The 57,671-nt window shown below is 53.1% G+C and carries 42 protein-coding genes and 9 pseudogenes (1 of these 51 running past the window's edge); 32 read left to right on the forward strand and 19 right to left on the reverse strand.

Translation table 11 applies throughout. From position 1 onward, the window contains the following. Nucleotides 1–210: pseudogene (locus BCA33_RS05510) on the forward strand (DNA topoisomerase IV subunit B); the annotation flags it as partial. A 99-nt stretch (nucleotides 211–309) separates the two neighbouring features. Then, nucleotides 310–2,085, forward strand: a complete 1,776-nt coding sequence (locus BCA33_RS05515; protein WP_071264066.1) for an SLC13 family permease — start codon at nucleotides 310–312, stop codon at nucleotides 2,083–2,085. Here the strand turns inward: BCA33_RS05515 and BCA33_RS05520 are convergent. Next, complete coding sequence (locus BCA33_RS05520) at nucleotides 2,072–3,160, reverse strand: EAL domain-containing protein (protein WP_254774209.1); 1,089 nt, start codon at nucleotides 3,158–3,160, stop codon at nucleotides 2,072–2,074. The two genes, BCA33_RS05515 and BCA33_RS05520, sit on opposite strands and share 14 nt — an antisense overlap. A 750-nt stretch (nucleotides 3,161–3,910) precedes the next feature. On the opposite strand from BCA33_RS05520, the gene BCA33_RS05525 reads away from it, so the two are divergent. From BCA33_RS05525 to serB, 4 genes and pseudogenes are all read left to right on the forward strand, one after another. Next, entirely contained in the window at nucleotides 3,911–4,471 is a 561-nt protein-coding gene (locus BCA33_RS05525) for a cytochrome b (protein ID WP_071264068.1), read from the forward strand. A gap of 55 nt (nucleotides 4,472–4,526) precedes the next feature. Beyond that, a pseudogene (locus tag BCA33_RS05530) lies at nucleotides 4,527–5,093 on the forward strand (YceI family protein); the annotation flags it as partial. 637 nt (nucleotides 5,094–5,730) lie between these two features. Further along, nucleotides 5,731–8,053, forward strand: a pseudogene (gene parC, locus BCA33_RS05535) (DNA topoisomerase IV subunit A). Then, nucleotides 8,046–9,290 (forward strand): phosphoserine phosphatase SerB, encoded by a 1,245-nt coding sequence (gene serB, locus BCA33_RS05540; RefSeq protein WP_071264070.1) that lies wholly within the window; start codon nucleotides 8,046–8,048, stop codon nucleotides 9,288–9,290. The pseudogene parC and the gene serB overlap by 8 nt, the downstream one beginning before the upstream one ends. Here the strand turns inward: serB and BCA33_RS05545 are convergent. The 3 genes and pseudogenes from BCA33_RS05545 to epmB all read right to left on the reverse strand — a co-directional run bounded on the left by BCA33_RS05545 (nucleotide 9,269) and on the right by epmB (nucleotide 14,623). Then, nucleotides 9,269–11,353 (reverse strand): EAL domain-containing protein, encoded by a 2,085-nt coding sequence (locus BCA33_RS05545; RefSeq protein WP_071264072.1) that lies wholly within the window; start codon nucleotides 11,351–11,353, stop codon nucleotides 9,269–9,271. The two genes, serB and BCA33_RS05545, sit on opposite strands and share 22 nt — an antisense overlap. Before the next feature lie 186 nt (nucleotides 11,354–11,539). Then, nucleotides 11,540–13,348, reverse strand: a complete 1,809-nt coding sequence (locus tag BCA33_RS05550) for a GTPase (protein WP_071264074.1) — start codon at nucleotides 13,346–13,348, stop codon at nucleotides 11,540–11,542. A gap of 226 nt (nucleotides 13,349–13,574) precedes the next feature. Further along, nucleotides 13,575–14,623: pseudogene (epmB, locus tag BCA33_RS05555) on the reverse strand (EF-P beta-lysylation protein EpmB). A gap of 45 nt (nucleotides 14,624–14,668) precedes the next feature. Here epmB and efp point away from each other — a divergent pair. Together efp and epmA are read left to right on the forward strand one after the other, a co-directional pair. After that, a complete protein-coding gene (gene efp, locus BCA33_RS05560; RefSeq protein WP_071264076.1) occupies nucleotides 14,669–15,244 on the forward strand; it encodes an elongation factor P in 576 nt (191 codons plus the stop codon). Between the two features lie 7 nt (nucleotides 15,245–15,251). After that, nucleotides 15,252–16,220: an EF-P lysine aminoacylase EpmA gene (gene epmA, locus BCA33_RS05565; RefSeq protein ID WP_071264078.1), complete on the forward strand. Its 969-nt coding sequence runs from the start codon at nucleotides 15,252–15,254 to the stop codon at nucleotides 16,218–16,220. A gap of 4 nt (nucleotides 16,221–16,224) precedes the next feature. Here the strand turns inward: epmA and asd are convergent, their stop codons facing one another. Beyond that, nucleotides 16,225–17,082 (reverse strand): archaetidylserine decarboxylase, encoded by an 858-nt coding sequence (gene asd, locus BCA33_RS05570; protein ID WP_071264080.1) that lies wholly within the window; start codon nucleotides 17,080–17,082, stop codon nucleotides 16,225–16,227. A gap of 200 nt (nucleotides 17,083–17,282) precedes the next feature. On the opposite strand from asd, the gene motA reads away from it, so the two are divergent. Next, nucleotides 17,283–18,134, forward strand: coding sequence for a flagellar motor stator protein MotA (gene motA / locus BCA33_RS05575; protein WP_071264082.1), 852 nt, complete (start codon nucleotides 17,283–17,285; stop codon nucleotides 18,132–18,134). A 25-nt stretch (nucleotides 18,135–18,159) separates the two neighbouring features. Continuing rightward, nucleotides 18,160–19,119: a flagellar motor protein MotB gene (gene motB, locus BCA33_RS05580; RefSeq protein ID WP_071264084.1), complete on the forward strand. Its 960-nt coding sequence runs from the start codon at nucleotides 18,160–18,162 to the stop codon at nucleotides 19,117–19,119. A gap of 19 nt (nucleotides 19,120–19,138) precedes the next feature. Here motB and rsgA read toward each other — a convergent pair whose 3' ends face one another. Further along, nucleotides 19,139–20,194 carry a small ribosomal subunit biogenesis GTPase RsgA gene (gene rsgA, locus BCA33_RS05585; protein ID WP_071264086.1) on the reverse strand — a complete coding sequence of 352 codons (1,056 nt, stop codon included), beginning with the start codon at nucleotides 20,192–20,194 and terminating at the stop codon, nucleotides 19,139–19,141. 85 nt (nucleotides 20,195–20,279) lie between these two features. Between rsgA and orn the strand changes: the two genes are divergently transcribed. Then, nucleotides 20,280–20,822: an oligoribonuclease gene (gene orn / locus BCA33_RS05590; protein WP_071264089.1), complete on the forward strand. Its 543-nt coding sequence runs from the start codon at nucleotides 20,280–20,282 to the stop codon at nucleotides 20,820–20,822. Here the strand turns inward: orn and queG are convergent. After that, nucleotides 20,817–21,896 carry a tRNA epoxyqueuosine(34) reductase QueG gene (gene queG, locus BCA33_RS05595; RefSeq protein WP_071264091.1) on the reverse strand — a complete coding sequence of 360 codons (1,080 nt, stop codon included), beginning with the start codon at nucleotides 21,894–21,896 and terminating at the stop codon, nucleotides 20,817–20,819. The two genes, orn and queG, sit on opposite strands and share 6 nt — an antisense overlap. Nucleotides 21,897–22,043: 147 nt before the next feature. On the opposite strand from queG, the pseudogene BCA33_RS05600 reads away from it, so the two are divergent. From BCA33_RS05600 to BCA33_RS05650, 11 genes and pseudogenes are all read left to right on the forward strand, one after another. Then, nucleotides 22,044–23,605, forward strand: a pseudogene (locus tag BCA33_RS05600) (NAD(P)H-hydrate dehydratase). Continuing rightward, nucleotides 23,602–24,066, forward strand: coding sequence for a tRNA (adenosine(37)-N6)-threonylcarbamoyltransferase complex ATPase subunit type 1 TsaE (gene tsaE / locus BCA33_RS05605; RefSeq protein ID WP_254774210.1), 465 nt, complete (start codon nucleotides 23,602–23,604; stop codon nucleotides 24,064–24,066). The pseudogene BCA33_RS05600 and the gene tsaE overlap by 4 nt, the downstream one beginning before the upstream one ends. 84 nt (nucleotides 24,067–24,150) lie before the next feature. After that, nucleotides 24,151–25,491: an N-acetylmuramoyl-L-alanine amidase gene (locus BCA33_RS05610; RefSeq protein WP_139172910.1), complete on the forward strand. Its 1,341-nt coding sequence runs from the start codon at nucleotides 24,151–24,153 to the stop codon at nucleotides 25,489–25,491. Between the two features lie 20 nt (nucleotides 25,492–25,511). After that, a complete protein-coding gene (gene mutL, locus BCA33_RS05615; RefSeq protein ID WP_071264094.1) occupies nucleotides 25,512–27,422 on the forward strand; it encodes a DNA mismatch repair endonuclease MutL in 1,911 nt (636 codons plus the stop codon). Between the two features lie 49 nt (nucleotides 27,423–27,471). After that, nucleotides 27,472–28,467 carry a tRNA (adenosine(37)-N6)-dimethylallyltransferase MiaA gene (miaA, locus tag BCA33_RS05620; protein ID WP_217632618.1) on the forward strand — a complete coding sequence of 332 codons (996 nt, stop codon included), beginning with the start codon at nucleotides 27,472–27,474 and terminating at the stop codon, nucleotides 28,465–28,467. 37 nt (nucleotides 28,468–28,504) lie between these two features. Continuing rightward, nucleotides 28,505–28,756, forward strand: a complete 252-nt coding sequence (gene hfq / locus BCA33_RS05625; RefSeq protein WP_071264098.1) for an RNA chaperone Hfq — start codon at nucleotides 28,505–28,507, stop codon at nucleotides 28,754–28,756. 115 nt (nucleotides 28,757–28,871) lie between these two features. Next, nucleotides 28,872–30,170 carry a ribosome rescue GTPase HflX gene (gene hflX, locus BCA33_RS05630; protein WP_071264100.1) on the forward strand — a complete coding sequence of 433 codons (1,299 nt, stop codon included), beginning with the start codon at nucleotides 28,872–28,874 and terminating at the stop codon, nucleotides 30,168–30,170. A gap of 79 nt (nucleotides 30,171–30,249) precedes the next feature. Continuing rightward, complete coding sequence (gene hflK / locus BCA33_RS05635) at nucleotides 30,250–31,446, forward strand: FtsH protease activity modulator HflK (protein WP_071264102.1); 1,197 nt, start codon at nucleotides 30,250–30,252, stop codon at nucleotides 31,444–31,446. 2 nt (nucleotides 31,447–31,448) lie between these two features. Then, nucleotides 31,449–32,324: a protease modulator HflC gene (gene hflC, locus BCA33_RS05640; protein ID WP_071264104.1), complete on the forward strand. Its 876-nt coding sequence runs from the start codon at nucleotides 31,449–31,451 to the stop codon at nucleotides 32,322–32,324. Nucleotides 32,325–32,503: 179 nt separating this feature from the next. Continuing rightward, nucleotides 32,504–33,685: an ATP phosphoribosyltransferase regulatory subunit gene (locus tag BCA33_RS05645; protein WP_071264106.1), complete on the forward strand. Its 1,182-nt coding sequence runs from the start codon at nucleotides 32,504–32,506 to the stop codon at nucleotides 33,683–33,685. A gap of 88 nt (nucleotides 33,686–33,773) precedes the next feature. Next, nucleotides 33,774–35,068 (forward strand): annotated as a pseudogene (locus BCA33_RS05650) (adenylosuccinate synthase). A 135-nt stretch (nucleotides 35,069–35,203) separates the two neighbouring features. On the opposite strand, the gene BCA33_RS05655 reads toward BCA33_RS05650, so the two are convergent. Together BCA33_RS05655 and BCA33_RS05660 are read right to left on the reverse strand one after the other, a co-directional pair. Further along, nucleotides 35,204–36,694 (reverse strand): CoA-acylating methylmalonate-semialdehyde dehydrogenase, encoded by a 1,491-nt coding sequence (locus BCA33_RS05655; protein WP_071264108.1) that lies wholly within the window; start codon nucleotides 36,692–36,694, stop codon nucleotides 35,204–35,206. 32 nt (nucleotides 36,695–36,726) lie between these two features. Further along, nucleotides 36,727–38,007: an aspartate aminotransferase family protein gene (locus BCA33_RS05660; RefSeq protein WP_254774217.1), complete on the reverse strand. Its 1,281-nt coding sequence runs from the start codon at nucleotides 38,005–38,007 to the stop codon at nucleotides 36,727–36,729. 249 nt (nucleotides 38,008–38,256) lie between these two features. Between BCA33_RS05660 and BCA33_RS05665 the strand changes: the two genes are divergently transcribed. From BCA33_RS05665 to codB, 10 genes and pseudogenes are all read left to right on the forward strand, one after another. Further along, the gene (locus BCA33_RS05665) at nucleotides 38,257–39,177 is read left to right on the forward strand and encodes a LysR family transcriptional regulator (RefSeq protein ID WP_071264112.1); all 921 of its coding nucleotides are present in this window, start codon (nucleotides 38,257–38,259) and stop codon (nucleotides 39,175–39,177) included. Between the two features lie 620 nt (nucleotides 39,178–39,797). Continuing rightward, nucleotides 39,798–40,679 (forward strand): nitrilase-related carbon-nitrogen hydrolase, encoded by an 882-nt coding sequence (locus BCA33_RS05670; protein WP_217632615.1) that lies wholly within the window; start codon nucleotides 39,798–39,800, stop codon nucleotides 40,677–40,679. Nucleotides 40,680–40,744: 65 nt separating this feature from the next. Continuing rightward, the gene (locus BCA33_RS21425; protein ID WP_254774211.1) at nucleotides 40,745–41,191 is read left to right on the forward strand and encodes a cytosine permease; all 447 of its coding nucleotides are present in this window, start codon (nucleotides 40,745–40,747) and stop codon (nucleotides 41,189–41,191) included. Beyond that, complete coding sequence (locus BCA33_RS05675) at nucleotides 41,149–42,264, forward strand: cytosine permease (protein ID WP_254774212.1); 1,116 nt, start codon at nucleotides 41,149–41,151, stop codon at nucleotides 42,262–42,264. The genes BCA33_RS21425 and BCA33_RS05675 overlap by 43 nt, the downstream gene beginning before the upstream one ends. 38 nt (nucleotides 42,265–42,302) lie before the next feature. Next, a pseudogene (gene hydA, locus BCA33_RS05680) lies at nucleotides 42,303–43,741 on the forward strand (dihydropyrimidinase). Between the two features lie 52 nt (nucleotides 43,742–43,793). Continuing rightward, nucleotides 43,794–44,231 (forward strand): DMT family transporter, encoded by a 438-nt coding sequence (locus tag BCA33_RS05685; protein ID WP_071264114.1) that lies wholly within the window; start codon nucleotides 43,794–43,796, stop codon nucleotides 44,229–44,231. Nucleotides 44,232–44,431: 200 nt separating this feature from the next. Then, entirely contained in the window at nucleotides 44,432–45,082 is a 651-nt protein-coding gene (locus BCA33_RS05690) for a TetR/AcrR family transcriptional regulator (protein ID WP_071264116.1), read from the forward strand. Nucleotides 45,083–45,789: 707 nt separating this feature from the next. Beyond that, entirely contained in the window at nucleotides 45,790–46,206 is a 417-nt protein-coding gene (locus tag BCA33_RS20700; RefSeq protein ID WP_217632616.1) for an amidohydrolase family protein, read from the forward strand. Further along, complete coding sequence (locus BCA33_RS05695) at nucleotides 46,203–47,069, forward strand: cytosine deaminase (protein ID WP_217632617.1); 867 nt, start codon at nucleotides 46,203–46,205, stop codon at nucleotides 47,067–47,069. Before BCA33_RS20700 ends, BCA33_RS05695 begins: the two co-directional genes overlap by 4 nt. A gap of 78 nt (nucleotides 47,070–47,147) precedes the next feature. Further along, nucleotides 47,148–48,449, forward strand: coding sequence for a cytosine permease (codB, locus tag BCA33_RS05700; RefSeq protein ID WP_071264118.1), 1,302 nt, complete (start codon nucleotides 47,148–47,150; stop codon nucleotides 48,447–48,449). 218 nt (nucleotides 48,450–48,667) lie between these two features. On the opposite strand, the pseudogene BCA33_RS05705 reads toward codB, so the two are convergent. From BCA33_RS05705 to cofE, 10 genes and pseudogenes are all read right to left on the reverse strand, one after another. Further along, a pseudogene (locus BCA33_RS05705) lies at nucleotides 48,668–49,516 on the reverse strand (IS5 family transposase); the annotation flags it as partial. Between the two features lie 303 nt (nucleotides 49,517–49,819). Beyond that, the gene (gene ribA, locus BCA33_RS05710) at nucleotides 49,820–50,464 is read right to left on the reverse strand and encodes a GTP cyclohydrolase II (protein WP_071264120.1); all 645 of its coding nucleotides are present in this window, start codon (nucleotides 50,462–50,464) and stop codon (nucleotides 49,820–49,822) included. A 102-nt stretch (nucleotides 50,465–50,566) separates the two neighbouring features. Continuing rightward, the gene (locus BCA33_RS05715) at nucleotides 50,567–51,319 is read right to left on the reverse strand and encodes an outer membrane protein OmpK (protein WP_071264122.1); all 753 of its coding nucleotides are present in this window, start codon (nucleotides 51,317–51,319) and stop codon (nucleotides 50,567–50,569) included. Nucleotides 51,320–51,419: 100 nt separating this feature from the next. Then, nucleotides 51,420–52,829: an NAD(P)(+) transhydrogenase (Re/Si-specific) subunit beta gene (locus BCA33_RS05720; protein ID WP_071264124.1), complete on the reverse strand. Its 1,410-nt coding sequence runs from the start codon at nucleotides 52,827–52,829 to the stop codon at nucleotides 51,420–51,422. A 3-nt stretch (nucleotides 52,830–52,832) separates the two neighbouring features. Further along, nucleotides 52,833–53,123: an NAD(P) transhydrogenase subunit alpha gene (locus BCA33_RS05725; RefSeq protein ID WP_368087220.1), complete on the reverse strand. Its 291-nt coding sequence runs from the start codon at nucleotides 53,121–53,123 to the stop codon at nucleotides 52,833–52,835. Further along, nucleotides 53,120–54,282: pseudogene (locus BCA33_RS05730) on the reverse strand (Re/Si-specific NAD(P)(+) transhydrogenase subunit alpha). The gene BCA33_RS05725 and the pseudogene BCA33_RS05730 overlap by 4 nt, the downstream one beginning before the upstream one ends. Nucleotides 54,283–54,314: 32 nt before the next feature. After that, complete coding sequence (locus BCA33_RS05735; RefSeq protein ID WP_071264128.1) at nucleotides 54,315–55,547, reverse strand: Zn-dependent hydrolase; 1,233 nt, start codon at nucleotides 55,545–55,547, stop codon at nucleotides 54,315–54,317. A gap of 140 nt (nucleotides 55,548–55,687) precedes the next feature. Further along, nucleotides 55,688–56,692, reverse strand: a complete 1,005-nt coding sequence (locus BCA33_RS05740; RefSeq protein WP_071264130.1) for a TIGR03842 family LLM class F420-dependent oxidoreductase — start codon at nucleotides 56,690–56,692, stop codon at nucleotides 55,688–55,690. Between the two features lie 57 nt (nucleotides 56,693–56,749). Further along, on the reverse strand, nucleotides 56,750–57,415 hold the full coding sequence (npdG, locus tag BCA33_RS05745; RefSeq protein ID WP_071264132.1) for an NADPH-dependent F420 reductase: 666 nt from the start codon (nucleotides 57,413–57,415) through the stop codon (nucleotides 56,750–56,752). Beyond that, nucleotides 57,412–57,671 carry the 3' portion of a coenzyme F420-0:L-glutamate ligase gene (gene cofE, locus BCA33_RS05750; protein ID WP_254774214.1) on the reverse strand. It continues 571 nt past the right edge of the window, so the window shows 260 of its 831 coding nt (coding positions 572–831); its start codon lies beyond the right edge, outside the window; the stop codon is at nucleotides 57,412–57,414. The genes npdG and cofE overlap by 4 nt, the downstream gene beginning before the upstream one ends.

Consider the following 57,671-nt stretch of genomic DNA (forward strand, 5'->3'; position numbering starts at 1 on the left):
GTCACCCGCTTTAAAGGGTTGGGGGAAATGAATCCTCTGCAACTCCGTGAGACCACCATGGCCCCGGATACTCGCAGACTGGTTATGCTGACTATTGAAGAAGGCGACGATACTGATAGCCGCATGGACATGCTTCTGAGTAAGAAGCGTGCGTCGGATCGCCGGTCCTGGCTGGAAGCCTACGGCAACATGGCAGATGTAGCCGGCTGACTCTTATTCGTTTTAGGTATATCAGAATAATTCATTATTCCTTTTAAGTATTCTTAAAACTCGTTATTCTTCCGGTTTTCTGATCGGGAAGAATCGCAAATGGACTGGCAAGGCTGGTTTGCGCTGGGCATGGCAGGCGCCGCTCTGGTACTCATGAGCTCAGGGCGTTATGCACCCCATCTGGTAATGATGGGTGTGCTTGTTGTGCTCAGCGCCAGTGGCATCATTTCGGCCGATCAGGCATTGATGGGCTTCAGTAATACAGGGCTGATCACCGTCGTGGCCCTGTTTGTGGTGGCGGCCGGCATTCACCACTCTGGTGGGGTCGATCTGCTGGTCAGGTACTTGCTGCGAAACCCCAAGACCGTTCGTTCGGCTCAGGCACGAATTACCCTTCCGGTTGCGCTGTTAAGCGGTTTTCTCAACAACACCCCGGTTGTGGCGACTATGATTCCAGCCATTCATGCCTGGTCCCGGAAGATTGGCATTGCGCCGTCCAAGCTTATGATTCCCCTCAGCTACTCCGCTATTTTGGGCGGCACCCTGACGATGATTGGCACCAGCACCAACCTGGTGGTTAACGGTCAGTATGAGCAATTGACCGGCGAGGCCGGGCTTTCCATTTTTTCGATCACCGCTGTCGGCTTGCCGGTGGCCGTTCTTGGCATTGCGGCCATCTTGCTGTTTATGCCCCGGGCGCTTCCAAACCGTGAGGATAGGCATAAGTTTGGTTCCATGAGGGAGTTTACTCTGGAGGTGGCTGTTGCTGTCGATGGGCCGCTGGTTGGGAAAATGGTAGGCGAGGCCGGCCTGAGGGAGTTGGAGCGGCTCTACCTGGTAGAGATTGAACGTGATGGCAGCGTAGTAACGGCGGTGCCTTCTGAGGAGCGCTTGTGCGGTGGCGACAGGCTTGTGTTTGCCGGTGACACTCAGGCGATCTCCGACCTGCTGCGAATTAACGGTATTGTGCCTTCTGTGCACGCGGATGAGCCCAGCTTGAGCCAGGATCGTGCAGAGCGTTGCTTGATGGAGGCCGCTCTGTCTCCGCAATCAGAAGTATTGGGTTTGACGATTCGCGACGCGCGATTCCGGGAGCGATACGGAGCGGTTGTTTTGGCGGTCGCACGGGGTGGCAGCCGAGTATCAGGAAACCTGGGTAATATTCGTCTCAAGCCTGGCGATGTGCTTTTGCTGGAAGCCCGGCCGGCGTTTGTAAGCCGTCAACGCTACAACAAGGATTTTCTGCTTATAAACGACTTGGGAACAGAAGCCCCGAGGCACGATCGTGCCTGGTTGTCCTGGGGCATTCTTATTGTGCTGGTGGGGCTTGCTGCCTGTGGTGTTGTCAGCATGTTGAATGCGGCCTTGCTGGGCGCGACACTGATGATTCTTAGTGGCTGTTGCTCTGTGGGCCAGGCGCAAAAATCGGTGGATGTGCCCGTCGTTCTTACCATTGCAGCTTCATTCGCCTTGGGCGCAGCTCTTCAGGAGACCGGGGCTGCGAGCTATATGGCGGGAGCTATCCTGGGCCTTAGTAAAGGCCACGTTTTACTGGCTCTGTTCATGGTCTATTTTTCGGTGTCTGTGCTCACAGAGGTTATTACCAACAACGCAGCGGCCATTCTGGTTATACCGATTGTACTGTCGATGACCAGCACCATGGGAGTTGAGGCGGAACCGTTTGTTATCGCCGTGATGATGGCTGCGTCGGCCAGCTTTGCGACACCCCTGGGCTATCAGACCAATATGATGGTGTTTGGCCCCGGTGGTTACCGGTTCGGAGATTTCGTGCGTGTTGGCTTGCCAATGAACGTGTTTATTGGCTTGATATCAGTGGCAGTGATTGCACTGGTGTACGGAATTAGGCCCGGCTAACCGCCGGGCCAGAGGGATTGGCTAGGATGTCGCAGCAAAGCACCCGCTGCTCCCCGTTGTGGGTAAAACAAAAAGACAGGGTTACGCACATATAGGCGCCGGTTACGCAAAGGTAGGGGGCGGTTATGTGGAGCTTGCCGGGCTGGGCCAGCGCTTGCCTCAGGTATTGTTGCCGGTACCAATCTGCCTTGCTGGTGCTTTCAAGTGGCTTGAAGCGCGGGTCCAGGCTTCGGGTTCCGGTATCCGATATCATCGTCTCTTCAATCTGAAGTCCGCTCTCGTCCGCCAGGTAGCAGCGTGAGACGGTGACGTGTTTCAGTAGTGCGCCGCAAGCTTGGCTCATGGTGGTGCCGATTTGAAGTGACGCAGTGACCGTTTGAAAATCTCCCCAGAAAAAGTCGACCAGCTGGCTTGTCGGATTCCGAGTGATCTGATGGCGAGCCTTATACTCCTGCAACAATAGATCAAAGTCTGTAGAGGCGTTGCAGAGCTGGCTTAGATCGGTGCTTGGCCGGCAAAAATAAAATCCTTGAACAAAGTCGACCCCGGCATCAATTGCAATCATGGCCTGATCGCTGGTTTCTACTCCCTCCAGCAACACCAGGCACCCGGATTGGTGCAGTAGTGAGACTATACCGTTCAGTATCTGCCGTGCTCTGTGATCTTCGGTTGCCCGAGTCAGCAGTTTTCTATCAAGTTTGACGATGTCTGGTGACAGGTTCCAGATGCGTTCAAAGTTTGAGTGCCCAGCTCCAAAATCATCAATGGCTGTCAGGCACCCCAGCTTTCGGTAATAGGCAACCGTTTCGCGCAGGCGATCCGCATCGTCAGTTGGCTGTTCGACAATCTCGATAACAATTCGATGAGGTGGTAACTGCGTCTTTGCCAGCAGGTTTCCAAAAAATGAATCAGTTTGACTGCCGCTGGTGATAACACGGGGAGAAACGTTTAGGAACAGCCAGTTGAGCTGGTCATGTATGCCACTGTAGTTTCGGACATGCAGGTAACGGCAGAGCCGGTCCAGTAGCAGGTTCTCGGTATCGGAAACGGGCAGCTCGAAAAGGTGTATGGGCAATACATTCGAATTGTCCGGGTCCAGAGCCTGATCAACGCTTCGTAGCCAACGGTTCGTTTGTGAGAAATGCTATAGATTGGCTGAAGAGCGGTTTTCAACGTCAGACCGCGAAAATTCGCGGTCCAGGAGTTGCCGTTTCTGTGAAGCATCGGCGATAACAGGTCCATTTCAGGATCTGTCAGCGTCTCCGAGATTGCTGGCTGCATAGTGTTTCAAATGTTTGATCGAATACATCAGGTGCTGCTGGAACCAGGCACTTGAACGAACACAAGTCAGCGTCGGCTGAGAATGGAAAAGCCAGAGTAGACTGATAGTTAGGGGAGATTGCCAAAAAATGGGAAACATTACCACCGTTTCATGACTAAACCGGAAACAGTGTGTAGTTTTGGGGGTGGGATAGATGGGACGGCGAGGTGATTTTGGCGGCCCTTTCAAGATTCAAGAGCCGCCAAAGAATCAATTATTGCTCGGGATTACAACGGATTCGTCGAATTCAAGTTCCATGTCCTGTCCTCTCGTTCAATGAGGCCCCCGACGGGGCGGTTAAGCATAGCGAAAGTTTACTAGGCTTATAGAAATCAACAATCCGTACAACCCGAATGCGACCAAAGTCAAGGGTTTTGAGCACTAGGCTCACACGATCAAGATTTCTGATGATGGGTAGCAAAACATTCCGATTTCCTTTGAGAATACGACTTCTTATACTTTGGCGTATGACTGACTAACAGGGAATGTGAGGCCCTAGTTGCTATGCAAATAAGCAATACATCTGCCAGCTATGGTTGGCTGGCTATTGTGGTCCACTGGGCGGCTGCTCTGGCAGTGATTGGCATGTTTGCTTTGGGTTTTTGGATGGTTGATCTGACTTACTACGATGAGTGGTACCGGCGAGCTCCGAATATCCATCGCGCCATTGGCGTCTTGTTGTTTGCTTTGATGGTGTTCAGATTGTCCTGGCGTTTTTTTGCGACATCGCCGAACTCGGTCGCGGGGCATAAACGCTGGGAAGTTTACAGCGCTCGTGCCGCACACGGCTTGCTGTACGTACTGATTTTTGTGGCGATGGTAAGTGGTTTTTTGATTTCAACGGCTGACGGTTCGTCCGTGAGTGTGTTTGGTTGGTTTGAGGTGCCATCGGTGACGGGTCAAGTGAAAGGTCTTGAAGATACGGCAGGGTGGGTGCACTACTGGAGCACGTGGGCCCTGATTGGTCTTGCTCTAATTCACGCGGTTGGCGCCTTGAAACATCATTTTTTTGATCGTGACGACACGTTGCGCCGCATGTTGGTTCCCGCGCGTGGTGATAAATGATGGGCGTAATACGGCCCTGAATGAGCGCGTTTTTGTTTACTTAAAGGAGAGTTTCATGAAGAAATTATTGCTTGCATCTGCCGTTTCCGTGGCGTTGGTCGGAGGCGTCCAGGCCAATGAACACAGCGGCACTTACGCTTTTGATAACAAAGACACCCACCAGTTCATCACGTTCAAGATCTCGCATTTGGGTTATAGCTGGCTTTATGGTCGCTTCAACGATTTTGATGGCCAATTTGTTTACGATGCCGAAAACCCTGAAAACAGCTCGGTAAACGTAACCATTGATCCATCAAGCGTTGACTCCAATCACGCAGAGCGCGACAAGCACCTGCGCAGCGAAGATTTCCTGCACGTGGGTGAGTTCTCGGAAGCGAGCTTCAAGAGCAAGCGGGTAGAGGTTGATGACGAAGGTGAGGCGGATATCGTTGGTGACCTCACGCTGCGCGGAGTAACTCGTGAGGTCACTCTAGACGTGGAAATGCTGGGCCATGGTAAAGACCCCTGGGGCGGTTATCGCATGGGCTTTGAAGCCGAGACTGAGCTGCGTCTTGAAGATTTTGGCATTCCGATGAACCTTGGAAAGGCTTCCGAGACGGTAGAGATTATTATCTCTGTTGAAGCATCCGCCAGTAACTCTATCCATCCTGCAATTACAGATTCCGGGGCTGGCCCCGGAATCTGCGTGTCTGCCTATCCGTTCTCGTACATACCTATTTTGGATTGATTGCTTTTTTCAAGCATTTCGGCGCCAAGCCGACTGTCAGGAGTTTGTTGAGGCGCGGCAAAGATGCCGTTGGCGCCAGAATTGAGCAGCGAAAATAACCAGCCCTATTAGCAGGCCTGCCCAGAGATAGGGCGCAGGGACCTGGAAGCTGCCGCTGATAGCGAATTCCACAAGAAGCATCAGGCGACGGCTAACGCCGCATTCACCATTGCCGTAGCCATGGCTTGCCCGCAGGCTTTGATATTGGGTTTCATAGTGTTCCGCTTGTTTGAAAGGAAAACGGTCTTCTATTCATCACTGGCAATGAGCATACGGCGCACCTTACAGACTCTCCATGCGGGAATTCCGCTATTGGAATCGATGATTTGGGGTCTGAATGAGAGGTTTTCGCCGATAAATCCGTAGGTTGTTGGTGTATCAGCCCGGTGCTCCATATAATGTCCCACTGCACCTGCCCCGTGATTATTCCGGGCGCACAGGGTAGCATCACGGACTCTTTCAAAATCAGGCAATACAGGCAAAAGAGGCATCCATGCCAGAGTTTCAGACGACGGATGAGGGCTTTGAGCGGGTATCACTCAGAGACTACACGGAAAAAGCCTATCTCGATTACTCCATGTACGTCATTCTTGACCGCGCGCTTCCCAATGTTGGAGACGGGCTAAAACCGGTTCAGCGGCGCATTATTTACGCCATGTCAGAGCTGGGCCTGAAATCTACGTCCAAATACAAAAAGTCTGCCCGTACAGTGGGTGACGTACTGGGCAAGTTTCACCCCCACGGCGACAGCGCTTGTTACGAAGCATGGTGCTAATGGCGCAGCCATTCTCCTATCGTTATCCGCTTGTCGACGGTCAGGGGAACTGGGGCGCTCCAGATGACCCAAAATCCTTTGCCGCCATGCGTTATACCGAATCCCGACTGGCACGTTTTGCAGATGTGCTGCTTGGAGAACTAGGGCAGGGCACCGTAGACTGGACCCCCAACTTTGATGGCACCATGGATGAGCCGTCGGTGCTGCCAGCAAGGTTGCCCCATGTGTTGTTAAACGGCACAACCGGCATTGCCGTGGGTATGGCGACGGATATTCCGCCTCATAATGTCAGGGAAGTAACAGCTGCCTGCATTCGGTTGCTGGATGATCCCGAGGCCACCGTTGACCAGCTTTGCGAGCACGTTAAGGGCCCGGATTTTCCAACCTACGCAGAAATCATTACGCCCCGCAAAGATCTGCGCCAAATGTACGAGACCGGCCGGGGCTCGCTGCGTATGCGCGCCCGCTGGGTGCGAGAGACGGGCGAGATTGTGATAACGGATCTGCCGCATCAGGTTTCCGGTAATCGTGTGCTTGAGCAGATTGCACACCAGATGCAAACCAAAAAGCTGCCTATGGTGGCGGATCTCCGCGACGAGTCAGATCATGAAAACCCGACCCGGTTGGTTGTTGTACCGCGTTCCAACAGGGTAGATCTTGACGGGCTGATGGCTCACCTGTTTGCCAGCACCGACCTTGAGAAAACCTACCGGGTAAATATCAACGTGATCGGAAATGATGGCCGTCCGGGCGTGAAGGGCTTGCGCCAGATGCTTACGGAGTGGCTGGCGTTTCGTCGTACCACGGTGACCCGTCGATTGCAGCACAGGCTGGATAAAGTGCTGGCGCGGCTGCACATTCTTGAAGGCCTTTTGATTGCCTACCTGAATATTGATGAAGTCATCCATATTATCCGCACGGAAGATAAACCCAAAGCGGTCTTTATGGAGCGATTCGGGTTGTCTGCGGACCAGGCAGAATCCATTCTCGAGCTGAAGTTGCGGCACCTGGCCAAGCTTGAGGAAATGAAAATCCGCGGTGAGCAGGACGAGCTGGCTATAGAGCGGGATGAGCTTCAGGCAATTCTTGGCTCTGAGGATCGCTTGCGTGAGCTGATCAAGAGTGAGTTGATGGCAGACGCCGAAACCTACGGCGATGATCGCCGTTCCCCCATAGTTGCGCGTGAAGAAGCCAAGGCCTTCAGCGAAAACGATTTGGTCTCTAACGACCCGGTCACCGTTGTACTTTCGGACAAAGGCTGGGTGCGGGCCGCCAAAGGCCATGATATAGATCCGGATGGGCTAAGCTACAAAGCGGGCGATAGCTTTTCGTTAGCCGCGCGTGGCCGTAACAACCAGCAAACGATTTTCCTGGACTCCACTGGCCGGGCCTACGCACTGATGGCTCACAGCTTGCCTTCGGCAAGAGGGCAGGGGGAGCCGCTTACCGGGCGAATCAACCCGCCTTCAGGGGCGAGCTTCTCAGGCTTGCTTATGGGTGACCTTGCACGTAAGACGTTATTAGTAACCGACGGCGGGTATGGATTTGTTACTTCGCTGAATGAGATGATCAGCAAAAACCGGAATGGCAAGGCGATAGTCAGTGTGCCGAAGGGCGCGAAAATTATGCCGCCGGTGATCATTCCCGCCACCGAAAATACTCTCTATTTGGGGGCTATTTCCAATGAAGGCAGAATGCTTATCTTCCCGCTTAGCGAGCTGCCTGAGCTAAGCAAGGGTAAGGGTAACAAGATCATCAGCATCCCCTCAGCACGGGTACAAAACCGTGAGGAGTATGTGGTAGCCATAGCCGTATTCGCTGAGGATGATCAACTGGAAATCCGTGCAGGCAAGCGCAAGATGGGCTGAACTTCGCCGATCTTGAGCATTACATTGGAGAGCGCGGTCGGCGCGGGCACAAGCTTCCTCGCGGTTTGCAGAGGGTTGACGCAATTAATGTCATCCCTTCAGCCGCTCGGGCAAAGGAAGAGGACGGTTCTGAAAACGGCATGGGCACAATGGAGAACACCGACAGTGAGTGAACTTGTTCTTATTAACGTATCCGGGCGCGATAAGCCTGGGCTCACGTCGGAAATTACCGGCATTATGGGCCGGTATGATGTTCGGATTCTCGATATAGGTCAGGCGGTTATTCACGACCATCTGACCTGGGGCATTCTTATCGAAATCCCCGACGAGTCCAAGGCCTCACCAGTGATCCGCGACTTGCTTTTCCGTTTCCATGCTTTGGATCTTCAGGTCAGGTTTGCTCCTATTACCATTGAAGAGTACCAATCCTGGGCTGAGGGCCGTAATCGCGCCTGTTACATCGTTACGTTGCTGTCCCGTGACATCAAGGCGGAACAGATTGCCAGGGTATCTGCCATTACTGCTCGCCACGGGTTGAATATCGACAACATATCCCGCCTTTCTGCCAGGCCCTCGCTCAACGCCACCAGTGACGGGATAGCCTGCGTGGAATTCTCCGTGCGGGGTACGCCGCAGGATTTGGAGCTACTTAGGGCCGATTTCCTGCATATCGCCGGCGAAATGAATGTGGATATCGCCTTCCAGGAAGACTCTATTTTTCGCCGCAATCGCCGCCTGGTGGTGTTTGATATGGACTCCACCCTTATTGAGGCTGAAGTGATCGACGAGCTTGCCCAAGAAGCTGGTGTGGGCGCCCAGGTCGCTGAGATTACCGAGCGCGCTATGCAGGGGGAGCTGGATTTCAGTCAGAGCTTTGCAGAGCGGCTTTCACTGCTTAAGGGGTTGGATGAAGCTGTTCTGGAGCGGGTCGCCAGCCGCCTGAAGATGACAGAAGGCGCGGAACGTCTGATTCGAAGCTTGAAAGCACTCGGTTACCGTACAGCGATTCTCTCTGGTGGTTTTACCTATTTTGCACGGCACCTTCAGAACAAGCTGGGCATCGATTACGTTTACGCCAATGAGCTGGAAATTCTCGACGGAAAGGTAACCGGTGCGGTTTCTGGTCAGATTGTCGACGGTAAGCGCAAAGCAGAATTATTGCTGGAAATAGCCGAGAAAGAGCACATTTCCCGGGAGCAGGTCATTGCTGTAGGTGATGGTGCCAACGACTTGCCCATGTTGAGCCAAGCTGGCCTGGGCGTTGCGTTCCGGGCAAAACCGTTGGTTAAGGAATCTGCCCGACACGCTATCTCGACGCTTGGTCTGGACGCTATTCTTTACTTGATTGGTTTCCGCGAAAGTGAAACCAATCAGGGATTGAGAAACACTCAGTTGTCGCCAAAGTCGTAGTTCATTTCCGGAACGGGTGCCTGCAGGTAGTAGCCCTGAATGTAGTTCACGCCGGCTTGCCAAAGTGTGGCAAGAACACCGGCATTTTCTACCAGTGGAATAATGGAGAGTTTGCCGGCACTTTGCAGGCTCTTTACCATTTCTTTTACCTGCTCTCGGGCCTCTTCGTTCTTTTGAATTTCTTCCGTAAACGAGCCGTCAATCTTCACATAATCCGTATCAATGTGTTTTAGCGTATTAAACGGGTTCAGTGCGCAGCCAAACTGTGCAATGGACACTTTGCAGTGAAGCTGGTGCAAGGCTTTGGTAAACTCCTTTGCTTGCTTCATATACGTGTTCGCATCACCTTCGCGGATCTGGAAAATCAGCGAGTCACCGGGCAGGCGGGCGGCTTTCAGGGCTACGCTCAGCCAAGGTGTGAAGGTTTTATCCTGTATGGTTTCTGCCGTCACGTTGAGGAACATGCGGGTATCGTTGCCTTTGGAGCGGTGGCTGGCCAGCTGCTTTATGGTCTGCAAGATAACCCAGCGGTCGATCTTGATGGCGGTATCGCTTGGGCCCATAGGAGGCAGGAAGTCGTAAGGTGAGACTTCTTTATCATCCTTGTCGAGCATTCTAACGAAGGCTTCGTAGTGCTCTTCGCCTTCGCCACGCAGATTGATGATGGGCTGGAACAACAGCCGGAAGCGATCTTCATCCAGAGCCTTCAGTATCGCCTCAGTGGAGTTGCTCTCATCCAGTGTTTCGTAATCCGCCGGGTTATAAACACGAATACCGTTGCCCTGGGATTGACCTTCTTGCTTGCGCACTTCCGAGGACGCAGTGTGAGCCCGTGCCAGGAGCTCTTCGGCTTTCGGCGAGTTCTCAGTAATTGATGCAATGCCGATACTTACGGTTAGTGGAACCGTACGACCGTTGATGTCGAACAGGTACTCATCCACAGATTTGCGAACCTGTTCACACCGGCTGGCCATGGATTTTTCATCGCAAGGGAGGCTTAGCAAGCCGAATGCGTCATCACTGAGACGCGCTAGCATCAGATCATCGCCCGCCTCTCTTTTCAGAAGACTGGCGAGATCGCCCAGTAGCAGGTCTGCGCCCGAAATGCCCACCTGGCCCTTCATGGTCATAAAGCTATCAAGAGCGATATAGGCGAAGGCGCCGGTTTCGTTGCTCTTACCTGCACTGGCAATAGCCTGCTCGAGCTCTTTCATCAGGTGTTGGCGGTTGTACAGCCCGGTAAGGAGATCCTGGCTGCTGATCTCCCGTAATTTTTCTTCCAACTCTGCATCGCTGTGTTCTGGCTGGAGCACAATCTGGGTGCAAGCTTCACCGTCATAGGTTGCAGCGGAAACCGACATGGTTACATTCAACTCGTGATCATCGCTACGCTTTGCGGTGCAGTTGATCGTCATGCCGTCTTCGCCTTTTTCCGCGAAAGACTTCATAAAGGTTTTGTAGTGGTTCTGGCTCTCTGGGGTGAGCGTGTCGAGCACAGGAATGCAAATCAGGTCATCAATGTCGTCGTAACCCAGAAATTCCATGTACGACTGGTTGGCGTAAATGTGCATGCCGTCATTGATATAGGCAATAGCATCTTTAGAGCTTTCCAGGAGAAGCTGGCATCTTTGTTCCGCTTCGCGCAGATAAGACTCCAGCGCCCGGCGGCGGCGGCGATCGTCGAGTGCCGTCAGCTCATGCTTTACTTTCAGTATCAGCAGGTCGTGGTGGTCGAACCGCACTGTACCCTGTGCGCCGGCCTTCATAACGGCCACAGTTCTTTCCCGGCTCTCTTCCTCTGTAAGAAACAGGCATGGAATATCTTTGTCCATGCGCCTGATCATGGCGAGCGCGTCATCCGCTACGAATTCCTGTTCGGTATCCCGGGCCAACAATAGATCCCAATTACTGTTTTTCAGGGCTTCTTCCAGGTCCTCCTCAGAGGTAATGCGGTGGGCTCTCGTGGCTTTTCCGGCATTCCTGAGCAGGCTTACCAACGATTCGGCATCATTTTGCGAAGGATCGAGAATCAAGAGGTGTACGGTCGCGTTTTGTTTCTGCATTCCTAAGGCGTCTCGTAATACAGGTTGGCTGGGCCGGCCAAGGCAGAGAAATGCTCTGCCTTAGATACAGTATTTGCTGGAAACTGTGAGCTGCGAGACCGGGCTGTCACTATCGCTGAATGATGCAGGGGTTGGGGCTTAATAACAAGTCTCTGGCGGATTAACGAGCCATCCGGCCAGAGGTGTTCAGAGAGATGGCCACAGGGAATCAAAATCATCTTCACTGGTGCCAGCTGGTGATGAGGCATTGGCTGGGGCAGCGCTTTCTGTATTGATTTGTAGCTTTAGTTCAAACTGGCTGATACTGCCGGTGGACGATACCTTTTTCGTTAGCTGGCCCTGGTCCTCTCGGCCATCATGCAGCATGGAAATTCGGCTGCCTGGCTGGAACGGCAACCGGGGCGTAATGAGGGTTGCCGCTTGGTTGATCACGCTTATTTCAGGAAGCAGAAGGCCGCGTAGATATTCACTGCTGTTTCCAACTTTCTGGATCAAGCGAACACCGCAGGGTGAACCACTGGGCGCCAGCAGCTCTATGCCAATTTGAGTACCCTGATTCCGGATTTGACGAATCCAGCGAACCACCGCAATGCTCCAGGGGTGTGAACGCTGCTCACGTATGCCAAGTATTTCTCCAGCCTGCATGGAAGGCGGTACGCTTGTCTCCCATGAGACGCAGTAACCGCCAGGGCTAGTGTTTACCAACAGCGCTGAGTGCGATCTGGGCCGGTTCTTATCATTTACTGGCGCGGGTGTGTTCCCGAAGCTGCCGCGAAAATTAATGGGCGTGTCTGCGGCATGCAGGTGCTCATCGCTTGGTGCTGCGTCGTGGGCGCCGCCCCAGGCGTCCTCCCGCTTGCGGGATGAACGGATGAAAACGTTCTCTTCATCCTCAGGGCCATTGTCATTGCCAGTTACGAACTCCGTAAACGATTTCTCTCCGGCAATAAAATAATGTGCGGCAGTTAGCCCAACGCAGATCTCGAGGGTGCCTTGGCTGGCAATTCGGTTGAAATTCCTCTTTGCCAGAATGCCCAGGGCCTGGCTGAGGTGAGTGAGTAGGGTTTCGTTGACGTTGCCGGGTATCTTGAGTGTGTCAGGGGCGGGTTGTTGGCGGAGCCTTGCATCCAGGCTTTCCGCAATCATGGTCGCTAATTCCCGGGTATCGAATCCGAAGCTCTCATTGCCGGGTTTGTGTTCCAGCAAGCTTCTATAGATTGGAGAGTTGTCGCTCTCCAGGTTAACCACGAAAAGACTGTCTTCCCCGGTGGCTGGCCCGCAGCTTGAAAACCCCGTCCAAAACTCAAGCAGGTCATAAGCCTGAAGCAGTTCCGATTGCCTGAGCTGGTTGGGTCTGGCACAACCCAGCAGAAGCAGGCGCTTGTAACTGTCCGCGACAGTGCTGGACTGCCTTTGTTTTAAGCTGCTGTCTTCTACCGCGACCTCGGACAGTTTGTTGCGGTGCGCAAACCGGAACATGCGATGACATTCCAGCCAGCTTTGAGCCGGGCTCGGGCAATAGAGTTGATGAGAGCGCAAAATGGTCGAGGCAAGTTCCGACGTGGCCCGGTGAATGGCTGTGGCAACTAGCTTCCGGTTTTTATCCAGCCCGCTATCGTCCAGAGCCTCTAACAGACATAGCTTGTAGCCACTGGCGAGGTGCAATTGGAGCGCCTGAGACAGGTTGGCAATTTTGCGTTGCTTCTCAGGTAAGGCGACCGCAAGCCCCAGGTAATGGCGTGAGAGCTCATTGCACACAAAGTGGATTTTTTCGCGAATCAGTTCAAGGAATTGCAGGCGGTTTTGGGGCGCAAGAAACAGTTGGTTGAGCTCAATGATCGCGTGATAGAGCTGGCGCGACACTTCACCAATATTGGCCATGGGAAGCTGTTTGGTCCACGACCTGAACGCCTTTGGCGTTGTATCGCAAAAAGACAGACTTGCCGTTTTTTGCTCGGGAACACGGAGATCTGGTTTGAGGATCGTGCCTTCCATGAATATGCGCCAATATCAGAACAACGTTTCGTATTTCGGAAACACTTATCCTGTCCAACTCATACGCACTGCAGTACGCCAGTTGATCGGGAAAACGCCGAAAATACATATTTTTACAAACTAGACGTTACTGGACTTTAAAATAGCAAGCCAGTGTAGGAAAGCGGAAATTCGTTTGTTGACAATGTTTGACATGTGATTACGGGCCAGTTTGGCTAAATTGTCTTTAAAAGTCTGTTGAGAACAGGTCGATAGGTGTTTTTGCCGGCTTACCCGGAATTTCGCGAACCAGTCGAGGCACCAGAAACCCTGGTAGCCTCGATAGCAGCTCGTGGATCAGTCGTCGGGCTTCCTCGTCAGGAACATCAAAATGCTGAGCGCCAGAAACTGGATCAAATGCATGAAGGTAGTAGGCAGAACGCCGGCATCAAACAGTGCCTCGCTCAGGTTCTCGAGTACATCCGCATGATCATTGATGCCCCTGAGAATTACACTCTGGTTAAGCAGTGTTACGCCCGCTGATCGGAGAAGACTTAAAGCCTGGCGGGTTGGGTTATCAATCTCTGCCGGGTGATTGATGTGCAAAACCATCACAACCGGCACCTGTGTGTTGCTGATCCACTTGAGCAATGCATCACACACTCGCTGTGGTATCACCACTGGAAGGCGGGTGTGCAGGCGTATTCTGCGGATATGAGGAATGCTGCTAATGGAAGAGGCCCACTGGGACAGCAGTTGGTCACTGGCTGCTAACGGGTCGCCGCCGCTGAAAATAACTTCGTTGATTTCCGGACTTGCCGCGAGGGTGTCTAACACCTTTTGTCGGTCGGTAGGGCTCAAGCGTTGTTCATCGTACGGAAAGTGCCGGCGAAAACAGTAGCGACAGTTAATCGCACACTGGCCGGTTACCATTAGTAGGGCACGGCTGCGATACTTCTGAATAAGGCCTGTTGTTTGAATGGCGCCGCTTTCTTCTAGCGGGTCGGCCACAAACCCGTCTGCCGAATGGGTTTCGAGGTATACAGGCAGTACCTGTCGTAACAGCGGGTCTGCCGGGTTTCCTTTTTCCATACGAGCCAAAAAAGGCTCGGGAACCCTTACCTGAAACAGCTTGTGCCCCTCTTCTGCACCGGGCAGCCAACTGTCAGCCGGCAGATCCAGCCGTGCCAGCAGTTCTTTGGGCGACGTGATGGAGCCAGAAAGCAGTTGTTGCCAGCTCCGGTTATCATCGTCTGAAAGCTGGGCTTCTATATAGGCAGGGCTTCGCTGTATCATAGCTTCCTTTGAATTTTAAACAGCAATTTGGCAGGTGAACATTTCATGGCTTCATATTCTACCAACGAATTTCGTAGCGGTCTCAAGGTATTGCTGGATGGCGACCCTTGTATCATGCTCGAAAACGAGTTCGTGAAACCAGGTAAAGGCCAAGCGTTTAACCGCGTTAAGCTACGCAACCTGATGAACAACCGGCAGTGGGAACGTACCTTCAAATCTGGCGAAAGCCTGGAAGCGGCAGACGTTGTTGAACAAGACATGGAATATCTCTACACCGACGGTGAATTTTGGCATTTCATGCTTACCGACGGTTCCTTCGAGCAGTACCCTGCCGATGCAAAGGCCGTTAGCGATGCGCTCAAGTGGCTAAAAGAGCAAGACGTTTATACCGTAACCCTATACAACGGTGCGCCCTTGACTGTAACCCCGCCCAACTTTGTTGAGCTGGAAGTGGTTGAAACCGACCCAGGCATGAAAGGCGACACCGCACAGGGTGGCTCCAAGCCCGCCACGCTGTCTACCGGAGCCGTTGTGAGTGTGCCCTTGTTTATCACCATTGGCGAAGTGCTCAAAGTGGATACCCGTTCCGGGGACTACGTAAACCGGGTTAAAAGCAGCTGATTCTGATATGAAAAACCAGCCTGACTGGCAGCCAACTGCCGCCCGGGCAGCTCTGAAATGCCGTGCACAACAATCAGCCTTTGTGCGCGGCTTTTTTTCGCAACGGGATGTACTGGAAGTTGAAACTCCCGTACTTGGCCGCTGCGGCGTAACCGATCCTAACCTCGATGGCATATTCGCGCAGGTGAGTGCTCAAGGTGTTGAAGGCGGCTGGCTACAAACCTCCCCCGAATACCACATGAAGCGACTGCTGGCTGCTAGTGTGGGGTCGATCTACCAAATCTCAAAAGTGTTCCGCAACGGCGAACGCGGCCGCCGCCACAACCCAGAGTTTTCCATGCTGGAGTGGTACCGCATAGGCTTTGACGACGAAGCCTTGATGGCAGAAGTCGCGGACTTGGTGTGCAGCTGGCTAAACTGCCCAAGGCCTAAAACTATAAGCTATCGCCAGGCAATGCTCGACTGGGCCGGCATAGACCCATTTATCATCCCTGATGAAGACCTACGCCAACGCTGCCAACAATGGCTGGAACCCGAGCAGTTGGAAGATCTCAGCCGCGACGGCTGCCTGGATCTGCTAATGAGCTTTGCCGTCGAGCCCAATCTAGGCACCGAAACCCCGGTATTCATTAACCAATACCCAGCGTCCCAAGCCTCCCTGGCCAGAACCTCCAACGTTGACGGCTTCGACGTAGCTCATCGCTTCGAGCTTTATATCGACGGTCTGGAGTTATGTAACGGCTATTGGGAGCTTACCAACGCATGCGAACAGCGCGCCCGTTTCGAGGCAGACAACTGCCTGAGAGCCGATGCTGGAAAACCTGAAACGGGAATTGATGGAGCCTTCTTGGCCGCAATAGAGCACGGATTACCAGACTGCGCCGGCGTGGCTCTGGGTCTTGATCGCCTGCTGATGTTGAAAATGGGCACCCGCAACATCGCAGATGTCCTGACATTTCCACTAGAGAGAGCGTAAAGGTTTAGCTCTCAACTTGCCCAAACGCCTCACCCATGCGGACCAACTTTCCCGCTGCCTGCTCAGCATTCCAGCTAACGCTACCCTTAGGCATAACCATGACCACGGTGGAGCCCAGCCGAAAACGCCCCATCTCCTCGCCTTTGGCAAACGAAATAGCGCTCTCGCCCTCATAGGTAATCGCCTTCACGCCACTGCTGTTAGGCGCCACAACCCCGGCCCAAGGCGTCTCAACACTACCCACAATCATCGCGCCCACAAGAACCAACGCCATAGGGCCAGCGGCAGTATCAAAAATACAAACAACCCGCTCATTTCGAGCAAATAAATTCGGTACATTTTCGGCCGTGACCGGATTCACTGAAAACAACTTACCCGGAACATAAATCATCTCCCGTAGCTTGCCCGCCATAGGCATATGGATGCGGTGATAGTCCTTGGGCGAAAGATAAATAGTAGAAAATTCGCCTTCTGAGAAAGCCTCTGCCAGGCGGGAGTCACCCCCAAGCAACTCTAACAGGCTGAAAGACTGCCCCTTGGCCTGAAAAACGCGATCGCCAGCTATCCGCCCAATCTGGCTAATTGCGCCGTCTACCGGGCTTACTAAGGTTTTTTCTCCTTCGGCAACAGGGCGAATGCCTGGTTTAAGCGCCCGGGTAAAAAATGCGTTAAAACTGGAGTAAGTGGTGGGATCCGGTTCTGCGGCTTCGCTCATATCTACGCCGTAGCGCTTAATAAACCACTTTACTACCCGGTTTTTGAGCGCAGGAGTGCGATCATTATCTGCCAAACGGCCGGCTGCGCGGGAAACCGCAAGCTGCGGAGTGACGTACTGACTCAGAATAAACAGCTTGTCGAACATTAAATGAGACCCTCTGTGCTCAAAGGCACGAAGTTTACCAAAAATAGCGTTGTAAGAGTGTTGCGCAGACGCAGGTATGTATAGAAATTGTTTCACAGCTTCGCGGATACCGCAGGGGCTTGCTATGATCTGGGCAGAAAAATCCGTGATCGTATCCGGCGCCGGCCGATAACCTCAAGATAAAGGCTTATATTCTCCCCATGTTACTTATTATTGGCGCAGTTATAGTTGTTGCCAGCGTTCTGGGTGGCTACATGCTACATGGCGGGCATCTTATGGTGCTGTGGCAGCCTACCGAGCTCCTCATCATCTTTGGTGCAGCCATTGGCTCCTTCATCATTGCTAACCCGCTGCACATGATTAAAGAAGTGTTCTCCGGCATCTTGCGTTTGCTGACTGGGTCGCCGTTCAATAAGTCCTACTACATGGATTTGCTGAGCCTGCTGTACGAGATTTTCGATAAATCCCGCAAGCAGGGCGTTATGTCCATAGAGGAAGATATTGATAACCCGGAATCCAGCGAAATATTCAGCCGCTACCCGGCCATTATGAAATCAAAAACGTTGCTCGATTTTATTACCGACTACCTGCGCATCATCAGCGCAGGGAACATGGCGACCCATGAGCTGGAAGGCATGATGGAAAATGAAATTGACAGTCGTCAGCACGAACTCGAAGAGCCCGCCCATGCCGTGAACAAAATTGCAGACGCTCTGCCGGGGCTGGGCATTGTGGCGGCGGTACTTGGCATTGTGATTACCATGAACTTCCTGAGCGAAGGTCCTGAGCGTATTGGTCTCAGTGTGGCCGCAGCTCTGGTGGGGACCTTCTTGGGCATTTGGATGGGTTATGGCTTTGTTGGTCCCACCTCCATCGCCATGGAGCATGCCGCAAAATATGAACTTAAAGCATACGAGTGCGTTAAATCCGCCATCGTTGCCACGGTTTCAGGTCAGGCTCCGCAGATGGCCATAGAGTTTGGCCGCAAGGCGCTACCCACGGACAAGCGGCCTGGCTTTCAGGAACTGAATGATCACGTGCGCGCCAAATAGCGCAGCCTGAACCCGGAGCAAATTTGTGGAACAGCGGCCGATAATCATCAAACGGAAAAAAGTCATTGTCGCGGGCCACCACGGTGGTTCGTGGAAAGTTGCTTTTGCAGACTTTGCAACAGCGATGATGGCGTTCTTTCTTGTGCTTTGGCTCACTGCAACCGCAACGCCGGAGCAGATAAAGGCGGTAGAAGGTTACTTTCGCGACCCTGTTGGCTTCACAGAAGGCGGGTCACCCAACCCGGTAGATCTCGAAGGAAGCGCATCCGTAATCAACGAGGCAAGCCCCGATATAGAGCAAAGCCCGGTGGCGATCAGTGAGGATGTCGTTGATACGTTGTCCGAAACCCTTGAGCAGCAGCGCATGGAAGAGCTGTTTGAAGAGCTTAAGCAGCGAATTGACGAAAACGAAACGTTGCAGGAGTTCAAGGACCAGCTATTGATTGATATTACGAATGAAGGGTTGCGCATTCAGATCGTCGATCGCTCTGGGCGCCCGATGTTTGATAGTGGTAAGGCGGAGCTAAAGTACTACTCGCAGGAAATCTTGTTCGAGCTGGCAAAAACCCTTGGTTCAGTAGATAACAAGCTCAGCATTACCGGCCATACAGATGCCACACCCTTCGGTGGTCGCCCCGGTTACACGAACTGGGAGCTCTCAGCAGATCGCGCTAACACTGCTCGCCGTGCACTGGTTGCTGGTGGTGTGCGTGCCCAACAAATTGCGCGAGTAGTGGGGCTGAGTGACTCTATATTGTTTGACCAGGACGAACCGAGTGCGCCGGTAAACCGCCGGATCTCCATCATCGTCCTCAACAAGAAAACGGTGAACAGCATTCACAACAGTGCCAGTGCCAAAGGCGCTCCGCTGATTGACCTCACAGTTCCCTCGGAAGAGGAGCAGGCAGAGGCCATGGAAAAGCTGGAGAGTGGCGAATGGCAGGAAGAAAAAACCGAACCCGCGCCAGGTGAGCTGAGCTGGTAGCCCGCTGGGTAGCCTCGTATCAGTTCGCTTTTAGTCCCCGAGCCTGCTGCTCTGCCATGTCCTGAAGAATACGGTGAAAGCTTCGCAACCGTTCCGGGCTGAGCGCTCCTGCCTCTGCTGCAGCATCAATGGCGCAACCTGGGTCACCCATGTGCCTGCAGTTGCGGAACTTGCAGTAGCCGATCACTTCACGAATCTCACGAAAACCGTATTCGATTTCTTGCGGCGTCATATGCCAAAGGCCAAACTCCCGGATACCCGGTGAGTCAATCAAATCACCGCCCATGGGCAAGTGGAAGAGCTTCGCAGTTGTGGTGGTATGAATGCCTTTACCGGTGCTTTCAGAAACCGCGCCCACGCGAATCGCTTCATCTGGCATCAGAGTTTGAATAATCGAAGATTTACCAACCCCCGACTGGCCTACAAATGCGCTGGTTTTGCCTTTCACCAAGGCCTCAACCTCTGGCGAAGGTCCCCCATTGAACTGCACGGCCGACGTGCGAACAATCTCATAGCCCAGCGCCACATAGCGCGCCAGTAAAGCGTCAATCTGCTGGCGATTGCGATCGGTGATCAAATCCGTCTTGTTCAAAAGAATAACCGCCGGAATATCTGTGGTCTCAGAGGCCACCAGGTACCGATCAATCAAGTTGTCATGGGGCTCCGGCTCCGGCGCAATCACCAAAATAATGTGATCAATATTTGCCGCTACTGGCTTTACCGCACCAAAGTTATCCGGCCGCTGCAGCAAATTATCACGCTCACAGCGGGCAACGATCACACCCGTTTCATTCTTTCCAGGCCGCCAGACAACTCGGTCGCCCGTCACCAGGCTGTCGATATTCGCCCGAACAAAGCAGCGCACCACGTCACCCTGGCGCTCACCCTCCAGAGCCTCTACATCAAGCTGTTGCCCATAGTGAGCAATGATCAGCCCTTGTTGCTCAGGCCCCAGTTCACCGGCATCCGCTTGCGCCTGAACCGACTTTTCCTTGCGAGCTGCGCGGGTCGCACGCTCCTCCTGAACCTTCTTGATCCGGAATTGCTGTTGCTTGTTCAGTTGCCGTTTTGCCATAGGGTCTCAGTTAACACGGATGAAAGTTGTGACGTTGCTGTGCCATCATACGGGAATAATGAATGTTCGGCTTGAGGGAAATAAAATGTCAGCAGGTAACTACCTGGTTTGGATTGATCTGGAAATGACCGGCCTGGATCCGGAACATGAGCGCATCATCGAGATGGCCACCATCATCACTGATTCAGAACTGAACCTGGTGGCAGAGGGCCCGGTTGTCGCAATTAACCAACCTGACGGCCTGATGGAGGCCATGGACGAATGGTGCACCAAAACCCACGGTGAAAGCGGCCTGACCAAGCGCGTTCAGGAAAGCAAGGTTACGGAAGCCGAAGCCGAACAACAGACCATCGCTTTCCTCAAAGAGCATATGGAAAAAGGCACCTCTCCCCTGTGCGGGAACAGCATTGGCCAGGATCGCCGCTTCCTCGTGAAGTACATGCCCGAGCTGGAAGATTTCTTCCACTACCGCAACCTGGACGTCTCTACTGTAAAAGAGCTTGCCCGCCGCTGGCGCCCAGATGTACTGGATGGCGTTAAAAAGAAGGGTAGCCACCTGGCCCTGGACGACATACGCGACTCTATTAACGAACTGCGCCATTACCGGGAACACTTCTTCAAGTTATAGGCCGTGCTGCGCCAAAGCCCACTGAACGTGCTCGCGGACCATATCAGACGGATAGTCCGCGCGCTTTTTAAGGGCTTCAATTACCGGAATGGTCGAGGGCGCATTGCCCAACCCCACCGCCAGATTTCGCAACCAGCCTTCGTACCCGGTACGCCGAATCGCCGATCCCTCTGTCCGCTTCAAAAACTGCGCCTCAGTCCATAAAAACAGCTCTGCCAGCGAGCTGTTATCCAGGCCATGCCTGGGTTGAAAATCGTCCTCGGCGGTGGGCTTTTGGAACTTTTGCCAAGGGCATACAAGCTGGCAATCGTCGCACCCAAACACCCGGTTGCCCATCAGCGAGCGCAACTCCTCCGGGATGCTGTCTTTCAACTCAATGGTGAGGTAGCTGATGCAGCGTCGGGCATCTAGTTTATGCGGCCCTACGAACGCATCGGTTGGGCATAGGTCAAGGCAGGCCGAGCAGCTGCCGCAATGATCGGTGTTAAAAGCCGGATCTACCGGCAAAGGTGCACTGGTGAATATCTCACCCAGGAAAAAAAACGACCCTGCTTTCGGGTGGATCAACATATTGTTTTTGCCGATCCAGCCCAGCCCAGCCCTTTGCGCCAAGGCACGTTCCAGTACAGGCGCGCTATCTACAAAGGCGCGGTAGTCGTAACCGCTCACCGCTGCGTCAATTTTCTTCGCCAGAGAGGCTAGCCGCTTGCGAATCAGTTTGTGATAGTCGCGGCCAAGGGCGTAACGGGTGATATAAGCGTTCTCCCGGTTAGTAAGCGCTTCTTTTGGGCTGTCGGGTGTGGGCATGTAGTCCATGCGCACTGAGATAACGCGGGTGGTTCCGGGCACCAGAGAGCTTGGGGTGTAGCGTTTGTCCCCGTGATGGGCCATATATGCCATATTGCCCTGGTATCCCTTGTCCAGCCAGTCCTGCAGGTGCTTTGCGTGCTCGCCCGTATCCGCCGTGGTGATGCCAGCATCCGAGAACCCGTGCTCTTTGGCCCACTGCCGGATAAGTGCTGGCAAATCAGCCAGTTCTGGTGATGGAAGTGTGTCAGTTTCGGTGGTGCTCATAAATGCCGCTGTTGTATCCGCCATGCCGAAAGAGGGTGTACGGATATTTAATTTGATTAAGTTATGACCTTTTCTGCGATTTTGCTATGCTTTACAGATAGCTGGCCAATTTTCTTAAACCGGTTTCTGTAACGGGAGCAAAGGCTCATGCCACAGCATGCTGGAGGCAGTTTACCAGATGCGCTGTTTTCCGCCGATTCTGTGCGCCGTATTGATCAATATGTCATCGAGCAGCAGGGTATTGACGGGTTTGAACTGATGCAATCTGCCGCTCGTGCTGCCTTTCGTCGATTGGTTGTGCGCTGGCCCGGTGTGGAACCTTTGCTGGTTCTCTGTGCGCTGGCAATAACGGCGGCGATGGGTATTTGATGGCGGCGAATGCCGTGCGTCACGGCTTGGCAGTTGACTGCATTGCGGTTTCCTCCACGGAAAAACTCAGTGGTGATGCATTCAGTGCCTGGCAAAAAGCGGTTGCGGATGGTGTAAAGGTGCGCGAGCTGGCGGACATCAGTGAGTCGGAGTTGGCCTCTGCATTCGCAAAAGCAGGCCTGGTTGTAGATGCAATGCTCGGCACCGGCGCTTCTGGCGCACCCAGAGAGCCGTTTGCAGGTGTGATTGCATGTTGCAATCGCTCCGAGCTTCCAGTGCTAGCGGTTGATGTACCATCCGGTCTCAACGCCACTACGGGGGCAGTTGTAGGTGAGGTGGTTCAGGCCACCCTAACCGTTACGTTTATTGCTCGTAAGGCCGGGCTGTATACCGGGCAGGGCGCTGCGGTGTGTGGCGAGGTGATTTTTGAGTCACTTGATGTGGGGGCTGGCGTGGCAGAGAGCGGGGAGAGCCCGGTAGCCGTGCTTAGGCGCTGGGAGGTTGCTAGGAATTGGTTGCCTAAGCGCCCAGCGAATGCCCACAAAGGGCAGTTTGGCCATGTTCTGGTGGTCGCCGGGGATCGGGGGTTTGGCGGTGCTGGCCTGTTAGCGGCAGAAGCAGCAGCGCGCTCCGGGGCGGGGCTGGTTTCACTGGCCACGCGGCCAGAACATGTGACGGCCGCCTTGGCGCGGTGCCCGTCGGTTATGGTCCACGGCCTGATTCACGGCTCAGAACTGCCGCCGCTGCTGAATGCCGCAACGGTTGTGGTGTGCGGGCCGGGTGTTGGGCAGAGTTCCTGGGGGCAACAGATGCTGCAGCAGGTGGTAGAAAGCGGCAAACCACGTGTTTTGGATGCAGACGCCCTGAACCTGCTTTCGTCGCGAGTAGCTGTGCCTGCGCATAACCAGATTCTGACACCGCACCCGGGGGAGGCTGCCGGTCTGCTGAATTTCCTGGTTCCCGAGATAGAAGCTGATCGCCTGGCCGCAGCCAACAAGCTGCAGTCCCTATACGGTGGCGTGATCTTGCTCAAAGGCGCAGGAACCATTATCGCATCTGGCGAGGCTACGGTGGATATTGCCGGTGGCAGCAACCCGGGCATGGCAACAGGCGGCATGGGCGATGTGTTATCGGGAATCATCGGTGCATTGTATGCCCAGATGGTCGAATCACCTGCTAAAGCCGCTGCAATGGGTGCAGTTGCGCATCTTGAAGCTGCGAACCGAGCCTCCGTCGACAAAGGATACATGGGGTTGATACCCACCGACGTAATTGACGCATTGCCCCAGGTGTTCCGGGAGGCCGAACCGGCTAGCAATTGCCGCAAGGGGGAGAAGTGAGCATCGTCGGGAATGAGCGCAGATTCTTTCTGGAAGGCGAGGCTGAGACCGAAGAGCTGGGCAATAAGCTGGCCCGCCTGGCCAAACAATCGAGCCAAGGGCTGATCGTGTTTCTTGAAGGCGACCTCGGAATGGGTAAAACCACGCTTAGCCGCGGCGTTATAAAAGGTCTTGGGCACAAGGGCGCCGTCAAAAGCCCAACCTATACCCTGGTTGAGCCTTATGAAGACCTGATACTACCGGCCTATCACTTTGACCTTTACCGGCTAGGTGATCCCGAGGAGTTGGAATATATGGGTATTCGAGATTATTTCAACGGCGAGAGTATTTGTCTTATTGAGTGGCCCGAGCGAGGCAAAGGCCTGCTGCCGCAAGCGGATTTGGAAATTCATCTTGAGCATCAGGCGAGGGCCGCTCAGCTGTTGTGCGGGCAGGCTCTGAACAAGGTGTATCACTTTTGAACGAATTGGAACGAATCGGGCCAGGCCATTAACAGGTCAAAACCGAATAAACAGGCAAGTTGTATGAACAGACTCAAGTTAATAATGAACACATTTGTGGCGCTGGTGCCTGTGTGCCTGCTGGCTGTGGCCATGCAGGCGCACGCAGGCACTCAGGTGGAGGGCATTCGGATATGGCCAGCTCCGGATCATACCCGCTTGGTGCTGGATACGGCAGGCAAGGTCGATCACAACATGTTTGCGTTGAGTAACCCCTCGCGCCTAGTGATTGATCTCAAAAACACACGCTTGAAAACAGACTTTGGCAAGCTGGATCTGTCTGGCAGCCCTGTCCGCCGAATCCGCAGTGCGCCACGCAACGGCACGGACCTGAGGGTGGTTCTTGATCTTGCTGGCGACATCAAGCCTCGGAGCTTCCAGCTTGAGCCCAACCAGCAGTATGGTCACCGCCTGGTTTTGGATCTTATTGATGAGGGTGGCAGTCGCCTGGAAAAAGCGACAAAGCCAACGGTGACTCACGACTCAGCTGGCAAGCGCGATGTCATTGTGGTTATCGATGCGGGCCACGGTGGCGAAGACCCTGGCGCCATAGGTCCCCGAGGCACCCGCGAAAAAGATGTGGTTCTTAAGATGGCTCACATTCTGGCGGATATGGTTAACAAGCAGCCAGGCTATGTTGCCAAGCTCACCCGTACCGGAGACTATTACATAGGCTTGCGGAATCGCACCATTCTAGCCCGTAAATACAGCGCCGACTTGTTTGTGTCTGTGCATGCGGACGCGTTCCGTACGCCCCAACCCAAGGGTGCTTCTGTGTTTGCGCTTTCTCAGCGCGGCGCCACCAGTGAAACCGCGCGCTGGTTGGCTCAGAGTGAAAATCGGTCTGACCTCATAGGCGGCACGGGTGGCGTATCGCTGGATGGTCGGGACGACATGTTGGCCGGTGTGTTGCTCGATCTGTCCATGACCGCCAGCATTAACGCCAGCCTGGGCGTGGGTAGTTCCATATTGGGCAAGCTCAACGGCGTGGCACATTTGCACAAGCCGGGTGTGGAGCAGGCTGCCTTTGCGGTTCTTAAATCACCGGATATTCCTTCTATCCTTGTAGAGGCGGGTTTTATATCCAACCCACAGGAAGAGAAAAACCTCTCTACGGACTGGTACCGAAGCAAGCTCGCTGGCGCCATCATGAAGGGCATCGATGAGTACTTCCAAAAGACGCCGCCGCCGGGCACCTTGTTGGCATGGCAGAAAAAGAACCGCCAGGGTGGCGGGCGCGTTGGCAGGTATCAGGTTCAAAGCGGCGACACCCTCTCTGGGGTGGCACGGGAAAACCAGACAACCGTGAGCGAGCTAATGCAGTTTAACGGCCTGAGGGACGACCGTGTTATGGTAGGGCAAACCATTCGTATTCCCTCATCCTGACCAAGAGGTAGCTCCGAAACATGCCCTCCATCCGATTGCTCTCGCCGCGGCTGGCAAACCAAATCGCCGCAGGTGAGGTGGTTGAGCGACCTGCATCTGTTGTTAAAGAACTGGTTGAAAACGCGCTCGATGCGGGCTCTGACCGCGTTGATATTGAAGTGGAACAGGGTGGCGTAAAGCTTATCCGAGTGCGTGATGACGGCAGCGGCATTGCTGAAAGCGATCTGCCTCTGGCGCTCAGTCGCCACGCCACCAGCAAAATTGTCAGCCTTGACGACCTTGAGTCGGTCGCGTCCCTGGGTTTCAGGGGTGAGGCCCTTGCCAGTATCAGCTCTGTGTCCCGCCTTACACTGACCTCTCGCACGCAGGAGCAGGAGGCGGCGTCTCGAGTGGAAGTGGAGGGGCGTGACATGGATGCACGAATCTCACCTGCTGCGCACCCCGTGGGCACCACCGTTGAAGTCCGGGATCTGTTTTTTAATACCCCTGCCCGACGCAAATTTCTGCGCGCCGAAAAAACCGAATTCAACCATGTGGAAGAGTGCGTGCGTCGCCAGGCACTCAGTCGGTTTGATGCAGGCTTTACCTTGCGCCATAACCAGAAGGTTGTTCAAAATCTTCGGCCAGCGGAATCCATGCTCGACAGAGAGCGCCGTATTGGATCTCTTTGCGGGCAAAAGTTTATCGACAATGCGGTGGTTATTGATGCAGAAGCCACGGGTTTGCGCTTGTGGGGCTGGGTTGCCTTGCCCACTTTCTCTCGCAGCCAAGCCGATTTGCAGTACTTCTTTGTCAACGGCCGTGTGATTCGCGACCGGTTGGTTGCTCACGCTGTGCGCCAGGCCTACCGCGATGTGCTTTACAACAACCGCCACCCGGCGTTTGTTCTTTACCTTGAGGTAGACCCGGCCACGGTTGATGTAAACGTGCACCCGACCAAGCACGAAGTGCGCTTCCGCGACGGTCGCCTGGTGCATGATTTTATCTTTCGCACGCTGCACAAAGCGCTGGCTGACGTGCGCCCGGACGATCATTTTCGCGGCGCAATGGCCCAGTCTTTCGGTCGCGAGACTGCGGCTCAGGAAGGCGCGCAGTCCGCCGAAACAGTGCCTACCCAACACCAGCCCTGGAGCGGGCAGCCTGCGGTACCGTCGTACGGAGGCCAAGCTCCGGCAGCGGGGTTCGGAGGGCAGGCTGCGCCACAGCAGAACTGGCAGGCCAGCGATCAGATGGCTTTTTATCAGTCCCTTGGTGGCGGTGGAGTCAGTACCCCGCAAGAGCCTGCCTCATTTGGCGGCACGGCGGCCATGCCTCTGGATCAATCGGCTAGCACAGGCAACAACGAAGAGCCGCCTCTGGGGTATGCCATTGCCCAGTTGCACGGTATTTACGTGTTGGCCCAGGGCAGCGCAGGGATGATCGTCGTGGATATGCATGCGGCTCACGAGCGCATCACCTATGAGCGAATGAAGCGTGCGTTGGCGGAACAAGATCTTAAAAGTCAGCCGTTGTTGGTTCCCCTGTCTCTTGCGGTCAGCCAGAAAGAGGCGGCGTTGGCAGAAACCCATGGAGAAGATCTGCAGCAGCTTGGGCTGCAAATAGAGCGTATAGGGCCCGAAACTCTGGCCATTCGGCAAGTGCCCGCTTTGCTGCGAGGAGCCGATACTGAACAGTTGGTGCGGGATGTTCTGTCTGATCTGATTGAGCACGGCCAAAGTGACCGGGTTGAAGCCGTTACTCATGAACTTTTGGGAACCATGGCTTGCCACGGCTCGGTGCGGGCAAACCGGCAACTGACCATACCGGAAATGAACTCTCTGCTGCGGGATATGGAAGCGACAGAGAGAAGTGGTCAGTGCAACCACGGGCGCCCAACCTGGACAATTGTCACGCTGGCTGAGCTGGATAAATTGTTTCTGCGAGGGCGCTAGGTTGCCATCAAGAGTGTCCCAAGCGCCAAAGCCGCCCGCCATCTTTTTGATGGGCCCCACGGCCTCTGGCAAGACAGATCTGGCCATGGCGCTTTGCGATCAGCTGCCTTGCGACATTGTCAGCGTTGACTCGGCCATGATTTATCGGGGAATGGATATAGGCACAGCCAAGCCTTCAGCTGAGGAGCTGGCTCGGGCTCCTCATCGGCTGATTAACATTTGCGACCCGGCCGAAACCTATTCTGCTGCCGATTTTCGCCGGGATGCGCTGGCTGAAATGGGCAGGATTTCCCGTGCCGGGCGCATCCCGTTGCTCGTGGGCGGTACCATGATGTACTTCAAGGCTCTGCTGCATGGTATGTCTGGGTTGCCCGCAGCCAGTCCGGAACTTCGCAAAACCCTTGAGGCAGAGGCTGATCGGCTTGGGTGGCCTGCGATGTACGAGGAGTTGCAGGCGAGGGATCCGGTAGCGGCAACGCTTATTCACCCGCATAATCGTCAGCGGCTGCTGAGGGCTCTGGAGGTTATTCGCCTAACCGGTAGGCCAATTTCCGCTTTTTGGGAGGCGGATGGCAGTCAGCCGCAGCCGCAAGGGGTAGACCGCCACAGTATTGAGGATTACACCTACTATACTCAATGGCAGGCAGACGAAACTTCATCGCTTCCGTATACTGTAACGCAGCTTGCCATGGTGCCTCCCGAGAGGGTTGTGCTTCACGACAGGATACAGCGGCGCTTTTTGAGCATGCTGGAAGCCGGGTTTCTGGACGAAGCTCGGGCCCTGATGAGCCGAGGTGACTTGCACCCTGATCTGCCTTCCATGCGCTGTGTTGGTTATCGTCAGGCTTGGAGTTATCTGGCCGGTGTTGACGATTATGACACATTTGTAAGCAAAGGCGTTGCGGCCACGCGTCAGCTAGCCAAGCGGCAGCTCACATGGCTTCGGAAGTGGTCTGATTTGAACTGGCTGAATAGCGAAGACGGGTTTATCGTTGAAGCAGCCTTGAAAAAAGTCAGACTTCACACCACATTTAGCACTGATTAATGACGATCTGCATTTACTAAAAAACAGGAGAATACACATGTCAAAAGGGCACTCGTTACAAGACCCTTACCTCAATGCCTTACGCAAGGAACGCATTCCGGTTTCCATCTTTCTGGTTAACGGCATCAAACTGCAAGGGCAGGTAGAGTCTTTTGACCAATTTGTGATTTTGCTGAAAAATACTGTCAGCCAGATGGTCTACAAGCACGCGATCTCCACTGTCGTACCTGCCCGGAATGTGCGCATTCCTCAGCAGAACCCAGCAGGAGAGGATGAGCCTGAAGACTGAGTTGCCCGGATTTCCGGTATTGCCACCCGCGTTCCTGACGAGCCTTTGGCTTTTGATGGTCGCGGGTGTTTGTTTTTGTGACGTTAAAAACCGACCGTTTCGGAGTTGATGCCCATTGTTTGAACGCCCAGATGTAGGTGAGCGAGCGATACTCGTCCACATCGATTTTTCGTCCCATGACGGCTCTGAAGATCCGGATGAGTTCCGGGAGCTGGTGGCCTCTGCCGGAGTTGAGGCAGTTGGAACTGTAACCGGGTCTCGCAAGCAGCCCAGCCCAAGATTTTTTGTGGGGGAAGGTAAGCTTGAAGAAATCCGCGATGCTGTCAGCCTGAATGAGGCAGATGTCGTCCTGTTCAATCATGCCCTCAGCCCCAGCCAGGAACGCAACATTGAGCGTGAACTCAAGTGTCGTGTGCTTGACCGTACGGGTGTCATACTGGATATATTTGCACAGCGGGCCCGGACACATGAGGGTAAGCTGCAGGTAGAGCTGGCTCAGCTTGACCACATGTCAACGCGCCTGGTTCGCGGCTGGACTCACCTTGAGCGCCAAAAAGGCGGTATTGGCTTGCGTGGCCCCGGTGAAACCCAGTTGGAAACCGACCGCAGACTGCTGCGTGAGCGCATCAAGTCGATCCATAAGCGCCTGGGTAAGGTACGTCGACAGCGCGACCAAGGCCGCCGAGCCCGCAAACGTGCTGATATTCCGACGGTCTCTCTGGTGGGTTATACTAACGCCGGGAAGTCCACTCTGTTCAATCGGATTACTGCCTCATCCGTTTATGCTGCGGATCAATTGTTTGCAACCCTGGATCCAACCCTTCGACGTTTGGAACTTCCAGATATCGGCCCGGTCGTAATGGCGGATACCGTAGGTTTTATCAAGCACTTACCCCATAAGTTGGTTGAAGCATTTCGTGCTACGCTGCAAGAGACGACCGAAGCATCGCTTTTGCTGCATATTGTCGATAGTTACGACAGCCGGCGTGATGAAAATATTGAACAGGTTGAAGAAGTTCTGACAGAAATCGGTGCTGATGAGACGCCTGTACTTCAGGTGTTTAATAAAATCGACTTGCTGGACAACTTTATTCCCCGAGTTGAACGCAACGAAGATGGCGTTCCGGTGCGTGCCTGGGTGTCGGCCGTGTCCGGTGAGGGCTTGGATGGTCTCTATGATGCGATTGTCGAGCGTTTAGCCGAGGATGTTGTACACTATTTCGTTTTGCTCGGGCCTGCAGATGGCAAGCTTCGGGCGCTCCTGCACGAGGCGGGTTCAGTACTCAGCGAAGAACATCGGGAAACCGGAGAAACGGTACTCGAAACCCGGCTTCAGCACCGGGACTGGTTGCAGCTGCTGAGCCGTGCTGGCAAGAGTGAAGAAACGGTACGCTTGGACACCGAGCGCACCTGAAACCTAAGCGGCTATTGCCGGGGCGATGATAAATCCCTAGTATCTGCAGCCATTCGACATGTTAGGAACGGAGAGTATTATGGCCTGGAATGAACCGGGTGGAAACCGCAACGACAATGACCCCTGGGGAAATGGTGGTGGTCGTCGCGGGAATGATCAGGGACCACCAGACCTTGATGAGGCACTGAAAAAAGGTCTCGATAAACTTAATAAGATGCTGGGCGGCAAAGGTAAAAAGTCGGGCGGCAGCAATGGTAATGGCAATAGCGGTGGTTCAGGCCTCGCTGGCAGTTTTGGTGCCATTCTCGCGCTGGCAGCCATTCTCGTCTTGGGTTATGTAATCTTCCAGTCGTTCTACACGGTAAACGAGCAGGAACGAGCGGTGGTGCTGAGGTTTGGTGAATATTCCAAAACTGAAAGCCCCGGTTTGAGATTTAAAGTGCCACTTATCGACGATGTCACCCAGGTGCGCGTCACCAGTGTAAGAACCGCTAAATCAAGCGGCCAGATGCTAACTCAGGATGAAAACCTGGTTACGATTGACCTGCAGGTTCAATACCGCGTTGGTGAGGCTCGTGCATACGTGCTGAACGTTCGTGATTCGAACCAAGCTTTGGCGTTTGCGACCGACAGTGCATTGCGTCATGAAGTGGGCAGTTCGTCTTTGGACGACGTGCTTACGGAAGGTCGTGCCGAGTTGGCGGTTCGGGTTGAGCAGCGTCTTCAAGGCTTTTTGAAAGAATACGGAACGGGACTTGAGATTGTTCGCGTTAACGTTGAAAGCACCCAGCCGCCTGCAGCGGTTCAGGATGCCTTCCGAGAAGTTCAGCGCGCCCGTGAAGACGAGCAGCGTGTTAAGGAAGAAGCGGAAACCTATCGCAACAAAGTTGTTCCTGAAGCTCGCGGCCAGGCTCAGCGCCTGATTGAAGAAGCTAGCGCGTACAAACAGGAAGTTGTCGAGCGCGCCCGTGGTGAAACGGCTCGTTTCCTCGAATTACTTGCTGTGTACCAAATGGCACCGACCGTAACCCGGGAGCGTATGTACCTGCAGACTCTGGAAACTGTGTTATCCAACAGCAGCAAGATTCTGGTGGACACCGAAAGCAGCGGCAATATGATGTATCTGCCTCTGGACCGCCTTACCCAGGGTGGGTCAGCGCGAGGTGGAAGCGGGTCTTCCGACGGTAGCGGCCAAATGGATGTTCAAGCCTTAACTGACCAGGTTATCCAGGAGCTGCGAACCAGGCAGGACACTAATGTACGAAGGAGTAGATAATCATGGGACCTAAAGGTGTAGTGGGCCTTGCAGGCGCCCTGATCGTCGTCCTGCTGGTAATGTCGAGCGTTTTTATCATTCCGGAAACCCATCGTGGGGTTATGCTCAGGTTTGGTGAGTTGGTTGAAACCGATATCCAGGCAGGCATTCATTTCAAGGTGCCGGTCATTGATCAGGTTCGCGAATTCGACATCCGCATATTAACCATGGACCTGCCTTCGCGGCAGTATCTGACGGTTGAAAAGAAGCCGCTGGATGTAGATTCTTACATTGTCTGGAAGATTCGTAATGTGGATCAGTTCTACCGCGCCACAGGCGGGGATGAATTGCGCGCCCAGTCATTGCTGTTATCCCGAGTGGATAACGGCCTGCGGGATGAATTTGGTGTGCGCACCATGCACGAAGTGGTGTCTGGCCAGCGTGACCAGCTAATGCACACGCTACGTGACCGGGTGAATGAAACGTCTGTGAAAGAGTTTGGTATCGAAGTAAGAGATATCCGGCTCAAGGCCATAGAGTTTCCCGGACAGGTGAGCGAAAACGTGTATCGCCGTATGGCGGCAGAGCGTGAGAAGCTTGCTCAGGAATTCCGCTCACGCGGCCGGGAGCTGGCGGAAGGTATTCGCGCCGACGCAGATCGTCAGAAAACCGTGACTTTGGCGGAAGCATTCGCATCCGCAGAAGAAACCCGGGGTGAAGGCGACGGTGAAGCGGCAAGAATATACGCAGAAGCCTATGGCTCCAACTCGGAGTTCTACAGCTTCTATCGCAGCCTCCAGGCCTATCGGAATACATTTTCTGGCAAAGACGACCTCATGGTTATTGACGCCAACAGTGAATTCATGAGATTCCTGAAGGACTCCAAGGGCGGAAGCTAAAACTCGCTCTGTATGTCGAAAAACCGGAATACCCAGGTATTCCGGTTTTTTTGTGCCTGCCAACAGTGTAAAATCCCTCAGGTTTTGGTTCGGGTTTTTCTTCCCCGAATGTCACCCTAAAAACCTACGCGCTTCCACTGCAACAAAAGTGGGGTGTGTCGGATGGACAACGGAATCTCATGACAGTATCTGATCGCTGGTTGCTGCCGGACGGGGTGGAAGATATCTTACCGCCACTGGCCGGGCAGATAGAGTCCCTGCGCCGGGATGTAATGGATGCCTGCCAGCGCTGGGGTTATCAACTGGTAATCCCACCGCTTATCGAATACCTCGAATCCCTTTTTACAGGAACCGGGCACGACCTGGAGCTGCAGACCTTTAAGCTGACTGATCAGCTGACAGGACGAATGATGGGTGTTCGTGCTGATATGACTCCTCAGGCAGCGCGTATCGACGCTCATACTTTGGGGCAAGAAGGGATTACACGCCTGTGCTATGCCGGGCACGTATTGCATACCCGCCCAAAGCATATGCTGACAGGGCGCACGCCCATTCAGGCGGGCTGCGAACTGTTTGGTAGCGCGTCGGAAGCTGCAGATCTGGAAATTATCAGCCTGATGCTCGCTTCCTTGCGTGTTGCCGGGCTGCCAAAAGTTCACTTGGACTTAGCCCATGTGTCTATCTACGAAAGCCTGATTGGCGAGGCCGGCTTTGATCGGGAGACAAACGCTGAAATTTTTGACGCCATGGCGCGCAAGTCTGTACCTGAGCTGGATCAGCTTCTGGGCGATTGCCAGGCAGGTTCTGCCGGTGCCCGTCTCCGGGAGCTTGCCCGTGTTAGCGGCGGCCCCGAAGCGCTGGTTGAGGCGCGCAGAATACTGAGCGGTGCCTCCGACAATCTGAATGCAGCCCTCGATCAGTTAGACCAGGTTGCACAGATGCTGGAGAGAGACTATCCCGAAGTCAGCTTCGGTTTCGATTTCTGCGAGCTGCGCGGTTACAACTATCACACGGGCTTGGTGTTTGCGGCTTATGTGCCAGGCCACGGCGACTCCGTTGCCAAGGGTGGCCGGTACGATGCAATTGGCAGTGATTTTGGTAGGGCACGCCCTGCCACCGGCTTTAGCATGGATATACGGGCTCTGGTTACACTAGGCGAACGTCAGATCAACAATCGCAAGGCGGTGTGGGCGCCCGCTCAGAGTGAAGTAGCGCTAGAGCGGGCCATCGCGGATCTGAGGCTGACAGACACTGTTGTTCGGGCCTTGCCGGAAGACAGCGGAGTAAATCCCTCTACCCGGGGCTGCGACCGAAAGCTGGTCAAACAGGGTGACCATTGGGTTATTCAGAAGCTGGGTTGATACTGGATTAACGTCAGTAAACTCATACAGGTACATGTGCCAAATTTGCAAGACGCACGCCTTACCGTGTGCGCATTGAGAGAGAATCATGGGTAAAAACGTTGTTGTGCTGGGCACCCAATGGGGTGATGAAGGCAAGGGTAAGATCGTCGACCTGCTAACTGAAAAGGTCGCAGCGGTGGTGCGTTTTCAGGGCGGGCACAATGCGGGCCATACGCTGGTCATTGATGGCAAGAAAACGGCTCTGCATCTGATTCCCTCTGGCATTCTCCGTCAGAACGTTCAATGTTTAATTGGTAACGGCGTTGTATTGTCGCCGGAAGCCCTGTTGAAAGAAGTCCGTGGGCTGGAAGCTTCAGGCGTAGCGGTTCGGGATCGTCTGCGCATCAGCTTGGCGTGTCCGCTTATTCTGCGCACCCACGTGCGTATTGATCAGGCCCGCGAGCGCGCTAAAGGTATTGATAAAATTGGCACTACTGGCCGCGGCATCGGCCCTGCGTATGAAGACAAAGCCTCTCGCCGTGGCGTTCGTCTTGGGGACCTGCACAATCCGGCAGACTTTGAGGTGAAGCTGCGGGAGATCATGTCTTATCACAACTTCGTGCTCACGCAGTACTTCAAGGAAGAAGCAGAAGATATAGATGCGGCTCTGGAAGAGCTGAAGCAGATGGGCGAGGAGATCCTCCCCATGGCCGCAGACGTAACAGACTTGCTGCACGACTACCGCAAGCGCGGCGACGACATCATGTTTGAGGGCGCTCAGGGCTCTTTGCTGGACATAGATCTTGGAACCTATCCGTACGTAACCTCGTCTAACACCACGGCCGGTGGTACCGCAACTGGTTCCGGGTTCGGCCCACTGTATCTGGACTATGTGCTGGGTATTACCAAGGCTTACACTACCCGTGTTGGGGCGGGCCCGTTCCCCACAGAGTTGTTTGATGAGATGGGCGAGCATTTGGCCATTAAAGGTAATGAGGTTGGTACCACAACGGGCCGCTCTCGCCGTTGCGGTTGGTTTGATGCGGTGGCCCTGCGCCACGCTATCCAGATCAACAGTGTATCGGGTATTTGCCTGACTAAACTGGACGTTCTTGATGGGTTAGAGACGGTTAAAGTGTGTGTGGCTACAAAACGCCCAGAGGTGAAATTACCCGCCCACCGATTGGCTGCGACAGCTACAAGGATATCGAGCCTATATATGTAGACTTGCCGGGCTGGAGTGAAAGCACCTTCGGGTTGACCTCCCTGGATGAGCTGCCGGAAAACGCTAAGGCGTATATTCACTTTTTGGAAGAGCAGATTGAAGCGCCTATCGATATTATTTCCACCGGCCCTGACCGGGTTGAGACAATTACACTGCGTCACCCGTTTGATGACTAGGTAACAGTCGGGTTTGGAGTGAAAGTCCCGAAAGAAAAAAACCGCTGTGCTGGTATAGCACGGCGGTTTTTTTTTGGACTTGCCGAAAGAGCAATCGAAGGCGACTACTACAGTCGCGTTCGTGCTCTATGCAGGTCAGGAAGGGAAGGCAAACTGAGTCCCTTCACGAACCCCTGCAGATGGCCAGCGTTGGGTAATCGTTTTACGCCGGGTATAGAAGCGAACTGAATCGGGGCCGTATGCGCCAAGATCTCCGAACAATGAACGTTTCCAGCCACCAAAGCTATGGTAAGACACCGGAACGGGCAGGGGCACGTTGATGCCAACCATGCCTACCAGTATGTTGTCACTGAAATAGCGGGCAGCCTCGCCATCGCGAGTGAAAATGCAGGTGCCGTTGCCGTATTCGTGGTCGTTGATCAGCTGCATTGCCTCTTCCATGGTATTAACACGCATGACCAAAAGAACCGGGCCAAAGATTTCTTCAAGGTAGCAAGTCATGTTCGGGGTTACGCGGTCTATCAATGTGCCCCCAACATAAAATCCATTCTCGTGGCCAGGTACAGCTACACTGCGACCATCAACGACAACATCTGCACCTTCTTGTTCCGCACTGCTGATATATCCGCAAACTTTTTCCTGGTGTGCCTTGGTGATCACTGGCCCAAAATCGTTCTTGGCGTCAGAGAAAGGCCCTACTTTCAGGCTCTCCATCTGCGCTTTCATTTTGTTGATCAGAGCATCTGCCATCTCATCACCAACTGCGACAGCAACCGAAAGCGCCATGCAACGTTCACCCGAGGAGCCAAACGCAGCACCAGTCAGTGCACTGATCGCATTATCCAGATCTGCATCCGGCATAACGATAGCGTGGTTCTTGGCACCACCCAAGGCCTGACAGCGTTTGCCGTTTGCACTTGCGCGGGAGTAGATATATTCAGCAATGGGGGTTGAGCCAACAAAGCTGACTGCCTGAACGCGGTCATCATCCAGCAAGGTGTCTACCGCTTCTTTATCGCCATTAACAACATTCAAAACGCCGGCAGGTAGGCCCGCTTCGTGAAGCAGTTCGGCAATGAACAGCACTGAAGATGGGTCACGCTCCGAAGGCTTGAGTACGAATGTATTACCACAGGCGATTGCCATCGGGTACATCCATAGCGGCACCATTATCGGGAAGTTGAAGGGAGTGATGCCAGCAACAACTCCCAGTGGCTGGAAATCACTCCAGGAGTCGATATTGGGGCCTGCGTTTTTGCTGTACTCGCCTTTGAGTAACTCTGGGGTGCCGCAAGCATACTCAACGTTTTCAATGCCTCGCCTAAGCTCGCCCATGGCATCATGAACGATCTTCCCATGTTCCTGACCTACAAGGCGGCAAATTTCGTCGGCATTTTGTTCAAGGAGTTCCTTGAATCGAAACATAACCTGAGCGCGCTTGGAGGGAGGCGTGTTTCGCCAGGCCGGGTAAGCCGCATGTGCCGCCGCAACGGCCTCTTCTACGGTCGCTTTTGGTGCGAGGCTAAGCTTGGCGGCAACTTCGCCGGTCGATGGATTATAAACGTCTTGAGTGTGATCGTCTGTTGTCACGATCTTGCTGTTAATCAGGTGTCCAATAGTTTTCATTGTTTGGTCTCGTCAAAAAATTGTGTTGGGTATCAATCGAGTTCGTTGATAGCGTCGCCTATGGTGTTAATCACTCGGTCAATTTCATGTTCAGTGATGGTGAAGGGCAATCCAAGCTGAATCGAGTCGCCGCCATAGCGCACATAGAACCCTTTCTCCCAGCACTTCATGGCAATCTCGTATGGGCGGCGTGCCGGCTCGCCAGGGTAGCTCTCTATCTGGAAGGCACCTGCCAAACCATAGTTACGAATGTCAGTGATATAACGTGTACCTTTCAGGCTGTGCAAGGCGTCCTCGAATTTGGGACTGATTGCGCGTACCTGATCAATCAACTTGTCTTTCTCCAACACATCCAGGGCAGCCATGGCCGCTGCACAAGCAACAGGGTGACCTGAATAGGTGTACCCATGGGGCAGTTCCATCATGTAGTCGTGCCCACCTTGGTCCATGAAGGTCTGATAAATTTCGCTCTGTACAATCACTGCCCCCATTGGCACAGCACCGTTGGTCAGCTGTTTGGCAATGTTCATCATGTCTGGAATTACGCCAAACTCTTCTGCGCCTGACATGGAGCCCATTCGCCCGAAGCCCGTGATGACTTCGTCAAAAATCAGCAAAATATCATGTTGGTCGCAGATTTCGCGCAAGCGTTTCAAGTAACCGCGGGGGGGCGGAATGACTCCGGCGGAGCCTGCTAGTGGCTCTACGATCACAGCGGCGATGTTTGAAGCATCGTGCAGGGCAATAAGTTCCAGGAGATCATCTGCACGTTCGGCACCGTGTTCCGGCATGCCCCGGGTGAAGGCGTTCTCTTTCAGAAGAGTGTGAGGTAGATGATCAGCGTCTATGCCTTGGCCAAACATGGTACGGTTCGCTCCGATACCGCCCACACTGAAGCCACCAAAGTTAACGCCATGATAGCCCTTTGCACGGCCGATCAATTTGGTCTTGGTCGGCTTGCCATTTTTCCGCCAGTAGGCCCGGGCAATTTTTAGTGACGTGTCGGCACTTTCTGAACCTGATCCTGTGAAAAACACATTGTTCAGGTTTCCAGGCATGAGCTCACGCAGACGGTGGGCCAGTTCAAAGGCCTTTGGGTGGCCTAGCTGGAAGGATGGAGCATAGTCCAACTCCTGCAGTTGACGGCTTACAGCTTCTGCAATCTCAGGTCGACCATGACCAGCGCCGCAGGTCCAAAGCCCCGAGAGGCCATCAAGGATCTGACGACCGTTAGCATCAGTCAGGTAGTGACCTTTGGCAGCGGTGATGAGGCGCGGATCACGTTTGAATTGCCGGTTGCTTGTGTAGGGCATCCAGTAAGCATCGAGTTGCTCGGGGCTTAGCCCGGCAAACCGGTTGTCGGCGAGTTCATTCTCGCTGTCAGCACCAAGTTGAGTCGCTAAATTATTCATGCTGCCCCCTAGTTTGGGTTGTTGTTCAGTGATTGCTTGCATACACCATGGGATAGATTTTTGGTAAGTTAAATATAGAAGTATTTATTTTTGTGTAAGTATTTGCTTAACTATGGGATTGCTCCACAACAGGTATTAGGGAGAAGTGGCATGAAACGTCGCAGCACTGCGATATCCGGGCAGGTAAGTGATACCGATCTGAGGTTGCTCAGGATCTATCGAACCGTTGTTGAGTGTGGTGGTTTCTCAGCGGCAGAAGTTCAGGCGAACATCAGCCGCGCAGCAATCAGCATGGCCATGAGTGATCTTGAAACACGACTGTCCCTTCGGCTCTGCCAGCGTGGCCGCAGCGGGTTCTCGCTGACCGACGAAGGTGCCGAAGTGTATCAGGCAACCCTGCAGCTTCTGGCCTCGGTAGAGGGATTTCGTACCCGAGTGAACGGTTTGCACTCCAGATTGAAAGGAGAGCTGAATATTGGCATAACAGATAACCTGGTAACCATACCCGAAATGCATATCACCAGTGCTCTCAGTGGGCTGAAGAAGCGTGGCCCGGAAGTAAAGATCAATATTCGTATGATTCCACCCAACGATATTGAGCTTGGAGTGCTCGACGGTCGCCTGCACACCGGCGTGGTACCCACCTTGAAAACCCTGCCAGGGTTGCAGTATCGACCGCTTTACGAAGAAGTTTCTCAACTTTACTGTGGCGTTGATCATCCACTCTTTGAGCATGCCCCGGAGAGTCTTGACGCGCTATCTGAGCATGATGCTGTCATACCAGCCTATGCTCAGGCACCGGAGATCAAGGCTCAATTGGAACCACTTAATGGATTGGCTTCCTCAACCGATCGCGAGGGAATAGCATTTCTGATTCTTTCGGGTTGTTACATTGGCTATTTGCCAACCCATTATGCCCATCACTGGGTTCGTGATGGCAAGATGTTTGCGCTGATGCCGGATACTTGCCAGTACATAACTCGTTACAGCGCTATTACCCGGAAAGGGGCTCCGCCCAATTTGGTACTGGAAAGTTATCTTGAAGAGCTAGATCGCTTGAACGGCCAATAGGTCGCCCTGCGAGGCTTTGGTTACATGGGTTACTTGCAGGCCGTTCCTGATCGAGCGGTCTGTTATTATTGCTCGCAATTTGACATAAATCCTGCCTTATTCTCTTTGCCAATCCTGTTCATAATTTTAATTAATCAAAAACAATGGTTTATTTGTCTTTCTGTATCGCATTTTAGTCGTTGCGAAAGCAAAAATTTAAAAGCCTCCATATAATCTTTTAACCTATTGATTATTATTGTTTTTTTAGTTTCCGGGTATTGGGGTGTGAGTCCAGGGTGGGCTGCCCTCTATTTATCTGGTGGTAAAAAACTCTCCTTGACTATCCGGAAAACGGCCCCTACCTTTACCAACAGGTAAAAAAATACAACACTCTCTTTTCTCTGAACTAAGAATATAAGTTCAATATTTTCAGAAGGATATGAGAAAAATGCCTGGTAAAGAGTTACCCATGCAAGAACCTCCACCATTTTTAAAACTTTCTAGCGCGCGCCGCGAATATTCGAATGAAATCACGTTCGTTTTTTCAGCCTGACAGGCATTTCCGGGGTGTTTTTACTCAGAAGTGCTGAAGAAAACCGAAGGCTGTTGACACCACCCGACAAGAACAAGAGGTGAAAATTATGGCTAAAGTCAAGTGTGGCTTGATTCAGATGGGCCTTAAAGGCAAGACCTCGATGAGTCCCGGCCAAATCCGTGATGAGATGATTTCTGCTCATCTGCCATTGATCGACGAAGCTGGGAAACAGGGCGTTCAAGTGCTCTGTTTTCAGGAAGTGTTCACCCAGCCCTACTTCTGTGCCAGCCAGGATACCAAGTGGTACGACGCGGCTGAGCGAATTCCAGACGGGCATACCACCCGATTGATGCAGGAGTATGCAAAGAAGTATCGAATGGTCATTGTTGTTCCCATATTCGAGGAGGACATTACTGGTGTTTTTTACAACACAGCAGCGGTGATCGACGCGGATGGAAGCTACCTCGGAAAATACCGTAAGAACCACATCCCTGATACGGCACCAGGATTCTGGGAGAAGCTCTACTTCAAACCAGGCAATAGTGGCTATCCAGTGTTTGATACTGCCTTTTGCAAGCTCGGTGTATACATCTGCTACGACCGTCATTTCCCCGAGGGTTGGCGTGCTCTGGCGTTAAACGGTGCGGAATATATTGTCAACCCTTCCGCTACCGTCAAAGGAAAAAGCCGTTATCTGTGGGAGCTTGAACAGCCAGCCTCGGCAGCAGCCAATGGTGTCTTTATTGGCGCTATAAACCGCGTTGGAAAGGAAGCCCCATGGGACGATCGAATGGGTGAGTTTTATGGATCGAGCTATATCGTCAATCCACTCGGTCAAATCGAAGCGCAGGCCAGTGAAGATCAAGATGAACTGCTGGTTCACGAGATTGATCTGGACATGATACGAGAGGTGCGTAAGGCTGGCAGTTTTTCCGCGACCGCCGCCCGGAATCTTACGAAAAACTGGTTGCACAATAAGGCGTTATAAAGCTGAGAAACTCCCTGCGACGCTCTGAGTCGCAGGCATCATAATTACAATATACGAGTTGAATCATGAGCCATAAAACAAGTAATACATCAGCAAACAGTCCGGCGGGCATGCAGCCCGGATATTGCCCGGACCTCTGGAATGAAGATCTTTCGCCGGTCGAGCCCCATGAGCGAACCTGGAGGTGGCACAATATCGCGGCTTTATGGGTTGCCATGGTGGTCTGTGTTCCTGCCTACATGCTGGCTGCCAGCCTGGTGCCTGAAGGAATGTCCTGGTGGCAGGCGGTAATGACGGTATTTATTGGCAACCTTATTGTATTGGTCCCCATGTTGCTGTTTGGGCATGCGGGTGCAAAACATGGTATTCCTTTTCCTGTGCTGCTCAGAGCATCGTTCGGCACCTCAGGGGCAAAAGTTGCGGCTATGCTGCGCGGCATTGTTGGTTGCGGTTGGTTTGGCATACAGACATGGGTGGCGGCTCCGCCATCTACGTTATTCTCAACATCCTGACGGATCAGGCTCTGGTTGGGGAGGCCATTCCCGGTTTGGGCATCGACCTGGCACAGTTCCTGTCGTTTCTGGCTTGCTGGGGTTTGCATATTTATTTCATAGCTCGCGGAACCGAATCTATCCGTGTACTGGAGACCTATGCGGCTCCTTTTCTTATTGCGATGTCCGTCGGCTTGTTGGCCTGGGCAGTCGTTAAGGCAGGTGGTTTTGGCCCGATGTTGTCTACCCCGTCCGAGTTCGTAAAGGGCGGTGCTCGCGAGGGAGAATTCTGGCAAGCTTTTTGGCCGGGTTTAACCGCCATGGTGGGTTTCTGGGCAACCCTGGCCCTGAATATTCCTGACTTCACCCGATTTGCCAAGAACCAGCGCCACCAATTTATCGGCCAGGCAGTGGGTTTGCCGATTCCTATGGCGCTGCTCGCATTCATTGCAGTAGGGGTGGCTTCGGCAACCGTGGTTATCTATGGCGAGGCACTTTGGGACCCCATTGCTATCACTGAACGCATGGGTGGTTTTGCAGTGGTTATCGCACTGCTGGCGCTGCTTATTGCCACGGTCACCACAAATATAGCGGCTAACGTGGTGGCTCCAGCCAATGGCTTTTCGAACCTTAGTCCGCGCTTAATTTCATTCCGCATGGGTGGCTACATCACCGCAGGGTTGGGGATCGTCATTATGCCGTGGAAGCTTCTGGAATCCACGGGTGCCTATATTTTTATTTGGCTGATCGGTTATTCAGCGCTACTTGGGCCCTTGGCCGGCATTATGCTTACCGATTACCTGCTGCTCCGCAAAACGGAGCTCTCCCACGCAGATCTTTTCAAAAATGATGGGATATACAGCTACGGCAATGGCTGGAACACGAATGCCTTTATCGCATTCGCGGTTGCGGTTCTTCCCAACCTGCCCGGTTTCCTGGTGGCTGCAGGAGCCATGGGGAGTGCGCCCGTATTTTTCACTACCATTTATAACTATGCCTGGTTTGTTGGCGTTGCTTTGGGCGCTGGCGTGTATTTCATGCTTATGCGCATCAGCCACCCGGCATTAGTGATGGCACAACCTGAAGCCAGCTAGAACTACATAACAAAGATAAATCATGAAAGGAGTGTTTTATGTCCGTCTTGATTAAAAATGGCACTGTCGTAACGGCCGATCAGACGTTCCGTGCAGATGTTTACTGCGAGGAAGGCAAGATCGCCGCCATCGGCGAGAACCTGGATACCCCGGCTACAGCCGAGGTGGTCGACGCCACTGGGCAATACATCATGCCCGGTGGAATTGACCCCCATACCCACATGCAATTCCCTTTTATGGGCACGGTTGCAAGCGATGATTTTTATACGGGTACCGCTGCAGGCCTTGCGGGTGGCACCACCAGTATCATCGACTTTGTGATCCCGAAACCCGGGCAAAGGCTTATGGAGGCTTATGAGCAGTGGCGGGAGTGGCTGAAAAATCCGCCGCAGACTATTCGTTCCATGTTGCAATTACTTGGTGGGATGAATCTGTCCGTGAGGATATGGAAACCTTGGCTCGCGATCACGGTGTTAATAGCTTCAAACACTTTATGGCGTATAAAAACGCCATCATGGCAGATGATGAAACCCTGGTTAAGAGTTTCCGTCGCTGCCTTGAGCTCGGTGCTATGCCCACTGTGCATGCTGAAAATGGTGAGCTGGTTTATCAGCTTCAGCAAGAAATGCTGGAGAAGGGCATAACGGGTCCTGAAGCCCATCCGTTATCTCGTCCGCCCCTGGTGGAAGGCGAGGCTGCGAACCGGGTCATCCAAGTGGCTAAGGCCATGAACACGCCTGTTTATATAGTGCATGTTTCTTGTAAGGACTCGTTGGAAGCGATTACTCGGGCGAGAGCGTCCGGCCAGCGGGTTTATGGAGAGGTACTGGCTGGCCATCTCACTATTGATGACAGTGTTTATCGCAGTAAGGATTTTGATTTTGCCGCAGGCCACGTGATGAGCCCGCCGTTCCGTTCCAAGGAGCATCAAGAGGCCCTTTGGCAAGGTCTGCAGGGTGGAAATTTGCACACAACGGCTACTGATCACTGTTGTTTCTGCAAAGAGCAGAAAGCGGCGGGCAGTGACGATTTTACAAAAATACCGAACGGAACTGCCGGGATAGAGGATCGACTGGCAATTCTTTGGCATGACGGCGTCAATAAAGGCCGTCTTACTATGAACGAGTTTGTGGCGGTAACTTCAACCAATACAGCAAAGCTGTTTAATATGTATCCGCGCAAGGGCAGTATCTCAGTAGGTGCTGATGCCGATATCGTAGTCTGGGATCCTGAAACCACAAGAACCATCTCTGCCAAGACACATCACATGAATGTAGACTTCAATATTTTTGAAGGGCGGACTGTGAAGGGTGTCCCCTCCCATACTTTGAGCCAAGGCAAAGTAGTGTGGCGTAACGGTGAGCTAATGGCGGAGCGCGGTGCGGGTCGTTATGTGCATCGGCAGACTTTCGCGCCAGTCTTCAAGGCCATGGCGCGCCAGACTGAATATAATAAGCCAGAAGCGGTCGAGCGCTAATAGGCATACCGGCGGCATACGAATGCCGCCGGTCGTTTGAGGGTAACCATGCATGTGGTTCTATTTCTTTACAGCTCTGGCAGCTGGCGCGATGCTGCCCGTGCAGGCCGGCATAAATGCCGGCCTGGCTCGTACTTCGCATCCCTTGTGGGCGGCGGCCGCCTCTTTCGGGATTGGTACCCTGGTACTATTAGCTGCAGCATTTTTCATGCGCATTACCGCGCCCAATTGGCAGCAGATGGCGTCGTTGCCAATCTGGGTCTGGACTGGCGGTTTTTTGGGTGCCTTTTACGTTACCGTAATGGTGGTTTTCGCGCCAAAATTGGGTGCGGCCACACTATTAGCGTTGGTGGTAGCGGGACAAATGTTTGCCTCTACGTTACTTGACCACTATGGTTTCCTTGGTTTCACTCAGCAATCAATCACACCACTGAGAGCATTGGGCGTGGCCCTGCTTTTTATAGGCGTCTTGCTCGTCAGAAAATTTTAATGTTCACGCAATAGAGGCTGACCCCGGCCTCAGATTGCACCATCTTATCCCTCTCCCTTGTTCTCTCATTCCGCCTACTGGCTCCAGATCACCTTTGATACTAATTCTTCTGGGCGACGAGCTAGTAAAAAGGGATCCATGTTTGCGAGAATGCCGTACAGCTTCGTACCCTTCTTTTTTTGCAAATACAGGAAAACTGAATGATCAATCATGACGTTCTGCGCAAGCCACGCCGGCGCTCAGCTAGCCGTGAGGCACTGGAGCATAAGATTTTGGTGGCGGCGGAAGAGGTTTTCGCTGAACACGGGTTCAATGGTGCGTCCGTGGACACAATCGCAGAGCGTGCCGGGCTATCGAAGCAGAACATGCTTTACTACTTCTCTTCCAAAGAAAGCCTTTATAACCATGTGCTTAAGGATATTCTTGACCTCTGGATCGAGAAGATGGCGCTGATTGAGCAGGCTGGTGACACGCCAACAGTGATGCTTGAGAACTATATACGAGGAAAGCTTGTACTGTCCTATACGCGCCCCCTTGGCTCGAAGGTTTTTGCCAGCGAAGTTGTTAGCGGCGCGGCGCATCTTCAGGGCTATATAAAGAATGATTTGCTTCCACAGCTTGAGGCTGATGTAGCTCTTGTTAATAGCTGGATCGAACAAGGTCTCATGGATAGAATTGAGCCGAAGCATCTTTTCTTCACCATCTGGGCGACCACGCAGACTTATGCAGACTTCTCGGCACAGATCAGCCTGGCGCTAGGCAAAGAAAAGCTTGATGAAGATGACTTCATTCAAGCTGGTGATTTCCTCACTCATGTACTACTTAAAGGTTTGGGGCTTCCTCCTCGGTAGTCCTGGAGGTGTATTGAAATGCTGACCTGGATCCGCTGCTGGAAATATCGTCCATAGCGAGATCTTTTAAAATGCCGCGCCTTATGGGGGGCTTCAAATAGGAATACTGCATCTTTGAGTGGCAAGGTTTTATTAAATATTTATTTTATAAAAATAACCAGAAAAAATGTTGATCATTCAGTAAAATGGTAGTACTTTAATATCGTAAATAAAAATACAATACCGTCGTAACGGAAGTGATTTATTTATAATGTAAAATTTCTATTAGCAGTTGGATTGTTGAGGCAATAGATTCAATGAGCAGCCAGCTTATCGATCGAAAATTATTATTTATGTGTTTCGGGTTAGTTATGAATATAACGGCTTTCCCGTCATGTTAAAATTTATCCAATTGCAGATGTCTTCTGGATTGCCTGCGAAGACATTGGTCAACTATCTGGCCACGTTTTCGTTTTCATCAAACACCCTCCTTTCTTGCCATCTATTCATCTCTTTAATGCCTGTAAAATTCAAATATTTTATATCGTTCTATAAACCCTTCTCTTTACATATTAATTAACTACACATCATTGACCATTTTTTAGTTATGGTAACGGACGGTTTTCTGTGTCTGTTATTTATGACTGAGATTTTGTCGATACTATGATCCTGGTTCTGCGTTGGCCACAGACTATTTATTGATGGTCTCATCTTATGAGGGTTTAAATATGCTCGATATGCTTGTGCGTAATGTGAATTTGTCAGATGGCCGTAAGGGTGTCGATATTGCAATTAAAGAAGGGAAAATTGTCGAGATTTCGACAGGAATAAAGGGGCACGCGATAGAGGAAGTTGATGGGCGTGGATATCTGGCTACACCGCCTTTTGTTGATAGCCATTTTCATATGGATAGCGCCCTTAGCCTTGGCGAGCCTCGTCTTAACCAGAGCGGCACCCTGCTTGAGGGCATTGAGATCTGGAGTGAGCTAAAGCCCCAGTTGACAGTAGATGCCATCAAAAAGCGTGCGCTGGAGATGTGCCGCTGGGCGATTGCTCGCGGAACGCTGGCGATCCGCAGTCATGTCGATATTTCTGATGACCGGTTATTGGCGGTGGAAGCCTGTTGGAAGTCCGCCGGGAAATGAAGCCCTATATTGATCTGCAATTGGTTGCGTTTCCGCAAGATGGCTACCTGCGTCATCCAGGCTCGCTGGATAACATGCAGCGTGCTCTGGCGAAGGGGATTGATGTGATTGGTGGCATTCCTCATTTCGAGCGCACAAAGAGCGAAGGGGCACGGTCAATCAAGTTGCTTTGCGAGCTTGCTGCAGACAGAGGGCTCCTGGTCGACATGCACTGTGATGAAAGTGATGATCCGATGTCGCGCCACGTGGAAACTCTTGCCTATGAAACCAACCGGCTTGGGTTGCACGGTCGGGTAACCGGTTCCCACCTAACTTCTATGCATTCGATGGACAATTACTATGTAAGCAATCTGATTCCGTTGATGCGCGAGGCCGATCTGAAAGTGGTGGCTAATCCACTGATCAATATCACCCTGCAGGGGCGCCACGATAGCTACCCCGTGCGGAGAGGTATGACCCGCGTTAAGGAGCTAATGGAGGCTGGCATGAACGTCGCTTTCGGTCACGATTGTGTGATGGATCCCTGGTACAGCCTTGGCTCACACGACATGCTCGAAGTGGCACATATGGGGCTTCATGTAGGGCAGATGACGGGTGTCGAGGAGATGAATCAGTGCTTTCAGGCGGTCACCAGCAATGGCGCAAGGTCACTGCAGTTAGACGGTTATGGGCTTGAACCGGGTTGTAAGGCCGACATTGTTATTCTTCAGGCATCAAGCACCATCGACGCTTTGCGCTTACGGCCTGAACGACTTTTTGTCATCCGTAGCGGCAAAGTGATTGCCAAAACAGAGCCCGCTACCACTTCGCTGCTCATTGAAGACCATAGTGGCCCCGTCCACTTCAGTCGCAACCTGTTTTAATCTGAGCTTTTAACACAGATAGCCCAACTTATTATACGAACGATTATCGCATTGCTTAACAACAATAAGGAACTCAATATGTCACAACGCAATGATGACAAAAGTTATGCCGACGCACATGATGATTACGCACTTACCCCTGTGCCTGAAAGCGCAAGGCGCAGTCTGGTCGGTATGTCTGCAGTCATGCTGGGTTTTACCTTTTTTGCCGCCAGTATGTGGACGGGCGGTACTCTGGGCCAAGGCCTCCAGCTCTGGCCGGACCTGTTTGTGGTAATTCTCGGAGGCAACCTGATACTTGGAGTCTATGGTTCATTGCTCGGCTATGCTGCAGCAAAAACAAACCTTTCTACCCACATCCTGTCACGCTATGCATTTGGTGTGTTTGGGTCCAAGTTGCCGTCTTCTATGCTCGCGCTGACTCAGATCGGCTGGTTCGGCGTTGGCGTAGCTATGTTCGCCTATCCAATAAACAAGTTTTTAGGCATCGACAACCTGCCATTAATAATCGGTGGAGGTATCGTTATGACCTATACTGTGATGGTCGGATTTAAAGCGATCGAATGGTTGAGTATCGTTGCGGTACCCGCCATTATTATTCTGGGCGTTACTTCGGTAACCAAGGCGATCACCGATACTGAGGGTGGCCTGGATACGTTGCTACAGGTGCAGCCGACGGAGACCATAACCTTTGCTGTGGGCATTTCGCTGGCGGTAGGTTCCTTTATCAGCGGCGCTACCCTGACCCCTGACTTTGTCCGTTTTGCCAAGACCAAGCGGATTGGTATTTGGGCGACTATTATTGGTTTTACCTTTGGTAACAGCTTGATGTTTATCTTCGGTGCGGTTGGCGCTACGGCTACTGGGTTGTCTGACATCTCGGAGGTGTTGGCCGCTCAAGGTCTGCTAGGTGCAGGTATTGTGCTGTTGGTGCTGAATATATGGACGACCAACGATAATGCGCTCTATGCGTCAAGCCTTGGTTTGCGCAACATCACCGGCTTCAAACGAGTTCATCTGGTGTTAGCAGCGGGTGTCATTGGCACTATCTTATCGGAGTTCCTTTACAATAACTTTGTAGGCTGGCTGGTATTCCTGAGTGTGTCTTTGCCGCCGATTGGGGGCGTCATCATTGGTGACTTCTATCTACGCTGTAAAACTGAGTACCCTTCACCGGATACCCATAAATTCAAAGAGATCAACTGGGCAGCGATGGTTGCTTGGGCCTTGGCTATCGGTGTATCGGTGATATCTCCAAAGGATGGTGTTTTTAGTATCGCGCCGTTGAATGCGATTATTGTCGCAGCGGTTATTTACGCGCCGATTTATAAAATGATATATGCAAAAGATTATGATAAAACTAATCAGGAACTAACGTAAAAATTGTTTAATATGATCGGAATATAAAAATCGGTCAATCATTGCGATTGACCCGATTTTTATATTGAACGCTACTGCATAACTTATGGAAGCTCTGAATAACCCCGTGATTTTCGACCTAAATTTAATTTGTCGGCAAAAATCGCGATTCTAAGGCAATTTTATCGTGTTTTTTGGTTATTTCTTCCCTGATTACCGCCATTTCGGGCGCACTGGCCCTACGCCAGTACGCATTTTTCACCCATTAACAGGTTACTGAACGCAGCCAGCAAGTGAAGCCGCGTATTGTTCTTGGCCAGCCCGCGGTAGCGCACCTTGTCGTAACCGAAGACTCGCTTGATGTAGCGGAATGGATGCTCCTCTTTGGCCCGCACGCGGGCTTTAAGCGTCTCTGCTCTGGCCTTATCCGCATTGAGCTTTCGACGCTGACCGGGACGTTTGGCAATAAACCAGTCAACGCCTTGTCGGTCTTTGTGTTCATCGCGTTTCTGGATGCCGAGGTAGCCTGCGTCACCAAACACGCGCTTCTCGTCGCCATGGAGCAACTTCTCAGCGGCGACGATGTCATGGGTGTTGGCCGCTGTGGTGTCAATGCTATGAACAAGGCCGAAGACCGCATCAACACCAATGTGCATCTTCATACCGAAGTGCCATTGATTACCCCTGTGGGTTTGGTGCATTTCCGGATCGCGCTTGCTGGCCTTGTTCTTGGTGGAGCTGGGCGCTGAAATAATCGTGGCATCGACGATGCTGCCTTCACGCAGCACGAGGCCATGGGATTGCAGGTGCCTGTTCACCTCTTCAAACAGCGCACTGCCCAGATCGTGGCGTTCCAGAAAACGCCGGAAGTTGAGGATCGTTGTTTCATCTGGCAAGCGATCCAGGCGCAATCCGGCGAACCGACGCATGGACTCAATCTCGTACAGGGCATCCTCCATTGCCGGGTCACTCAGGTTGTAAAAAGCCTGCATGCAGTGCACCCGGAGGATGGCGGATAATGGATACGGTGGGCGGCCATTTGCGCCTTTGGGATAGTGGCGTGCTATCTTCTTCTCCAGTGCTTTCCAGTGCTTTCCAGTGCTTTCCAGTGCTTTCCAGTGCTTTCCAGTGCTTTCCAGTGCTTTCCAGTGCTTTCCAGTGCTCTCCAGTGCTCTCCAGTGCTCTCCAGTGCTCTCCAGTGCTCTCCAGGGAATCAGGCGATCCATCCGGTCCAGAAAGACCTCACGGCGGGTCTTGCGCTTTTTGCTCTGGTACTCGGCATCGGAGGGTAATCTGATCCATAGGAAGGATTCCTGTGCTGTTGGCCAGAACCGTATTATCGCTTACTTTGGGAAGTTATTCAGAGCTTCCCTAAGCAACAGCTGATCCATTCAGATAGTGGCAGGATCACTTTCCAACATTGGTAGTTTTGGTGAAATGAAGTCGCTTAGCGTCATCATATGACCGAGTTTGCCAACTTTGGTGGAGAGATATTGTTCATTTTGGCAGGTCAGTCCTATGGTCAGCGGCAGACGCTCCACGACGTTAATGCCGGCTTTGTTCAGGGCTGCCACCTTGCGAGGGTTGTTGGTCATTAGTCGCAAGGAATTGATGCCTAAGTGGTTAAGTATGGGTATGCAAAGATCGTAGTTTCTCAGGTCAGCTGCGAAACCAAGACGCTCGTTGGCCTCTACAGTGTCGGCACCCTCATCTTGCAAGTGATATGCACGGATTTTGTTGAGTAAGCCAATACCGCGCCCTTCCTGACGCAGATAAAGCAGGATACCGCGCCCCTCTTCCGCGATTCGCTTGAGCGCCTCCTGCAACTGGTAGCCGCAGTCACAGCGCGTCGAAAAAAGTGCATCACCGGTTAGGCACTCTGAGTGTACGCGGCACAGAACCGGATCGACACTAGCTATATCACCCAGAGTCAAAGCGATATGCTCCTTACCGGTAGCCTCGTCTTCGAAACCATGCATGGTGAAGGTGGCCCAAGGTGTGGGTAGCCGGGAGGCGGCGATATAATGAATTGTCACAGTGCACCTCGAAATCCATTATATGGAATTTTTATTTACTGACTTAGGAACAGAGAAGGAGGAAGTCGTCTCCCTCCCCCTGCTTTTTGTAGTACCTACTCGTCAAAAATGGAACTTGACCAAGGCACTCACTGAGCTCTCGGTGGCAATAACTTCATCGGGAAGTCCGAATTTGTTGCTCCAGTAAGCGTATTCGATACCTGCGTAAAGTACTCCAGGGTTATTGGTGAAATGACCTATATCGAGTTTCAGCTGTGGTGTGAAATTGAGTTCTGATTTGTGATCTGACTCACCAGTTGAGTAGTCCAAGAAACCGTCGAAAAGAAAACGAGCAGGGCCCATCTCGAAAGGTGTTCCCCATGTCAACGTCAGCTGAAGATCGTCAGAGATATTGCTATTGTTGACGTAGTAAAAAGCTGTGTTGACATATTGAAACCCGGGGACATCCCATGCTAAAGAGAAGCCCGTAAGATAGTTATTGAGGTCAGTTTCACCGCCAAATTCATAGGTCCCCGTTAGCGACACGTCGCTGATAGGACCTAGTCCTAAGTCGTTTCCAGTCACTCCACCTAAACTAAGTGTGGGTGAAAATTCACCGTAGACATCATCTAGGTCTTTGGCTCTGCCATGCCCTTGGTTGGAATCGATAAAAAAGAAAGTTCCACCCCAATCATGGGCTGTGACATTTTCAAAGGTGAAAAACGTGTGTTCCTGCTGTTCCCTTCCGAAGGCCTCGTACTGATCACTGTGCAGTAACGAAATGCTAGAGTCCGAGAAGATCTTTTCCGCTTGCGCCGTTGAGAGCCCGCCTATCGAAAGGCAGGCGATAGCGATATAGTTATTGAAGTATTTCATTATTATTCTCCTATGATTATTTTGTGAGCTTCCTGAATAGGAATTCCACTTTTTTAAGATGGGATGCCATCACTGGCATCCCATCGGGTGATGATCTGAATTAAGCGGCCTTGCTAGTAGTGACTTCGTTGAGCGCACCCGCTAGCTCGAGGATCATTTGCTTACCGTCGCCGAATAACATCAGAGTGTTATCGTTGGCGAATAGAGGATTGGGCAACCCAGCGAAACCGGGGCTCAGACTGCGCTTGACCACTACCACGGTGCGTGCTTGATCAACATCCAGGATCGGCATGCCATAGATAGGACTGCCTTTGTCTTCACGCGCTAGAGGGTTGGTAACGTCATTGGCACCGATCACAATAACTACGTCGGTCTGCGCAAAGTGCGGATTAATCTGCTCCATTGGCTGCATTTTGTCATAGTCGACTTCCGCTTCAGCAAGCAGCACATTCATGTGACCCGGCATACGACCGGCGACTGGATGCAGGCCGTAGATTACCTCTGTGCCACGGCGCTCGAGAGTGTCAGCTAGATCGCGAACCGCATGCTGCGCTTGGGCCATGGCAAGACCAAAACCAGGCACGATCACTACACGTTGAGCAGTCTCAAGCAGCATGCTGATCTCCTCCGGTGAGGAGGACTTCACTTTACCGGCATATACTTCATCTGCATCCATGCTCTCACCGCCCTCCTCGGATAAAGATCCGAATAGTACCCCTGCCAAGGAGCGGTTCATGGCCACGCACATGATGCGGGTCAGGATTATGCCTGAGGCTCCCACAAGAGCTCCAGACACGATCAGCACGGTATTGCCCATGATGAAGCCCGCCGCTGCCGCCGCTATACCTGAGTAGGAGTTGAGCAGCGCAATTACCACTGGCATGTCTGCCCCACCGATCGGAGTGACCAGAGTGACACCCAGCACCAAAGCGATGGCGACCAATACCAGCAATACGCCAGTGCCGCCATGACCTGCGGCCAGGGTGGCGATGATGGATAAAGCGGCAACCATCATCACGCCATTGAATAGCGTAATGCCTTTGAAACCGATGGGCCTCCCCGGCAACAATTCCTGGAGCTTACCGAAAGCCACCGCGCTGCCCGTCAGGGTAATAGCCCCGATCAGCACGGTAAGACCAATGGCAATCATGCCCGTAAGGCCGGATGCAGAAACCGGGCCGGACGTGGCGAGGAAACTGGCAACAGCCACAGCCAAAGAAGCGCCACCACCGAAGCCGTTAAGCAGAGCGACCATCTGTGGCATGGCAGTCATCTGGATCCGCGTAGCCATCAGCACACCAATTGTTGCTCCGATTAAGGCACCCGTTAGAATCCAGGCGTAGGAGAGGATGGATTGATCCAGCAGGGTAACCACTACGGCAACCAACATGCCGACAGCCGCCATCAAGTTACCGCGCACAGCGGTGCGGGGGTGTGTCAGGCCCTTGATGCCACCGATAAATAACACTGCGGAGAGCAGATAGAACAAGTTAACAAAGGAAAGGCTCATTGTTTATCTCCTTCTGCTGAACATTTGCAGCATACGGTTGGTGACCAGGAAACCGCCCACCACGTTGATGGTGGCCAGTGCTACTGCCACCATGCCGAGTATCGACACCCATAGGCTGTTGATATCACCTGAGCCAGCCGCTAAAAGAGCGCCTACCAGGCTGATACCGGAAATGGCATTGCTTCCCGACATTAACGGGGTGTGCAGGGTTGCCGGTACTTTAGTGATCAGTTCGATCCCCAGGATGACCGCCAGCACGAATAGCGATACCTGCATAATCAACATATCCATCAGGCTGTTGCCTCTTGTGGTTGAATGGAGCAGGACAGGCGCTCGCGAATGCGAGCAGCACGAACTTCACCCTGGTGTGTAATGACCGCTTGATCCAGAATCTCGTCTTCAAAATCCAGATTCAGGTGTCCTTCTTCATCCAGCAGGTGTCGCAGCAAGTTCTCAAGATTGCGCCCATACATCTGGCTGGCGTGGTTAGGCAATGTAGCCACTATGTCAACGGGGCCGAGGATAGTAACCCCGTAGGCGATGACGGTTTCACCAGCTTTGCTCAGCTCACAATTGCCGCCTCGCTCGGCAGCCAGATCGACGATGACCGACCCCAGCTTCATGCCTTTCACCATGTCTTCCGTGATCAGTATGGGGCTTTTGCGCCAGGTATTGCTGCCGTGGTGATAACGACATCCTGTTGGGCCAGCACTGCGCTCATTTGCTCACGCTGACGGCTCAGGAAGTCATCGTCCTGTTTGCTGGCGTAACCTCCTTGTCCCTCTGCAGATGACGTGTCCAGGTCCAGGTCCACCGGTTTTGCGCCTACTGACAAGATCTGTTCCCGTGCTGCCGGGCGGATGTCGTAGGCTTCCACGACGGCACCCAGTCGCTTGGCAGTGGCGGCAGCCTGCAAACCAGCTACTCCGGCACCCATAATGAATACGCGGGCGGGATTCAGAGTGCCCGCGGCGGTCATCATCATTGGAAAGATACGCGGCGCATGAGCCGCAGCTATCAGAACGGCCTTATAGCCCGCGAGGGTTGCGATGGAGGAGAGGGCGTCCATGCTCTGAGCTCGGCTGATACGTGGCACCAATTCAAGTGACAGTGTTGTGATACCGCGTTTTGCCAGGTCGCTGAAACGATCACAATGGCTCAGTGGGTCCATCAAACCGATACAGATATGGCCGGCACTCAGGTCTGCAAGCGCCTTATCACGGGAGGCGTCTACGCACAGAATGATCTCGCCCTTTTCCAGAAGTTGTGCACGGGTATCAAGAATCTCAGCGCCTGCTTCCTGGTAGCTGTCGTTACTGAAACTGGCGGCGTCGCCGGCGCCAGTTTCAACAAAGACTTGGCAGCCGAGACTTTTTAAAGCTGAGACGTTAGCGGGTGTGAGCGCCACCCTGCCTCCATTAGGGTGGCGCTCACGCATGACTGATAGTCGCATTGTTATTCTCCGGGGTCTGTCAGGACCTGTAATCAATGGTTGGCGTGTTGAACTACAGCCAGGAACAGAACATCACAACCAGCGGCCAGGTCGTCAGGACTTGCACGCTCGGCTTCGTTATGGCTGATGCCGTCCTCGCAAGGTACGAAGACCATTGATGTGGGCGCGACTCGGGAGATATAGCAGGCATCATGACCGGCACCGCTAACCATCTCACGATAGCTGAAGCCCAAGGCCTCTGTGGCCTTCCTTACGGAGGCGATACAATCCTTGTCGAAAGGAACGGGCGGGGAGTGCCAGATCTGTTTGAAGTCCATTTCTAACCGGCCATCTTCGGCAATGCGCTCGGCTCCCTCACGCAAGGCTTGGTCCATTTGTTCCAGAACCTTGGCATCCGGGTGGCGTATATCCACGGTAAAGAAAACCTGGCCCGGGATAACGTTGCGCGAGTTTGGGAAGACTTGCACAAGCCCTACAGTGGCGCAGGCGTTAGGCTGGTGATCCATACCAATGCGATTGACCATGTCGATGATGCGTGCGGCGCCTACCAATGCGTCACGACGGATGGGCATAGGTGTGGGGCCGGCATGGGATTCCTGGCCAGTGAGGGTGAGTTCGTACCAGCGCTGACCTTGGGCATCTGTAACCACGCCGATTTTTTTGCCCTCATCTTCAAGAATGGGGCCTTGTTCAATATGGGCTTCAAAGAAGGCCTTGAATGGCCGTCCGCCAACGTCGAGGTCTCCGGCATAGCCAATGCGCTCTAGTTCTTCACCCATGGTTTTGCCGTCAAGATCAGCTCGGCTAAGGCCGTACTCAAGGTCAAACTCGCCTGCAAAAACGCCGGAGGACACCATCGCCGGTGGGAAGCGCGAACCTTCCTCATTTGTCCAGACAGAAGCCTCGATTGGCGCGCGAGTTTTGATATTGTTATCGTTAAGGGTGCGGATGACCTCAAGGCCCGCCAGTACACCGTAAACTCCATCGAATTTGCCACCTGTAGGTTGGGTATCCAGGTGGCTGCCCATAACAACGGGAGGCAAAGAGTCATCTTCACCGGCTCTGCGGGCAAAAATGTTGCCCATTTTATCGATCGTTATGGTGCAACCCGCTTCTTCACACCAGCGAACGAAGAGATCACGGCCCTGCCTATCCAGATCGGTGAGTGCTAACCGACAGCAGCCACCCTTTTCGGTGCCACCAATCTCGCCCATCTCCATCAAAGTGTCCCACAGGCGCTGTTTGTTGATACGAATGTCTTTCATGTTAAGCCTCGCAATACGTTGTTTGACGACAGTGTGCTTATAAAAAAGTCGTAAGAATCCCTTGCCAAGCCTTAATGGGGCTTGGCCTTGTTACATATCGGGAAAGAGAGGGCCGGTGGCGTAGCCACCGGCTGCCTGGGTTAACTCTGGAAATGCGGAATTATATGTTCGCCATATTGCGCGATTATGTTTTCCTCATCACCGTTATCCAGATAGATATTGAAGTGGGTCATACCGGCCTCCTTGAGATGCTGAAGCTTTTTGATATGGTCCTTAGGCTGGCCCAGTACGCAAAAACTCTCAACAATCTCTGGCGTTATGAAATCCAGATAAGGGTTGTCACTTTGGCCATGCTTGGAGTAGTCATAGCCCTTACGCTTCTCGATATAGTCGGTAAGGCTTTTGGGAACCATGCCGCTGTCGGTACCATACTTTTCAACGATATCTGCCACATGGTTACCAACCATGGCGGGAAACCACTTGGTCGCTTCGATGCAGCTTTCTTTGTCACCGAAGTAGGCCGGTGCGGCAACGATTACCTTGTAATCGTCCATCTTGCGTCCAGCTTCCTCGCCAGCCGTGCGAGCCTGGCTGCCAAGCCACTCCACAATGTAAGGGTCGCCAATCTGCAGGATAACGCCATCCCCAACTTCGCCTGCAGTCTTCAGGGCCTTGGGGCCATAAGCGCCTATATGCACGGGCAGCTCGTAGCCGTCGGACCAGGGGAATTTCACCGGTTCCGGGCAGTCGCCATAGATCACTTCTTCGCCGCGCACCATCGCTTTGACCTTCTGAGTGAACTCTGTCAATCGGGCCAATGTTGCCGGTTTTTTACCCATAACCCTGACTGAGCTATCGCCGCGGCCAAGCCCTATGTCGAAGCGACCCCCACTCTGCTTGGCGAGGCTGGCAAACAGGCTGGCGGCCAGAGACCAGTCACGAGCATTGGGGTTAGTTACGCAGGGAGCGAAACGCATTTTCGTTGTATGCTCCATGCACATGGCAATGGCCGGATAGCACTCGCGCCACAAAATGTGTGAGTCGTAGAACCAGCAGTAGTCGAAGCCGGCGTCTTCTGCCTGCTTGACCAAGCTGCGCGCGCGCTCGGGGCTAACGAAACCTTTAAAACAGATACCGAATTCCATCGTTCTATTCCTTCTCTTGTAATTATTGGTGATGTTGTTGGGTTGAGTTTTCTTGTGTCAGGCGTCGGGCGCCCAGATGCGCATACCTGCATGGGTAAATGGAACTTTCTTGGAGATGTTGAGGCGAATCAGGATTGGCGTAATGGCCTCGATACAACGTGCACTAAAAGCAGGGCCAGCGTTGTAGGCCTCCACTTCCAGCAGCCGGATCAAGTCCATCACTTTCTCCTTGGCTGCCAAATCGTTGCCGCACACAAGCACATCACAGTTAATGCGATGATCCAGCTGGTTGAGAGTGACTGCCGAGACATTGTGCAGGGCACCCACGACAGGAATACCATCGCCAAGCAGCTCTTGGGCTGCCTCTGTTGCAGAGCCTGCGGCGGGCATATCTACTTTTTTGGGATCGCCATCGGCCAAAGGAACCACTATATCAACCAGGATCTTGCCTTCGAGCAGATCGCGGATTGAATCCAGTGTGGCGTCATGGGCCGCGTAGGGCACGGCAAGGATTACCATTTCACCGGCCGCCGCAACAGCACCACGGATATCATCACCGCTGATCTGCGCAGCGCCAGTCAACATGCCATTGAGTTCGTCAGCAGTTGTTTGAGCGCGCTCAGAGTCGCGGGATCCAATTACGACAGGGCGTCCGGCACGGGCGAACCTAAGTGCCAGACCGCGGCCCTGGGGGCCGGTACCGCCAAGAATAGCAATACTCATCGGAACATATCCTCTTGTTGGGGTCTTATCAGTTGTCCTGCTGAGCTGTCGCAGGATTGCCATTCAACGCCGCTGAATAGTATTGCCGGCGTTTTGTCACTTTTTCCCATCACCAAACCCGATGCGGCCGCTAATTCGTCGGCCAGGGCGGGCATGGTTACAGAAAGTTCTCGACCGAAAGCATCTCGTTCGCCAACCATGTCGATGCGTGCTGGCACTTTTGCCAAGCCGATCGCCACGTTGACGAGACCAAGTC

Source organism: Marinobacter sp. AC-23, assembly GCF_001858325.1.
Taxonomy (GTDB): Bacteria; Pseudomonadota; Gammaproteobacteria; order Pseudomonadales; family Oleiphilaceae; genus Marinobacter.

Bases quoted from the DNA above. Each gene is read 5' to 3' on its own strand.
- BCA33_RS05515 (WP_071264066.1), top strand. From the start codon at position 310: ATGGACTGGCAAGGCTGGTTTGCGCTGGGCATGGCAGGCGCCGCTCTG.
- BCA33_RS05525 (WP_071264068.1), top strand. From the start codon at position 3,911: ATGCAAATAAGCAATACATCTGCCAGCTATGGTTGGCTGGCTATTGTG.
- BCA33_RS05545 (WP_071264072.1), bottom strand. From the start codon at position 11,353: ATGCAGAAACAAAACGCGACCGTACACCTCTTGATTCTCGATCCTTCG.
- BCA33_RS05550 (WP_071264074.1), bottom strand. From the start codon at position 13,348: ATGGAAGGCACGATCCTCAAACCAGATCTCCGTGTTCCCGAGCAAAAA.
- efp (WP_071264076.1), top strand. From the start codon at position 14,669: ATGGCTTCATATTCTACCAACGAATTTCGTAGCGGTCTCAAGGTATTG.
- epmA (WP_071264078.1), top strand. From the start codon at position 15,252: ATGAAAAACCAGCCTGACTGGCAGCCAACTGCCGCCCGGGCAGCTCTG.
- asd (WP_071264080.1), bottom strand. From the start codon at position 17,082: ATGTTCGACAAGCTGTTTATTCTGAGTCAGTACGTCACTCCGCAGCTT.
- motA (WP_071264082.1), top strand. From the start codon at position 17,283: ATGTTACTTATTATTGGCGCAGTTATAGTTGTTGCCAGCGTTCTGGGT.
- rsgA (WP_071264086.1), bottom strand. From the start codon at position 20,194: ATGGCAAAACGGCAACTGAACAAGCAACAGCAATTCCGGATCAAGAAG.
- orn (WP_071264089.1), top strand. From the start codon at position 20,280: ATGTCAGCAGGTAACTACCTGGTTTGGATTGATCTGGAAATGACCGGC.
- queG (WP_071264091.1), bottom strand. From the start codon at position 21,896: ATGAGCACCACCGAAACTGACACACTTCCATCACCAGAACTGGCTGAT.
- BCA33_RS05610 (WP_139172910.1), top strand. From the start codon at position 24,151: ATGAACACATTTGTGGCGCTGGTGCCTGTGTGCCTGCTGGCTGTGGCC.
- mutL (WP_071264094.1), top strand. From the start codon at position 25,512: ATGCCCTCCATCCGATTGCTCTCGCCGCGGCTGGCAAACCAAATCGCC.
- miaA (WP_217632618.1), top strand. From the start codon at position 27,472: ATGGGCCCCACGGCCTCTGGCAAGACAGATCTGGCCATGGCGCTTTGC.
- hfq (WP_071264098.1), top strand. From the start codon at position 28,505: ATGTCAAAAGGGCACTCGTTACAAGACCCTTACCTCAATGCCTTACGC.
- hflK (WP_071264102.1), top strand. From the start codon at position 30,250: ATGGCCTGGAATGAACCGGGTGGAAACCGCAACGACAATGACCCCTGG.
- hflC (WP_071264104.1), top strand. From the start codon at position 31,449: ATGGGACCTAAAGGTGTAGTGGGCCTTGCAGGCGCCCTGATCGTCGTC.
- BCA33_RS05645 (WP_071264106.1), top strand. From the start codon at position 32,504: ATGACAGTATCTGATCGCTGGTTGCTGCCGGACGGGGTGGAAGATATC.
- BCA33_RS05655 (WP_071264108.1), bottom strand. From the start codon at position 36,694: ATGAAAACTATTGGACACCTGATTAACAGCAAGATCGTGACAACAGAC.
- BCA33_RS05660 (WP_254774217.1), bottom strand. From the start codon at position 38,007: ATGCCCTACACAAGCAACCGGCAATTCAAACGTGATCCGCGCCTCATC.
- BCA33_RS05665 (WP_071264112.1), top strand. From the start codon at position 38,257: ATGAAACGTCGCAGCACTGCGATATCCGGGCAGGTAAGTGATACCGAT.
- BCA33_RS05670 (WP_217632615.1), top strand. From the start codon at position 39,798: ATGGCTAAAGTCAAGTGTGGCTTGATTCAGATGGGCCTTAAAGGCAAG.
- BCA33_RS21425 (WP_254774211.1), top strand. From the start codon at position 40,745: ATGAGCCATAAAACAAGTAATACATCAGCAAACAGTCCGGCGGGCATG.
- BCA33_RS05675 (WP_254774212.1), top strand. From the start codon at position 41,149: ATGGGTGGCGGCTCCGCCATCTACGTTATTCTCAACATCCTGACGGAT.
- BCA33_RS05685 (WP_071264114.1), top strand. From the start codon at position 43,794: ATGTGGTTCTATTTCTTTACAGCTCTGGCAGCTGGCGCGATGCTGCCC.
- BCA33_RS05690 (WP_071264116.1), top strand. From the start codon at position 44,432: ATGATCAATCATGACGTTCTGCGCAAGCCACGCCGGCGCTCAGCTAGC.
- BCA33_RS20700 (WP_217632616.1), top strand. From the start codon at position 45,790: ATGCTCGATATGCTTGTGCGTAATGTGAATTTGTCAGATGGCCGTAAG.
- BCA33_RS05695 (WP_217632617.1), top strand. From the start codon at position 46,203: ATGAAGCCCTATATTGATCTGCAATTGGTTGCGTTTCCGCAAGATGGC.
- codB (WP_071264118.1), top strand. From the start codon at position 47,148: ATGTCACAACGCAATGATGACAAAAGTTATGCCGACGCACATGATGAT.
- BCA33_RS05715 (WP_071264122.1), bottom strand. From the start codon at position 51,319: ATGAAATACTTCAATAACTATATCGCTATCGCCTGCCTTTCGATAGGC.
- BCA33_RS05720 (WP_071264124.1), bottom strand. From the start codon at position 52,829: ATGAGCCTTTCCTTTGTTAACTTGTTCTATCTGCTCTCCGCAGTGTTA.
- BCA33_RS05735 (WP_071264128.1), bottom strand. From the start codon at position 55,547: ATGAAAGACATTCGTATCAACAAACAGCGCCTGTGGGACACTTTGATG.
- BCA33_RS05740 (WP_071264130.1), bottom strand. From the start codon at position 56,692: ATGGAATTCGGTATCTGTTTTAAAGGTTTCGTTAGCCCCGAGCGCGCG.
- npdG (WP_071264132.1), bottom strand. From the start codon at position 57,415: ATGAGTATTGCTATTCTTGGCGGTACCGGCCCCCAGGGCCGCGGTCTG.